35 protein-coding genes (1 of these 35 only partly in view) are annotated in these 57,671 nt (G+C 51.2%); 10 read left to right on the top strand and 25 right to left on the bottom strand.

From position 1 onward, the window contains the following. Positions 1 to 294 precede the first annotated feature (294 nt). The gene (locus GZZ87_RS19085; protein WP_162024449.1) at positions 295 to 1,272 is read left to right on the top strand and encodes a tyrosine-type recombinase/integrase; all 978 of its coding nucleotides are present in this window, start codon (positions 295 to 297) and stop codon (positions 1,270 to 1,272) included. Positions 1,273 to 1,390: 118 nt separating this feature from the next. Here GZZ87_RS19085 and GZZ87_RS19950 read toward each other — a convergent pair whose 3' ends face one another. The 8 genes from GZZ87_RS19950 to GZZ87_RS19045 all read right to left on the bottom strand — a co-directional run bounded on the left by GZZ87_RS19950 (position 1,391) and on the right by GZZ87_RS19045 (position 15,500). Beyond that, positions 1,391 to 1,666, bottom strand: coding sequence for a sulfatase-like hydrolase/transferase (locus tag GZZ87_RS19950; RefSeq protein WP_280178245.1), 276 nt, complete (start codon positions 1,664 to 1,666; stop codon positions 1,391 to 1,393). Between the two features lie 306 nt (positions 1,667 to 1,972). Then, positions 1,973 to 3,538 carry an arylsulfatase gene (locus tag GZZ87_RS19075; protein WP_162024450.1) on the bottom strand — a complete coding sequence of 522 codons (1,566 nt, stop codon included), beginning with the start codon at positions 3,536 to 3,538 and terminating at the stop codon, positions 1,973 to 1,975. A 15-nt stretch (positions 3,539 to 3,553) separates the two neighbouring features. Continuing rightward, positions 3,554 to 5,935, bottom strand: a complete 2,382-nt coding sequence (locus GZZ87_RS19070; protein ID WP_162024452.1) for a PDZ domain-containing protein — start codon at positions 5,933 to 5,935, stop codon at positions 3,554 to 3,556. Between the two features lie 48 nt (positions 5,936 to 5,983). After that, complete coding sequence (locus tag GZZ87_RS19065; protein ID WP_162024490.1) at positions 5,984 to 7,537, bottom strand: glycoside hydrolase family 172 protein; 1,554 nt, start codon at positions 7,535 to 7,537, stop codon at positions 5,984 to 5,986. Between the two features lie 463 nt (positions 7,538 to 8,000). Beyond that, positions 8,001 to 9,773 carry an arylsulfatase gene (locus tag GZZ87_RS19060; protein ID WP_162024453.1) on the bottom strand — a complete coding sequence of 591 codons (1,773 nt, stop codon included), beginning with the start codon at positions 9,771 to 9,773 and terminating at the stop codon, positions 8,001 to 8,003. Positions 9,774 to 10,192: 419 nt separating this feature from the next. After that, a complete protein-coding gene (locus GZZ87_RS19055; RefSeq protein ID WP_162024454.1) occupies positions 10,193 to 13,336 on the bottom strand; it encodes a LamG-like jellyroll fold domain-containing protein in 3,144 nt (1,047 codons plus the stop codon). Positions 13,337 to 13,583: 247 nt separating this feature from the next. Next, positions 13,584 to 14,378, bottom strand: coding sequence for a PEP-CTERM sorting domain-containing protein (locus GZZ87_RS19050; RefSeq protein WP_162024456.1), 795 nt, complete (start codon positions 14,376 to 14,378; stop codon positions 13,584 to 13,586). Positions 14,379 to 14,633: 255 nt separating this feature from the next. Then, the gene (locus GZZ87_RS19045; protein ID WP_162024458.1) at positions 14,634 to 15,500 is read right to left on the bottom strand and encodes a PEP-CTERM sorting domain-containing protein; all 867 of its coding nucleotides are present in this window, start codon (positions 15,498 to 15,500) and stop codon (positions 14,634 to 14,636) included. Positions 15,501 to 15,697: 197 nt separating this feature from the next. Here GZZ87_RS19045 and GZZ87_RS19040 point away from each other — a divergent pair, with 197 nt between their 5' ends. Continuing rightward, entirely contained in the window at positions 15,698 to 17,863 is a 2,166-nt protein-coding gene (locus GZZ87_RS19040) for an ATP-binding protein (RefSeq protein ID WP_162024459.1), read from the top strand. Next, a complete protein-coding gene (locus tag GZZ87_RS19035; RefSeq protein WP_162024460.1) occupies positions 17,860 to 18,498 on the top strand; it encodes a response regulator transcription factor in 639 nt (212 codons plus the stop codon). Before GZZ87_RS19040 ends, GZZ87_RS19035 begins: the two co-directional genes overlap by 4 nt. A gap of 402 nt (positions 18,499 to 18,900) precedes the next feature. On the opposite strand, the gene GZZ87_RS19030 is transcribed toward GZZ87_RS19035, so the two are convergent. Next, entirely contained in the window at positions 18,901 to 20,421 is a 1,521-nt protein-coding gene (locus GZZ87_RS19030; RefSeq protein WP_162024461.1) for a sulfatase-like hydrolase/transferase, read from the bottom strand. A gap of 20 nt (positions 20,422 to 20,441) precedes the next feature. Beyond that, on the bottom strand, positions 20,442 to 23,372 hold the full coding sequence (locus GZZ87_RS19025; RefSeq protein ID WP_162024462.1) for a PDZ domain-containing protein: 2,931 nt from the start codon (positions 23,370 to 23,372) through the stop codon (positions 20,442 to 20,444). 143 nt (positions 23,373 to 23,515) lie between these two features. On the opposite strand from GZZ87_RS19025, the gene GZZ87_RS19020 reads away from it, so the two are divergent. Beyond that, on the top strand, positions 23,516 to 25,666 hold the full coding sequence (locus GZZ87_RS19020) for an ATP-binding protein (protein ID WP_162024463.1): 2,151 nt from the start codon (positions 23,516 to 23,518) through the stop codon (positions 25,664 to 25,666). Further along, complete coding sequence (locus GZZ87_RS19015; RefSeq protein ID WP_162024464.1) at positions 25,663 to 26,310, top strand: response regulator transcription factor; 648 nt, start codon at positions 25,663 to 25,665, stop codon at positions 26,308 to 26,310. Before GZZ87_RS19020 ends, GZZ87_RS19015 begins: the two co-directional genes overlap by 4 nt. Positions 26,311 to 26,665: 355 nt before the next feature. Here GZZ87_RS19015 and GZZ87_RS19010 read toward each other — a convergent pair whose 3' ends face one another. Together GZZ87_RS19010 and GZZ87_RS19005 are read right to left on the bottom strand one after the other, a co-directional pair. Then, entirely contained in the window at positions 26,666 to 28,261 is a 1,596-nt protein-coding gene (locus tag GZZ87_RS19010) for an arylsulfatase (protein WP_162024465.1), read from the bottom strand. A 5-nt stretch (positions 28,262 to 28,266) separates the two neighbouring features. Continuing rightward, positions 28,267 to 29,733 (bottom strand): arylsulfatase, encoded by a 1,467-nt coding sequence (locus GZZ87_RS19005; protein WP_244648167.1) that lies wholly within the window; start codon positions 29,731 to 29,733, stop codon positions 28,267 to 28,269. Positions 29,734 to 30,074: 341 nt separating this feature from the next. Between GZZ87_RS19005 and GZZ87_RS19000 the strand changes: the two genes are divergently transcribed. Next, positions 30,075 to 31,457, top strand: a complete 1,383-nt coding sequence (locus GZZ87_RS19000; RefSeq protein WP_162024466.1) for a hypothetical protein — start codon at positions 30,075 to 30,077, stop codon at positions 31,455 to 31,457. A 127-nt stretch (positions 31,458 to 31,584) separates the two neighbouring features. Here the strand turns inward: GZZ87_RS19000 and GZZ87_RS18995 are convergent, their stop codons facing one another. From GZZ87_RS18995 to GZZ87_RS18985, 3 genes are all read right to left on the bottom strand, one after another. Beyond that, positions 31,585 to 32,631 carry a transposase gene (locus GZZ87_RS18995; protein WP_244652043.1) on the bottom strand — a complete coding sequence of 349 codons (1,047 nt, stop codon included), beginning with the start codon at positions 32,629 to 32,631 and terminating at the stop codon, positions 31,585 to 31,587. Between the two features lie 382 nt (positions 32,632 to 33,013). Beyond that, a complete protein-coding gene (locus GZZ87_RS18990; protein ID WP_162024468.1) occupies positions 33,014 to 35,479 on the bottom strand; it encodes a glycoside hydrolase N-terminal domain-containing protein in 2,466 nt (821 codons plus the stop codon). 60 nt (positions 35,480 to 35,539) lie between these two features. Further along, the gene (locus GZZ87_RS18985) at positions 35,540 to 37,369 is read right to left on the bottom strand and encodes a hypothetical protein (RefSeq protein ID WP_162024469.1); all 1,830 of its coding nucleotides are present in this window, start codon (positions 37,367 to 37,369) and stop codon (positions 35,540 to 35,542) included. Positions 37,370 to 37,707: 338 nt separating this feature from the next. Here GZZ87_RS18985 and GZZ87_RS18980 point away from each other — a divergent pair, with 338 nt between their 5' ends. Further along, positions 37,708 to 39,093 carry a sulfatase-like hydrolase/transferase gene (locus GZZ87_RS18980; protein ID WP_162024470.1) on the top strand — a complete coding sequence of 462 codons (1,386 nt, stop codon included), beginning with the start codon at positions 37,708 to 37,710 and terminating at the stop codon, positions 39,091 to 39,093. 10 nt (positions 39,094 to 39,103) lie between these two features. Here the strand turns inward: GZZ87_RS18980 and GZZ87_RS18975 are convergent, their stop codons facing one another. Next, complete coding sequence (locus GZZ87_RS18975) at positions 39,104 to 40,135, bottom strand: LacI family DNA-binding transcriptional regulator (RefSeq protein ID WP_162024471.1); 1,032 nt, start codon at positions 40,133 to 40,135, stop codon at positions 39,104 to 39,106. A gap of 420 nt (positions 40,136 to 40,555) precedes the next feature. Here GZZ87_RS18975 and GZZ87_RS18970 point away from each other — a divergent pair, with 420 nt between their 5' ends. Together GZZ87_RS18970 and GZZ87_RS18965 are read left to right on the top strand one after the other, a co-directional pair. After that, positions 40,556 to 40,873: a helix-turn-helix transcriptional regulator gene (locus GZZ87_RS18970; RefSeq protein ID WP_162024472.1), complete on the top strand. Its 318-nt coding sequence runs from the start codon at positions 40,556 to 40,558 to the stop codon at positions 40,871 to 40,873. Then, the gene (locus GZZ87_RS18965) at positions 40,870 to 42,075 is read left to right on the top strand and encodes a type II toxin-antitoxin system HipA family toxin (protein WP_162024473.1); all 1,206 of its coding nucleotides are present in this window, start codon (positions 40,870 to 40,872) and stop codon (positions 42,073 to 42,075) included. Before GZZ87_RS18970 ends, GZZ87_RS18965 begins: the two co-directional genes overlap by 4 nt. A 215-nt stretch (positions 42,076 to 42,290) precedes the next feature. Here the strand turns inward: GZZ87_RS18965 and GZZ87_RS18960 are convergent, their stop codons facing one another. The 6 genes from GZZ87_RS18960 to GZZ87_RS18935 form a co-directional block, all read right to left on the bottom strand. Continuing rightward, positions 42,291 to 44,060, bottom strand: a complete 1,770-nt coding sequence (locus GZZ87_RS18960) for an alpha-L-fucosidase (RefSeq protein ID WP_348534086.1) — start codon at positions 44,058 to 44,060, stop codon at positions 42,291 to 42,293. A 30-nt stretch (positions 44,061 to 44,090) separates the two neighbouring features. Beyond that, a complete protein-coding gene (locus GZZ87_RS18955) occupies positions 44,091 to 45,485 on the bottom strand; it encodes a sulfatase-like hydrolase/transferase (RefSeq protein ID WP_244648169.1) in 1,395 nt (464 codons plus the stop codon). A 550-nt stretch (positions 45,486 to 46,035) separates the two neighbouring features. Next, on the bottom strand, positions 46,036 to 46,761 hold the full coding sequence (locus GZZ87_RS19945) for a prepilin-type N-terminal cleavage/methylation domain-containing protein (RefSeq protein WP_162024494.1): 726 nt from the start codon (positions 46,759 to 46,761) through the stop codon (positions 46,036 to 46,038). 725 nt (positions 46,762 to 47,486) lie between these two features. Next, positions 47,487 to 48,974 carry an arylsulfatase gene (locus tag GZZ87_RS18945; protein WP_162024474.1) on the bottom strand — a complete coding sequence of 496 codons (1,488 nt, stop codon included), beginning with the start codon at positions 48,972 to 48,974 and terminating at the stop codon, positions 47,487 to 47,489. Between the two features lie 166 nt (positions 48,975 to 49,140). After that, positions 49,141 to 52,002, bottom strand: a complete 2,862-nt coding sequence (locus GZZ87_RS18940; RefSeq protein WP_162024475.1) for a discoidin domain-containing protein — start codon at positions 52,000 to 52,002, stop codon at positions 49,141 to 49,143. 144 nt (positions 52,003 to 52,146) lie between these two features. Then, the gene (locus GZZ87_RS18935) at positions 52,147 to 52,320 is read right to left on the bottom strand and encodes a hypothetical protein (RefSeq protein WP_162024476.1); all 174 of its coding nucleotides are present in this window, start codon (positions 52,318 to 52,320) and stop codon (positions 52,147 to 52,149) included. 176 nt (positions 52,321 to 52,496) lie between these two features. Between GZZ87_RS18935 and GZZ87_RS18930 the strand changes: the two genes are divergently transcribed. After that, positions 52,497 to 52,670: a hypothetical protein gene (locus GZZ87_RS18930; RefSeq protein ID WP_162024477.1), complete on the top strand. Its 174-nt coding sequence runs from the start codon at positions 52,497 to 52,499 to the stop codon at positions 52,668 to 52,670. Between the two features lie 865 nt (positions 52,671 to 53,535). On the opposite strand, the gene GZZ87_RS18920 is transcribed toward GZZ87_RS18930, so the two are convergent. The 3 genes in view from GZZ87_RS18920 to GZZ87_RS18910 are tightly spaced (at most 32 nt apart) and all read right to left on the bottom strand, a layout consistent with a single transcriptional unit that may run on beyond the window. Then, the gene (locus tag GZZ87_RS18920) at positions 53,536 to 55,101 is read right to left on the bottom strand and encodes an acetylxylan esterase (protein WP_244648170.1); all 1,566 of its coding nucleotides are present in this window, start codon (positions 55,099 to 55,101) and stop codon (positions 53,536 to 53,538) included. Between the two features lie 12 nt (positions 55,102 to 55,113). Next, positions 55,114 to 57,033, bottom strand: coding sequence for a sulfatase-like hydrolase/transferase (locus GZZ87_RS18915; RefSeq protein ID WP_162024479.1), 1,920 nt, complete (start codon positions 57,031 to 57,033; stop codon positions 55,114 to 55,116). Between the two features lie 32 nt (positions 57,034 to 57,065). Further along, positions 57,066 to 57,671: the 3' end of a sulfatase gene (locus GZZ87_RS18910; protein ID WP_162024480.1), read on the bottom strand. Its footprint extends 1,281 nt past the window's final position; only the last 606 of its 1,887 coding nucleotides appear in the window; its start codon lies beyond the right edge, outside the window — the gene reads right to left on this strand; the stop codon is at positions 57,066 to 57,068.

Raw genomic sequence — 57,671 nt, 5'->3', positions numbered from 1 at the left:
CAGAAATCAGGCATCCCTATAATGCTATCCCTCGCTTGCTTGTAGCATCCCTATAATACGACAAGTAAGGTGATTCCTCGCTGCTGGCTCAAAGTGTATGGTTATAATCTACCACGATTAACTGCTTATGAATATAGCATATATACGTATTTCTGGTATCATGTGTTTACGTGAATTACCGTGGTATTTTAGGGACGACATAACAATATCACCAACTACCCAGTTACGCACAATCTATGTTATGCGAACAAAATAGTTTTGACGGAGCACAGGGAATCGATCACATTCCCTCTCATGGCTGGTCTACATTCGATTGCTTCAGAGATACCCGATTCCTTCAGAGATGAGATTGATGCTTTTATTGCGTGGATGGAATTAGAACGCAGCGCGGCAAAATTATCTGTTGAAGCCTATCATCAGGATTTAGCGCAATTCGCCATTTATCTGAAGCATTCGACCAGCCATGCAGACTGGCAGACTGTAACAAAAGAGGATGTAAGCGCGTATCTGCAGTTCATGTCCAACGAGATGAACTACACGCGGACAACCGTATGCCGCAAACTGGCGGCAATACGAATGTTCTCTCAACGCCGCTTTGTTGAATCACAACAGACCGATTTTGCGGAATTAGTGACTGGACCATCAATTTCATGGAAGAATGAGACGATCCCCAAAGCCCTAAGTATCGCACAAGTCGATGCCCTTCTGAAAGTGCCCGTTGTCAGCACGCCGGCGGGCTTGCGCGATCGTGCCATCCTGGAGGTGCTGTATAGCTCGGGAATTCGCGTGTCCGAGCTCTGCAACTTAGACCTAACGTCTATCAATCTCGATGAAGGCTGCTGCATGATTCACGGCAAGGGCAACAAAGAGCGACTGGCATTGTTAGGTGGCCCCGCGATCAAATCGATTCGAGATTATTTAGCAGTGGGACGCCCTACTTTCGTCAAACCTAAGACTCAAAACGCCCTCTTTATATCAAAATTTGGAACACGTATCACGGCACGCTATGTGCAGAAATTCGTTAAGACGGCTGCGATCCAAGCAAAGGTGCTAACGTATAATAAAGAAGACGGCACACTGGACACACAGGTGTCGCCACACACACTGCGCCACTCCTTTGCTACGCACATGCTGCAAGGCGGCGCAGACATGCGCGCCATCCAAGACCTACTCGGCCACGAAAGCGTCGAAACCACCGAGATCTACGCAAAAACAAACCCCGAAATGATTCTGGAAGCACACGCCCTACACCACCCTCGAACGTTCCACTGATCCTAAATCCCGCAGTTGGCTGCCCTGATAAGGCTACGCCCATTCCGGCGGCACGCCATATGGGCCGTGCGGTGCGTTGAGCGACAGATAAAGGAAGAACGCCTTTTCTTTATTTTCTTCAATAAAGCGGAGACCTTCGCGGAAGAAGACATCCGTGCAGTATACTTACGCGGCACCCCGGCGGCACACGCTCATACGTGTCGTCGAAATAGTCATTGCCCCAATAGTCAGACGCCTGCCCGATACCGCCACAGCGGTGCCAGACCACATCTTGAAAGCCACGATCCTGCGGACGGTGTGACGCATTATCACCCAAATGCCACTTACCGACCATGCCTGTCGCATAGCCGGCTTGTGAAAACAAATTCGCAACCGTCTGTTCATCCGAGTGCATTAAGCTGCGTCCCGAACTCGTGCGGAAGGCAGCCCGTCACTCCGGGGTGGTTTCCCGTCATCAGCGCGGCTCCTGTCGGTGTGCAGAACGAACTAACATGAAAATCAGTGAATCGATTCGTCATATAGTTTATCAATCTACGGTGCCTTCAGGATCGGATTACCACGACAACCCAGGTCACCATAACCCTGACCATCGGTCATCACGAGGATAACGTTAGGTTTATCCGCAACCTCGAAACAGAGGTCGAGAGCAATCAGAGGATGACGATACTATTACGAATCAATTTTTTCATACTGTTAAACCCTACTTCGCTAGATTTCCCTTCCACAGCTTGATCTGATCGACAGGTAGGTCGTTCGCCTGAGCAGGCCCCGCTGTGCTGCGGCCATTGGCGACATCTGCCTCAAGTTGAGCCATGAGAGTCTCAACGACCTCCGGGTTCTCTAGGTAGAGATTGTTTTGCTCACCTGGATCGGCTTCCAAATCATAGAGCTGCCCTTCAGGTGCGTCGGCCACATTGGCCATCGCCTTTTCTGTCGGTGCAGTCCAACCAGCGGATCCTTTTGCTAGCAAGAGTTTCCATTTCCCCTGACGGTAAGCAAAATGCCCACTCACACTGTGATTGATGATGCCATTACGTGTGAACGCCACCTGCTCTCCACTGAACAACGGTAAGATACTTTCGCTGTCTTCACCCGCATTTGCAGGTAGTGTTGTGCCCACCAGCTCAGCACAAGTCGCGAGCAAATCAGTCTGACAAGTCAGCACGTCGGAGACACTGCCTGCTTGGATCACTGCGGGCCATTTAACAAGGAACGGCACGCGATGGCCGCCCTCCCAGAGGTCAGCCTTCGAGCCACGGTATTGCGCGCTGGCAAAGTGCCCATGACCTTCCAATTGCTTGAAGTTGGCGGCTTTAGAGCAACCATTATCACTGGTCACAATCAGTATCGTATTGTCTGAAATGCCCTTCGCTTCCAGCGCTTGGACCACCTGCCCGACGATATCGTCGGTCTGCATCATGAAATCACCATATTTGCCAATGCCACTTTTACCCTGCCACTTTTTAGATGGAACAATGGGTGTATGCGGTGATGGCAATGGCATATAGATAAAGAACGGCTGCGTGCTGTTATAATCGGAAATGTATTGGACCGTTTCCGCCGCGAGTTTGTCCAACACATCAATCGCTTCAAAATCCGCGGTCGCTGGCCCAGGACGACGAAACGCTTTGACATGTGTGCCTTCCCCGACCCAGTTACGATCACGAATCCAAACGTAAGGAGGAAAATCGAGCGACGCTGTGATCCCGAACCATGAATCAAACCCGAGATCGACTGGTCCGCCCTGAATGGTGCCTTCCCAATCGATATTCGAGAGTTCTTCCGGAGCGAACGCACCCTTCTTCAGCTTCTGTTTGAGTCCGCCTGCAGGCCGCGCCTTCTTGCCGTCAAGCGTCGCGATCTCAAGCCCCAAGTGCCACTTACCAATCATTGCAGTGTTATAACCATTTTCGCTCAGGAAGCTTGGAACGGTCATGCGAGTCGTTGGAATCAGCGGTAAGCCGTAGCCATCGAGCACGTGCATCTGCAATTTCGACCGCCAATTGTAGCGTCCCGTGATAATTCCGTAGCGTGTCGGCGTGCAGACAGAGGACGTCGTGTGCGCATCGGTAAAGATCATCCCCTCCGCTGCGACGCGATCCATGTGTGGGGTAGCGATCATACCGCGCTCTGGATTGAGGCACTGCACATCGCCGTAGCCCATGTCATCGGCAAGGATGTAGATGATATTAGGCTTACTTTCGGCCGCGAAGGAAGCAAGCGCGGCGAGGCCTGTCGCTAGAATGGTGAGAACGGTTTGTTTCATCGTTTGTAACATTGATTATAAGGTGACTTCGAGTTGCATGGCTTGCTGGTCGCGAACCACTTTCAGTTGAATCGTGCCCTTGGCCTTCGCAGTCGCACGATTGAATTGCTTCACATTGGCAGTTCTACGCCCATTCACTGCTTGAATTAAATCACCATTTTTCAGGCCGACTTTTGCAGCTTGAGTGCCCCGCCCAACTTTCGAAAGCGCGACGCCTCCATCAGCTTGACTGACGCCATAAGCGGAGAATTCCACGCCGGACAGTTCAGTCAAGGTCGCGCCGAGCCATCCCATACTTCTAGCAGTCCCCTGCTTTCCTGAGTCTTGAAACTGCTTCAATTCAGGCATCTCAGGTGTGCGAGCAATCGCTTTGAGCGAAGGTTTCTTGACGCCAAACTGATCCATGGAAAAATTCTTAAACCCGACCTTTAACGCGGGTGAATCTGGCTTCACACGGAAGTCGCCCTTGGAGGGGTCGACGAACATCGCGTCTCCATACACTGAGTTCTTATCCCAGCCGAATCGATTCGAGATCTTCATGACTGCTGCTTCATCGACCGCATAGAAATTATCATCCACACGCACATCGTCGCCTGTCTTGAATGCACCCGCTGGCTTGTGAGGCACCATGAAGATGTTTGAATAAATCTGGTCTTGGCTGCCCATATACCACACGTGCGGATGCAATCCATTGTTCACAGTAATGTTATTCCAGGCATGGCGACGGAAACCTTCGCGCAGCTTTAAGCCATTGTTCAACATTAAGTTATTATAAATGTCGTAGTTTGTTGAGCCATCATCGAGATCAACGTCCCAACCATGATCACAGCGCCAGCGGCTATCCCGAATGGTCGTCGTCTTCATTGCATCTAAGAACGGCAATTTCGGATCCTTATCGATTTCTGCTTGCGACGACCCACGGTTTTTGTGCCAGAAGCGATCGCGTCCCCAAGAGTTAAAGGAACCGTGGTCGTGTGTTTCTAGCACGGTATCGAACACATCACAGCGCTCGATCAAGTGACCGCCCCAAGTGCCTTCGCTCACGTTGATCCCTGCACGTGCGCAATCGTAAATCGAAAGATCGCGCACAGTAATGCTCATTGCCATTGAGATTTGCACCCCAGCTGGCTGACGCTCCACACGCCCGATGCCGTGTATCAAGGAATCTTCGACGATCGAGTCTGCTGGGTAATTGTTGGTCTTTGGCCCAGGCGTGCGGTCGATCTTCGATAAATCGTTTGTCTCATGATACTCAAACAAAGGGTCGCGCACCGCATTCGGGTCGCCGACGAAGCACACCCCACTCGCGCCAGCATCATGAATGTGGCACCCCTTAACGAGGACATTACGATTGTAGTTATTGACGAAGACGGCATTGCCGCCGACCTGGTCGAATTCCGTATCCAAGATCTGAATATGCTCGGTTCCGGTGAGGAGGTATGCGCCACCACGGTAGATCGCCCAATCCGAGCGCAAGAGCTGCTCCTTGCAGTCCATAAAGGTGCGTGCCGCATGACGCACGACAAAGCCTTTGAGGGTAATGTATTTGACAGGAGTCGCCTCGCTGCCCTCAAACTCAACTAGATGGCGTAAACGCACGACTTCTACTTTTGAAGCATTCAGGTCGAGGCCTGCTGCAGGCTGATAGTAGAGCGTGTTTTCCTTGGCATTGTGATACCACTCCCCCTCAGCATCCAACTCTTCAAAGATATTTTCCACCATGCGATAATCTTTATGCATGCCCATTTTACGGTTATTCTGCCAGCCGCCTTCATAGGTCACCTCGCCCTTGGCATTTTTACCAGTAATGAGGTAATGATAACCGCCCCACTGCTTCGAGTGCATCGCATGGATGTAGCCACCAGTAGGATCGGCCCATCCTGCTGCGCGCTCTTTTGAGAAGGCATCGGCGGCATAGCCCTGATACGGTTGCGCCTTCTTGGCTGGATCATAGTTGGGATAACGCGCCATACGCTGGTTGCGTCCATCGATAAAAACCTGGTCAATGACTAAGCCGTTCGGTGTTTTCGCTTGGAAAATACCGTCGCGATACGGAGTCCATTGCAACTCCAGCTCGGCACCACCACTGAGCACGGCACCACCCTCGTTGTAGGAACGATACACCACAGGATACTTCTCAGACCCAGAATCCTCTGGGGTAAAGACAACTGTTTCGGGGAGGTAGTAGGTGCCATCTGCAAAATGAACAGTGACGGCTTCGCTCCCGGCATACGCGCGAGCCTTTTTCTGAGCAGCGGCGAATGAGGCCACTGGTTTCCCAGACAGACCACTATTCATGTCAGACCCGTCGGGACTGACGTAGAGATCGACAGCATGCGCCGAGGACAGTATTGCGCCGAATAGGACGCAAAGGATTTTTGAGGTGTGTTTCTTCATGACTATGACTGTTGTATTACCCTATATCTTGCAGTTATTTAACGTGAACTACTTGTCTGTAGCACCGCCTAGCATCTCTGCTGGTAGTGGCGGCACGTTGTGCACTTCCACGGGTTCCGGTTTGCGATTAGAGGAGGTCTCCGCAAAGCCATACCAATAGACACCGACCTGATAGCCCATATCGCAATCCGTTCCGGACCACACTTCCATATCCAATTGGAGCGAGCTACCGAAAGGCATGGTGTCGAGCGCGCGACTACGGGTCTCGACACTGAAACCCATCGTATTGCGGGAGTCATCGGACTCAGGCTTGCGGTTTAGCTTGTTGTATTGATTGGCAAATGGCTGAGCGTGGAAGGGATGCTGATAAAAGTCCGTGCTGCGACCTCCCCAAGAATACGCGTAGTAGTCTTCAGTTCCAGTGCCGAAAATGGAGGGAAAGTCCTCGCCATCGACCCAGATCTTCTCATCGCCTTCACCCCACCATTGCTCAACGGGATTCATGACGGTCAAAGTATCGCCGACATAGACGCCCTTGCCCTTAAGCGTGACATAGTTCCAATCCGAGAAAGGACGTGTGGGCACAGGATACTGTCCGCGCCACCCTGCATGAAAATACATGGAATCCGCGTCCCACTTCCAGTCGCCGGTTTTGACTTGCAGCGCCGCTTCGATCGGAGCACCGCTGAGATTGAGCAGCGAGACTTTACCGCCTTCTTGATACGGCATGACCCAGCGGCAGCTCATCGTGCCGTCTTCAGACACCGTGCGATACCAGCCTTCCACAGGATTCAAACCAATCCCTGAGCCAAAGAAATCTCCGATTGGGCACCAGACGGTCGGCTTGCCATCAAACTCCATCTTCAGCACGACCAAACGTGTGATGTTTGGATCAGAGTAATCCCCCAGTTTCACGGAAAGCTCGCGCACTGCAGCGACCCCCGCTGGAAGTTGCAAAGACTTTTCTGCTTGATCGCCCAGTGTGGTGCTGAACTGCAGTGGATCGCCCGCACCAACGGCAGTAGGATTCAGTAGCTGCTGGCCCGTTGCCTCTGTCAGTCCTTTGGCCGCATCGAAATCGGCCATTGTGAAGGTCTCAATCGGAGTGCCTTCGGCATATTCACGAAAGGTAAACTGGAAGAAAAACGGCTTCTTATCTGTCGTGACCTTACAACTCTTGGCGTAAGGGATCGGGAAGAAACTCACTGCTGAGCGTAGCGACGGGTGTGCAAAAGGATACGGAATCAAACCAGTGCCGTCGAATAGGCCCAGCATGTTACCCTCGATAGCAGGTTCCTCAGCGCCGTCCAAATAAATACGCATGGTCACATTCGCGTTTGGCTTTAATTGATGGAGCCATGGCATCCAGGTCCGGACAATCGCACCAGGGGCTTCATGATCCATCAATACCCATTCTTTGCGGCCATTGTTCTCTTCAATACGAATAAAATTCTCTGTTTTCCCCCGCTTCGGATTGTAGTCCAGATTAGTGAACCAACCCTTCGGCTCATCAGGGGTCTTAGACGCGCGGTTGTAGCTACTGTGCTGTTTGAGACGAAAATCCGTTTCAGGGAAACGCGCCACCGCATCGCGATCGACCATTTCATGGAGTAAAGACTCAATGCTGACAGCTTCTTTCGCATGAAGCACACAGCTAGAAAGCGCTGCAAAAGCGCTCAGTGAACAGATTAGTTTTGTGACGGTTTTCATGTATTTCTTTTTAAAGTGGTTCGATCGGAGGTTTAGGAGAGATGAACTCGCACCTTAACAGAAAAAACACGTCAACGCTATCGCATAAGGATGTGACACCCCCCTTCAGGTGGGCGCTAACAAACCAGGGCATTCGCGATCGAATTAGCCCCTCTTGATGCCGACCGACCACGGCAAACACGCGTCTGAATCGACTTCCGTCGCCCTAGGTATCGAACGAAGCACTCCCGCGATAGACGCCATTAGGCCGCTACATGGCGCTCCTGCGCGGAGGCAGAGGCGCTCTCAGCCAACAGCCTAAGCAGCATAAGCGATGTTGTTGCTTATGCTGCTTACGCGCTGGTCTAAAAGAAAATTACAGAGCTTCAACTTCAGTGAAATATGCACCTCCGGCCTTGCCTTTTTGATCATACAGATAAGTCACCAGTTCGGTCTCGCCAGCTGGAATCTGGATTTCGAACACGACACCTTTGCTGCCAGCTTTGACAGGCATTTCCATGACCTTACCAGCAATCTCGATCTTTGCTTTCACGGCAACCACTGGCTTATTCGCTTCGGCGGGCCATTGGCGTAGCGTGATTCGATAGCGCCCTGCATGTTTCACATCCACCAACCACGGGCCAGTTTCCTTGGGCAGTTTTTTAATCTGATTGAAATTCCACGGCGGATTGCCACTCTTCATATGCCAATCCTGAGAGCACAGCACGGTTTTCGGCTCCCCGGCATCGCCGAGATTGATACGAACCGGAGTCAGGCGTGGAGCGACTCTTTGCCAAAACGGCTCGTAGTATGCACGCAACTGTTCCACCACTTCCGGATATTCAGCCGATACGTCCTTGCGCTGTGCGGGGTCCGCCTCGATGTCGAAAAGGAACTGACCGTCTGAATTCACCAAACGCCAGCGTTCGGTTAGCACCGCGGAGTAGGCAAAGGGGCCTGGGGGCATCGCTCGACCATAAGCACCGCCATGATATTGCACGACATGGTGATTACGTGGCCATGGCTCGTCCGAGCCTTCCAGTAGAGGTTTAAGAGAGATACCATCTAGATCGTAACCGTCTCCAACAGTGATACCACACAGTTCCGCCAGAGTCGGTAACACATCAATGTGCGCTCCAATCGTTTCGATATCACGACCTCCAGTCAAACCGCCCTTTGGCCAGTAAATAAAGAACGGCACTCGATGTCCGCCATCGTAGACCGATGACTTTTTACCACGCATGCCCGCGTTGTAGCCTACAATGGCTTCCGAATTTAACCCTTTGAATTTAGCACCGGAAGCGGTGCCATTGTCCGTCATGAAAATTAGAATGGTATTGTCGGCGAGTCCCATCGCTTCCAGACGCTCGCGCAGAATGCCCATATTGTAATCAATGTTGGCAATCATCCCATAAAAATTGGCATTGGTGATCTCTTTGTTCCCTTGATAGGGAGCCGCCCATTCCGGTGGAACATGATACGGTCCGTGCGGCGCATTCAGCGATAGATACAGGAAAAATGGCTTATCCTTATTCGCTTCAATAAAGCGAATTCCTTCTTCAAAAAACACATCCGTGCAGTAGCCTTCGAACTCTTCAAATTTCTCAACGCGACTGCCGGGGCGAACACGTGCGTAGGTGTCATCGAAATAGTCATTGCCCCAATAGTCCGATGCTTGCCCGATGCCTCCGCATCGATGCCAGACAACATCCTCAAAACCACGATCCTGAGGACGATGTGGCGCGTTATCGCCCAGGTGCCACTTGCCAACCATGCCAGTCGCATAGCCTGCGCCAGCAAACAGGTTCGCCACCGTCAGTTCATCAGGGTGCATCATGCTACGTCCCGAACTCGTGCGGAAAGCACCGGTGTAGCCCGGGTGGTTCCCAGTCATGAGCGCCGCCCGAGTCGGTGTGCAGAACGAACTCACATGAAAATCGATGAAGCGAACCGACTCGGCGTGAAGCTTATCAATCTCCGGTGTCTTCAGATACGGATTTCCATGGCAACCTAAGTCGCCGTAGCCTTGGTCGTCGGTCATCACGAGGATCACGTTGGGTCGATTTCCCTTAGCCTCTAGTGGTGTCGCAAACAAAGAGGCGGCACACACCGCAGTGGCGAGATGGAGGAGGTGTAATTTATATTTCATAACATCTAGCTGGTTTAATGTCTCTCAGGAGCGCAGCGTTGACCTGCTACTCTAACAATATACGAGACCTTCGTCTATCGCATGTTTGTGTGAGATTTGACCTCAATCGCCCCCCGAATGATACCGAAATAGTGAATACAGAGGACAACGAAGCCGCCGAAGAACGGTAAAGACTGTAGTATACGGCCGCTCATCACGAATAGTGATTCTTAATGCTTCAGAAATATTCGTAGGGGGCGTGCTTGGAGCACTGTCTCAAAAAGAAGAACGCAATCTACACGTCTGCTATGTTCTTAATCCTACTCTTAATCTTCATCATAATCTAAACTTTGTAATAGAAGACCTTACGAACCTACTCAGAGGATTAAGATTATGAGTAAGATTACGATTATGACGTCGAAATTCGTTATATTTTCGCTCTATGGCAGCTCCGTTACTTTAAGTCGCCCGAATAACTTCCCATCCACGGCAGCACCCTTACTGATGACAACTGTCACCGTCTGCAGTCCGTCCACTGGAGTGCCGAGCGCGACTTCAGCTCCCGCAGGTGCCGTGATGTTGACATCCGTCCAGCCCATTAAATCGGAACCGTATTGAAACAACTGCACCGTATCCGTTGCAGACGCAACGACTCTCGTGAAAGTGAACACGTAGTTGTCTCCGGAGACATCGACCTGCGGCAGGATTTCCATGTCGGCGACCATCGGATTACCGTTGAGCGTATATTCCAAAACAGTCTCAATGCCGTCGGCCTCAGGGTCACTCGTGCGAGCGGCATCGCTCAGCGAGGGGTAGAATGTCAGCCATGACGCATAGTCCTTCACCACCGACGAGAAGTAGATCCCCGCGACTTCCGCATCTGTGAGCGCGACGTTGTAAAGCCGCACATCGTCGAGCAGACCATCGTAGGAAAACGAGGAGATCTGACCACCAAAAGTGCCCGCCGTGATGCCATTCATGGTTTTGACCATACCCGTCTCGCTATGCCAGAGGGCTCCATTCAGATAAATCTCCATAATTCCATTAGACGCATCTTTGGTGAAAACCCAATGGTTCCACTGCCCTTGGAAGTCGGCGCTGCTGGCAGTCTTATTGATACGGTCAAACGCCGATCCCCCACTATTCCCGGCATCCCAGTAAACAACCGAACCAGTCCATGGGAGATGGATATTGAGCACGCGATTCCCCGAGCTATCCACTGCGAAGAAGACTGAGTCATTGCGCGGTTGAGTCGTATCACCATAGACCCACATCGCGATCGTAATTTCAGAGCTTAGGTAGCCGAGTGCTTCAGCCGGGATCGTGACTCGCGAACTGCCTGCGTTAAAATCCAAAGCGGTGCCCGTCTGACCAGACGCCCATGTGGCATCGGTAATCGTCCCTGGGAAGCGCCCGGTCTCATCGGCAGCGACTGCCCCGCTGCCATCATCCAGCTTCCATTGAGCGATCAAACCCTCCGGAATCACTGCGACACCCAAAATATCGATCTCGCTCGCCACGACGACTCCGCCGGCATTCGCATCTTGCGTGATCTCGAAGGTCACAGCCTTGACTCCAGATGCAATGACTCCAGTGCCTCCCGTTGTCTCCGAGTTCACAGTCACCGTGTCGCTATTGAGCGCCCCTTGATCCGCATTTCGAAAGGATACCTGCGTCCAGTATTCTGCAGTCGGGGTATTGGGTTCCCAATGAGTCGCATCGACTAGGGTCGCGGTGGTATCATCGACAAAGGTCAGCACGATGGAATACCCCTGATTGGAGCGTCCGCTCGCTGCGGTATCCCAGCCGAAAACAGAATCGATTCCGGTGATTGCATAGCCGTTGGTATTGACCGACGTATCGAGTGTCACTGTGAAAGTATTGCGACTGTCCATCGTCACATTCGCGGTATTATCGGTCGTGCCGTTAAACAATTGCGCGTGCTGCGTTCCGACACCGTTGTCACCCGTAGCCGAGCTACTTAAGTAGTGCGCCTGAGCCAGATCGTTATCGCTCACCGTTGGCGCTGTGCTGGATCTGGCAGTCGTCACCACTACGTTAGACAAATTCGCCAACCGCACTGCCTCTAAGACGTCCAATGAATCCTGTGAGACAGTCCCGTCCTCCCACATCATCATGCAAAAACTAATCGGCACATTGAGTGCCTTGGCATTCTCCGCATAGGACAGCGCATTTGCAGACGTGATCGATGTATTGATTGCTTGGTCCTCGTTGTGAACGCCCCAGTCGTTTTCCATTTTGAACATCCCGTGTTGCAGCAGCCCCGCACTGGGACCATCGGTCAGAATACCGTCACCACCTGCGTCCGCACTCCCAGTAATCGTGGTTCCCTTATGATTTTCACCAAACATCACGTCTTGGAAGTCTGTCATACGAACGGCCACCCATGGGTTGTAGGAAACCAGACGGTTCGGATTCCCCGCTCGCGCCGCGGCACCCATACGCTCGAAAGGCGCAGGGTAGTAGACCATTCCACTATCAAAAAACCACCCGTCGAGCTTGTCCCCATAGCGGTTTCCAAACTCAGTAATGATCGTCACCCAACTATCAAAAAAGGCACTACGATCCCCAGTGCCTCGCTCGGTAAACTCTGTGCTTGGAAAACTTTCATCAAGAAACCATGGAGACTCTGATACTTGCCCACGATGATAGTAGAGCATGAAATCGATCCCTTCCGCATCCAGTGCGTCCATCACCTCACCGATCAGGTCGCGGCTCGACGTGTGGGAGCTGTCACCATAATAGCTATCCACCGAAGCAATTGGTGCATTGATTTTATATTCCCACCAACTAACCGACCAGATAACGTAGGAAGCTCCAGTCCTCTTGACCTTCTCGACAAAGGCCGGCACGTCAAAATCGTTGGCCTGGTCCTCTAGGCTCTTTTTGTCTCCAGTTTCTGGATAGCCCCAGGCTCCATACTGAAACATTAGGCCGTAACCCGCTTGACTAAACCATGTGCTATCTACCTTGAAATCGGCGATGCGCTGTTCATACGCAGCACGATCACTCTCGCGGATCAACTCCAGTGCTTTCATGAGGACATTCGCAGACGCCGAGGTGCGAACCAGCCGCAAGGTGCTAGTTCCCGCTGGTAGCGAAATGATTCCAGCATCTTGCTTCGTCCATCCACCGGTATCCTTCGAGAAGTCGAGTGTTTCGCCCGTTTCGACGACACTCAGGTTAAACGTCTCTCCAGCATTCGCAGAAAGCAAGGCATCGACATGGTAGTCCGCAGCGGTTTCAAGAGAGATCGTCCACTGCATGTAGTCCGAAGTATCATCAAAGTCTTGGATCCATAAATGCTTGAGAGTCCCGGCACTACGGATCGTCAACTCGTCATTGTGCTCGGAACCTCCCGCCATCAACACGACTACATTATCTGTTGTGGCCGTCTGATCGAATACGATCGGATTATCCCCGGACTGAGCAACCTGAGCAGTTGCGGAATTTGCAGAGCAAACGATTATTAAAACAGAAAAAAGGGCAACCTTTACGGCATCACCCCATGGGTGCAATAAGCAGGTTTCTTTAATACTTTTTAGGGGTAATTTAATCATCATAAATGAGGGGTAACACGCTTATCCTCATACAAAATTGCAGAATATAAACGCCATTGAGATACAGTGTAGAATACCGATAACTAGGAGCACCGTCTATCACATGAAAATGTGAAATATGATCGCCAATTAAAATTCTATCAGGCCCAAAAAACGCCGAAGCGCTTTAACAGCACTTCGGCGCGGTTCGGTGTCGCCTCTCAAAACGCACCGATAATCACCTCCTATAGATGATACCCAAAAATTCTGACTAAGCCCTGCGGCGACGAACCATCACGTAGCTCATACCTAAAAGACCGGCGAGCAATGCATAGCTGCTAGGCTCTGGGATAACCTGCCAACCAGCAGCGGTCAAAGCTGTGCTAAGCCCTGCCGCATCCGCATAGCCAAATGCTGCGTAGTTGTTGGTCAAGAAGGCTGCATCAGCAATCGAACCAAACGCAGTCGCTTCTGTGGTGCCTGAGCTGCCGAGATTGCCGATAACGAGAGTTCTATTGGCCGTAAGTGCCGTTCCAGTAGCTCCAGCAAATGTGAAGGTGGCACCTGAAAAATCAAACGCATCCGCTTTACCTGCTAAATTCGCAGCTCCAGCAGTTCCAGCCAATACACCACTAAAGAAACCAGTATTAGTAGGGCTTATGTCTGTAGTGGTAAAATTCCAAGTCGAATTTGAAAAATTAGCTCCTGTGCCAGTTGCAGTAGTGAATGCGTTAAACCGACTGTCAGCAGTATTGTGCGCATACGGGGAAATGTTGAAAGTCACCCCGCTGAAGTCAGTGCCTGTAATGTTTGCAGCAATAAACGGCTGATTGCCAGTTCTACCTCCGCTGCCTATAGTTATCGTCGTGCCGGAGAAATCAGCATTGGTGAAATTGTCATTATGACCAAAATTATTTCCAGTAAATGTGACGGAGCCGGTAAAGGTTGCGTCGGTGTAATCAACAGCAGCAGAATCGCCATTAATTACGGTGATATCGTAGTCGACCGCCTGCGCGATCCCAGCGAGGAATAAGCTGGCAGTGAATGTTGCGTATAGTTTTTTCATATTTTTCTTAGGGTTTATTTTTGAGGAATTACAGACACTCCAAGAAAAAGTCAGGAGATATCAGTAGAGTCATATAATACCAGAAATGCAGACGGTCCGCTATCGCATGAAAATGTGAAATATGATCGCCAATTGGAATTCCATCAGACCAAAAAAACGCCGAAGTGCTTTAGAAGCACTTCGGCGCGGTTCGGTGTCGCCTCTCAAAGCGCACCGATAATCACCCCCTATAGATGATACCCAAAAAAATGGTGACTAAGCCCTGCGGCGACGAGCCATGACGCAGCTCATGCCTAAGAGGCCGGCGAGCAAGGCATAGCTGCTAGGCTCTGGGATAGATTGCCAACCTGCGGCGTCCAACGCAGTCTTCGTGAAAGCTCCTCCCGAATTCGCAATAAGCGCATCATCATAAAAAGCTCCAATCGCAGTGCCCCCGTCAAATTTACCAAGGTTAGCAATCAATTCGGTCGCTGCCGTCCCAGTCAGGTTACTCAGGTCTGCGCCGCTGAAATTTGCCGCAAGGTTTTTATCGGCCACAGAGGTCGATCCGGCGCCGCCGCTAAAAAAGGTAGAGAAGCCGACGGAAGACGCAACTCCCCATGTAATGTTCGAAAAATCAGCCCCCGTCAGTGTGGCATCCCGGAACGTATTGAGGTTGCCATTAATGTTGATCGTGGCTCCCGAGAAATTAGCATAGGATAGATCGCTGAACAGAAAAAACTGATTGTTACCACTAGCGTTGCTAATGGTCGAATTGGAAAAGTCCGCTCCCACAAAAGTGTCATTGTAACCGAAGTTGTTCCCGCTGAACGTCAGCCCCAATCCGCTCAGGTTCGCCCCGTTAAAGTTTGTCACAGCAGTCCCGCCGTTTGTGCTAAACTTACCGGTCGCCCAAGAAGTGATCCCCAACGCAGTGAAATCCGTATTGGACAAATTGCTGCCGTCGTTGATTTTCAGCGTGCTGTCGGTCCAATCACCATCCGTAATAGGTCCCGTATTGGTCAGCGTGTCGAGCGATGAATCATACGTCACCGTGGAATCTGTTCCAATATCGTAGACGGCCGCCTGCGCCAGCCCCGCAAGCAATAGGCCGGCACTGAATGCTGTGTATAGTTTCTTCATATTTTTTTCTTAGGCTTTATTTTTATAGCGATTATTGACACTCCAAGAGAAAGTCAGGAGGCATCAATGGATACCATATAATACCAGAAACCCAGACGCTCCGCTATCGCATGAAGATGTGAATTTGGCCCACATCGTTTCTTTTCCCAAATGGAGGCATTGACGATGGCTAGTGATCATATAGCTTACTCGACTCAATGCCTGCTCCCCACAACCTATTACGCTTTCTGGCACTCGTCTTCGTATTTATGGCGCTCACAGTTCCCATGTGGGCACGGACCCAAGTCGAATTTGCCGAGGTCGAAGCGACCTACACTCATGGTGATGCGGCAGACCTTGAAAGCACGATCGACGGCCGCAATGCGTCGTCCACAGGTTGGAGCCTCGGTAAGAAGTTTGACTTGCCGCAATCCATTATCTTCACGACCAAGAATCCCGTGGAAGCGGATCTCCTGGAGCTGTCGCTCTGTTTCATGTCAGGTGATCCGCACTCGGCCTTCGCTGACTTCTCAGTGACCTTCACAACGGATGAAGTGCCCTCTGAAAATGGCAACTGGGTCGCCCTGCCCCTTCTGAATTTCAGCGCAATCACCTGCGAACTCACAACGGACAGCGGCGGTCGTATACGTGCAGAAGAAACGCATGCGGTTACCACGGGGATGATTCCGGATGAGATCTATCGGATCTCTACCCGGCTTCCCGGTAAAGCTGTCACAGGATTCCGAATCGAGGTATTTCCGGTGCAGCGCAATGTGAGGCCGATAAACAAAACAGTAATGGCGTGGGGACTCACCGGAGACTTCGTGCTCACCGAGTTTCGAGTCGAGGTTTTGTCGACTTCAACCAACGTGGCACTCGGCGCACCAGTAACCGTGACGCATCCTCTGTATCAAACGTCGAATATCGTATACAAAAAAGCGCCCCAGCGCTACAGGCACATGACGGCGGACGCGCTCACTGATGGCTGGCCGTCAACGCTCGCACATCCAGGAAGTGGAGCTCACGGACAAAACTTCTATTTTGAAATCGACTTGGGGCAACAGAGGAAAATCGATCATGTCGGCCTGCGACAACGCGGGGATAACCTCAGTCTGGAACGTTTCGGTAACATGCGGATCCAGCTCTATGATGAGCCCCCACAAACAGGAGCATCACCGACGTGGCAGACTCTCAACCGTCCAGATGGATCGTTCCCAGAGTCAGGAGCGGTCGATGTTTTACGCGCGGCAGACGGCATTGGGGCGTTTCACGGGCGCTACATTCGTATTTCTAGTGAAAGCTCTATTGCCCGCACCCCCCAGCTAGCCGAAATCGAAGTATATGAGACACGCACCCCGCAGCTAGTCGCTGTAATCGCAGACGACCTGGTGCTTCCGGAAGACTCGCAGTTACGCATTCCTCCGGCAATCGGACGGCTTAGCTTTCAATTCGAGATTCCTCAGACCGGCCAACCACCAGCCAAGCTTTACCGCTGGAGACTGGATGGTGAGAATAAAGGTTGGCGCACGTCAAACTCACTTCTACTTGAAACTGCGTGCCCGCCACCAGGAACGCACCGCATGGAGCTCCAAGCGGCACACAGCGACGGCACTTGGGATGCCTCCGTCTTGGACATTTCCTTCGTTGTGGATGCTAAGTTTACGGAAACGCCTGCATTTCTTTGGTTGATAGGATCCGTGACCTTAATCATCGGAATTTTGTTAGCTCGGTATGTTTCGAAGCGAAAAATCGATCAATTGAAAGCCCAATCAGCTCTGGAGGTTGAGCGTTCACGTATCGCCGCAAACATGCACGACGATGTAGGCGCGCGTCTTGCGCAAATCGCCGTGCTCCACGACGTATTTGCTGCTCAGCATGACTTGTCCAACGTAGCCCACACGGATCTATCGAAACTTGCAGGTTACACGCGTGGAGCAATGGCTGCGCTGGATGAAACAGTGTGGGCAGTCAACCCTCGCAACAACACAGTTGCTGCGCTCGAAACCTTTCTGATACAATATGCGGATGACTACCTGCTCCCACTCGGGATCGATTGTATAATGGACAGCCAAAACAAATGGCCCACACTCAACCTTCGCTCTGGCATACGTCATGAGGTTGCACTCGTATTCAAAGAAGCACTGCAAAACATCGTCAAACACGCTGGCGCAAGTGAAGTGTCCATTACCCTTGCCCACGAATCCGATCAGTTCATCATCCAGATCGCCGACAATGGCTGCGGATTCTCAGAGGCACCCAACACACCCGGGCAAGACGGCCTCATCAATATGCGTAACCGCATGGCTGCCATCGATGGCACTTGTGAATGGTTGCCAAATGAGAACAACGGCACCACAGTCGAAATAAAATTCCCCATCTCATGAACAAAATCGAAGCCCCCATTTCCGTAGCCCTGATTGAAGATAACGAGCGTTTCGCCAGTGCTCTGGAAACATTTTTCCAACTCCCCAACTCCCCCATCGACTGTCACGCGATATACGGAAGCAGCGAAGAAGCGATCAAGAAGCTCCCAAGAAACCCACCCGCAGTGGCATTGGTGGACATCAACCTTCCTGGGAAAAACGGGATCGAATGCATCGCAAAGCTAAAAGCCAAATGCCCCGATCTCATCTGTCTCGTGCTCACCATGTATAAGGAGGACGATTTAATTTTCGACGCCCTGCGTGCGGGCGCCTGTGGATATCTCTTAAAACGCACACCACCCGCTGAGGTCGTCGAAGCAATTGAACTCGCCAATAGCGGAGGTTCACCGATGAGCCCGCACATTGCGCGTCAGCTCGTGGGCTACTTCCAGCAAAGTCCCAAAAACAAACTAGAAGATGGTCTGACCCCGCGCGAGAAGGACGTGCTCGACCTTCTGGTCAAAGGCAAGCCCTACAAGGAAATCGCAAGCGATCTCTACGTGAGCCTCGATACCGTCCGCAGCCACGTCCGGAGAATCTACCGGAAGCTCCACATCAACTCGCGCGCAGAAATCATGCTTAAGTTTGGAAAATAAGAGGGCGAATCCGTATTCAAGCATCCCCTCATACATGTCTTTGCATCGTTTAATTGAACGTCACTTATGCTCTATTTTAAACTCCTCCCCTGCGCAGCATATCCTTCTACACATATTTGCCTCGTTAATATTTCGTTATCAATCAACTCTTTCAAACTCCTCCCCTGCGAAGGGGAGGTGGCCCCGTCTGCGGGGTCGGAGGGGTTTTCACGGTTATTTAAGCCAAGCGGTCAACAAAGCTGCTTCGGTTCCGCAAAGAACCCTTCCGTCTAGCTTCGCGATCCACCTTCCCTTCGCAGGGAAGGAGCCATTTAGCGCTAACTTAATGTGCCGAGATTATGTATCGGGTCATGGACATGGCAGAAAGAGCGCTCTCACTGGGAGTCCAGAAAACCATCCTACCTAGTTTGCAGAATATTCCTCTGAGAGGTTTTCCGCTTTCTTTCGCATGGCTTCAAGGACACTCGTATACTCAGGGTTGGTGGCGAGATTGTTCATTTCCTGCGGATCTTTTTCGATGTCATAGAGCTCTTCAATGACGGGCGTATGCTCGAAGTAGCTGAAGTATTTATAGCGCTCTGTCCTCACGCCTCGTGAGCGATACGATTTATTATCCGCAATGACACGTTCGTTGATTTCGGCGATATTTGCGGGCACCTTTTTGGAGTGCAGGCTACCGATGAACAAACTTTCGATATACACTGCGTCGCGCCATTGCTCGAGGTCTTGAGTTTGCTCAATCACTGGAGTCAGGTCGCGGCCCTGCATACTATCAGGAATCTCTAAGCCCGCATACGAGACGATGGTCGGCGCGACATCGACTGAAGACATCAGCGCAGACTCACGGCGCCCGCGAGCTTCTTTCGCCACTCGACCGTCAAACACGATGAACGGGGCTTTCACGGACTCATCATAAAGAATCGCTTTGTCATAGAGACCGTGCGAGCCATGGAAACGCCCATTGTCACTCGTGTAGAGGATCACCGTATTATCGAGCACTCCCATTGTTGCGAGCTGTCGCATCAATCGACCGACCTGCTGGTCGACACTGTATCCTTGAGTAGCAAAGCGTCGGACCAACTTTTGATAGAGCGCAGGCGTCGATGTGCGTTGCTTGTGCAAAGCAACGCCGCGCCAATTATCCAGCACCTCAGGCAGTTTCGTATTCCGACCTTCCACCCAGTTTTCAGGCACGCTGAAATCATACTCACTGAACTCCGCGACGTCGGGTGGATACATGTCGTGGTCCTTGTCATTCTTAACCGCAAAGAAACTAATCGAGAGGCAGAATGGCTGATCTTTGGGCTGAGTCTCAAGGAAATGCATCATCGCATCACCCGTCTTTAGAGTGCGCTCGTTAAGCGGTCGTTCCTTACTGTAGATGGCATCCAACGTTTCATCTTTCGGCCATGCAGCAAACGCACCACGAAAGTGCACGCCCGATCCCGCAAAGAAATCAAAGTATGGAGAGAGTTCTTTTTGTATATTATAGCCCGAAACAATGCCCTTACGTTCATAGGCCTCATCGGTCACGGGAAACCCGAACTTCCCCACAAAGCCTGTGCGATACCCCGCAGCTTTAAGCATGGCAGGATAGGTGTTGTTGAAATCTGACTTGGAGAGCGTGTAGTTATACGGATGCGAGAACCCGACTTTGTGATTCGATAGATATCGCCCCGACATCATCGTCACACGACTCGGCAGGCAAATCGCAACCGCATAGTAAGCATTATCAAAGATGACGCCCTCTTGCGCAAGACGATCAATATTCTCCGTTCTGAACTCAGGCCTGCCGTAACAACCGAAATTGTCCCAGCGCTGGTCATCTGTCATCAAAAAGACAATATTGGGCTTGTTCGCAGCATGAGTGAGCTGACTCAAGGCGACAAACAACAAGAGTCGCACAATTTTTAAAGCTCTCATAAGCTGCGATGCGAATCCTATTATTTAGTTACGACAGCAAGTTCCTGAAAGGCGGTGTTCTCACCGCCACCCGCAGGACTTACTGGTGAGACCGCCCAAACGATCCAGCGAAAATCGCCCAACGTCTTTCCATCTAGAGATTGAAGGGAAGCTGCAATAAACTTCGCCATGGCAGCACCAGTGTCAATACTACCAAGCGGTGTGAATTTTTTAAGATCCCAACCTGGATCGGTCGCGGAGTTGCTGCCGTAAATGATCACCTTCTGTGCGCCACGCGTATTCCCCATATTATACGACCAGCTCGTAATCTCAGTCACTGGCTTCACAGCGCCCAAGTCCATTTTGTAGGCACCGTTTCGAGTGGCATTTGCAAATACTGGGCCATATCCTGTAGCTAGTTTTCCGTCGGTCAAAACGGCCACCGAATTATTGCCGGTCTTCTGATTGGCCGTAACTGTCTGCACTGAAGTAGCAGGCACTGGCAATTTCGTAAATCCCTCAGGACTCGAAGATGTCTCAACTTCAACGATCGACCTCCGAACGACAGTCAACTCAATCACCTTCTGGTCACGCACGACTTTCAACTTAAGCGATTCAGATTGAATTGCCGAAAGCACTTGAAACAACTGGTCAGTGTTTTTTACGGCCTTGCCGTTCACTCCCTGAATCAGATCGCCCTCCGTCAATCCAGCCTTGGCAGCAGCCGACGTTACTGGAATGTCCGTCAAGGCAGCACCGCCTTCTTCTTCGCTGACTCCATATGCGGAGAACTCCACGCCTTCCAGATTCTTCAATGTGGCTCCGAGCCATGTAACCTGTTGCGGCACAGATTTGGTGATCTGTCCGGGTTTGCCTGATCTGCTTCCAGAGGTTTTCAACGGAGGAATAATCGGTGTGCGAGCAATCGCTTTGAGCGAAGGCTTCTTCACGCCGAACTGATCCATTGGAAAGTTCTTAAAACCGACTTCCAATGCTGGAGAGCCGTCCTTGACTCGGAAATCTGCATTGGCCGGATCGATAAACATCGGATCTCCGTAAATGGAATTTTTGTCCCACTGCAATTTACTAGAGTTTCTCATCACAGCAGCCTTGTTCACGCTGTAGAGATTCTCGTCGACACGTGTGCCATCGACATAAGGTGAGCTCATCCGAGCGGGCTTGTGTGCGCTCATGAAGATATTGGAATACACTTGGTCCTTGCTGCCATGATACCAGACGTGTGGGTGCAGGCCGTTGTTGACCGTAATGTTATTCCATGCATGGCGACGGAAGCCCTCACGCAGCTTCAAGCCATTGTTGAGCATCAAATTATTGTAGATGTCGTAGTTGGTCGAACCATCATCGAGGTCAATGTCCCAACCATGATCGCAGCGCCAACGGCTATCACGAATCGTAGTCGTCTTCATTGCATCTAGAAACGGTAGTGTCGGATCCTTATCAATTGCGGCTTGCGAAGTCTGTTGATCTGAGCGCCAGAAACGATCACGTCCCCATGAGTTGAAGGAACCGTGGTCATGTGTTTCCAGCACAGTGTCAAATACGTCGCAGCGCTCGATCAAGTGACCACCCCAAGTGCCTTCGCTGATGTTGATACCAGAACGCGCCGTATCGTAGATCGAGCAATCACGCACAGTGATATCCATCGCCATAGAGATCTGAACCCCTGCAGGTTGGCGCTCAACACGACCAATGCCATGAATCAAGCAATCTTCCACTGCAGAGTCTGCAGGGTAATTGTTGGTCTTCGGTCCCACAGTGCGGTCTATTTTCGACAGATCATTTTTCTCGTTGTATTCAAACAAGGGATCACGCACTGCGTCTGGATCACCAACGAAACAGACACCACTCGCGCCTGCATCATGAATGTGGCAGCCTTTAACGAGCACATCGCGATTGTAATTATTAACGAAAATCGCATTGCCGCCGACTTGGTCAAATTCCGTATCCAATATCTGGATATCTTCGGTGCCTGTCAGTAGGAATGCCCCACCGCGATAAATGGCCCAGTCTGAGCGTAAGAGCGGCTCCTTCACATCCATAAAGGTGCGAGCGGCATGGCGCACGACGAAGCCTTGCAGTGTGATGTATTTGACTGGATTTGCTTCGCTGCCTTCAAACTCGACTAAATGGCGAAGGCGCACGACTTCCACTTTCGCTGACTTTAGATCAACCCCTGCAGTCGGCTTGTAATAGAGCGTGTTAGTTTTCGCGTTGTGATACCACTCCCCTTCGGCATCCAACTCCTCAAAAATGTTTTCCACCATACGGTAGTCCTTGTGCATGCCCATCTTACGATTGTTCTGCCAACCACCTTCGTAAGTGACTTCACCTTTAGCATTTTTACCAGTAATTTGGTAATGGTAGCCGCCCCAGCGCTTCACATGCATGGCATGGATATAGCCGCCAGCCGGATCTGCCCAGTTTGCTGCGCGTTCCTTCGAAAAGGCATCCGCCGCAAATCCTTGATATGGCTCCGCCTTCTTCGCTGGGTCGTAATTCGGGTAACGCGCCATGCGCTGGTTGCGGCCATCAATGAAGACCTGGTCGATGACTAGACCGGCTGGAGTTTGAGCCTGGAAGATTCCGCCCTGATACGGCTGCCACGTCAAATCGAGTTGTGAACCACCACTCAAAACCGCCTTGCCCTCGTTTTCAGCTTTGTAGATGACCGGAGCTTGCATGGCCCCAGAGTCTTCCGGAGTGAATACCAGTGTTTCAGGGAGATAATAAATGCCATCTTCCACGTGCACCGTCACCGCTTCTTTACCGGCAACCGTTCTTACTAGGTTTTGTGCAGCTGCGAGTGATGCAACAGGAGCGGATTTTGTGCCGGAATTGGAGTCCGTTCCTTGGGTGCTGACATAGATGTCTGCTGCTTGAGAAATGGATGGGATCGCCAACACGCAGAGGAGCTTAAGGGCGGAGTTTTTGAAGCTAAATAGTTGTTTCATAGACGTCTGATTTAAAAAAATTGGATAAGTCGCTTCTATCTTAACAGAAAACATGTGTCTGCGCTATCGCATGAAGATGTGACAACGCTTCCCCAAGCAGGCGTTGACGAAACTAGGGCAACGATCTAACTTGCCAATATTTTATGCATTCTAGGAAACAACGATGGCGCCTTTTAGCGCTGGCCGCTGCGCTGATCGCCTCCATGGCCTCCACGTCGGCACGCACCTCAGTCGTCTTTTCCGATGTCGAAGCATCTTACCATGCTGGAGACCCCGAGCATCTCAAACAAACAATTGACGGCCGAAACGAGTCAGCCACGGGGTGGAGCGTAGGGGGGCACTTCAATTCCCCGCAATCGGCGATATTCACGACAAAAGATCCCATTGAGGCGGATCTGATAGAGCTCTCGCTGTGCTTTATGTCAGGTCGGCCACACGCAGCGTTCGCGGACTTTGCCTTGAGCTACACGACAGACGCCATTCCCTCCCAAACTGGCAACTGGGAGCCCCTGCCACTGCTGAACTACAGCGCCACCAGCTGCGAACTCTCTGCAACGCCTGACAATCGGCTGACAGCTAAGGAGGTCTCCTACGTAGTGACAGGTATGATACCAGACGACATCTACCGCATTTCCACCCGCTTGCTCGGCAAAGCGGCCACGGGCTTCCGGATCGATGTCTACCCTGTATTACGCGTCATGCGCCCCGCAGATGGACCAGTCATGGCTTGGGCATCGACTGGGGATTTTATGCTTACGGAATTTCGTGTCGAAATCATGTCCACTTCGACAAATGTTGCGCTCGGCGCCTCAGCCACTGCAACCCACCCGCTTCACGAGACCAAATTTCCTACCGTTTCCAGCACCATGATGGCGGCGACCACGTTGACCGATGGCTGGCCCTCAACCCTCGCACACCCAGCCAAGGGCGTGCCGGTCAAAGACTTCTACTTTGAGATCGACCTAGGCGAACAAAGGAAGCTCGACCACTTGGGGCTACGGCAGCGCGGCGATCACTATAGTTTAGACCGATTCAGCAAGATGCGAATCAAGCTCTACGATCAGGATCCAAAATCCGGTGCCACGCCGATCTGGGAGACCCTCAACCGTCCAGACGGCTCCTACCCTCCACAAGGTGCAGTCGACATCTTACGTGCTTCAGACGGCCAAGGCGACTTTAACGGACGCTACATTCGGATCTCCAGCGAAAACTCGAGACCACAATCCCCCATGCTGGCCGAGGTCGAAGCCTATGAAACACGCACTGCGGAATTGGTGGCAGTGATTGCTGACGGGGAAATCCTTACGACAGACAGCAACCCACACATTCCCCCCGGCGTTCAACGACTGGGTTTTCAGTTCAAAATCCCGCAGACGGGCAAACCGTATGATCGACTCTACCGCTGGAGAAGTAGCGACGGCAACAAGAGCTGGCACACGTCGAACACTCTGCTACTTGAAATTCCTTGCCCTCCCGCGGGCGATTTCCAACTGGAACTACAAGCCGCGCACAGCGACGGCACTTGGGACGCGTCCGTATTAAAACTGCCATTGACCGTGCAGGCACGCTTTACTCAAACACCCACATTCCTCTGGCTGATCGGCTCCGTAACATTGCTTGTGGGAGCATTATCAGCACGCTATTTCTCGCGTCTAAAAATCAAACGCTTGGAGGCGCAAACCGCACTCGAAGCCGAGCGTTCACGAATCGCGCGTAACATGCACGACGACGTAGGCGCACGTCTGGCTCAACTCACCGTGCTACAGGATGTCTTTACACTAGAACATGAGCTACCGACCGCGGCCAATACGGATCTAGCTGCCTTGACTAGCTATACACGTGAGGCAATGAGCGCACTCGATGAAGCCGTATGGACCGTGAACCCACGCAACGATACACTACCCGCGCTCGCCGCGTATTTGATACAAAATATCGATGCATATCTATCACCACTCGGAATCACTTACCGCATCGACAGCCCCAACGAATGGGCAAACATTCCACTGCAAGCTGGCACACGACATGAAGTCGCCCTCGCCTTCAAAGAGTCTTTACAGAATATCGTCAAACACGCCGCAGCAAGCGAAGTCGCTGTAACACTACGCCATACCGACGGGCAATTCATAATCCGTGTGGCGGACAACGGTTGCGGGTTTCCCGACGAATCAGTCGGGCCTGGACAAGATGGACTCCTCAACATGCGCCAACGCCTTCAATCGATCCACGGCAGTTGCGACTGGTTGCCCAATAAAAATGGCGGCACAATCGTCGAAATGAAATTACCACTCTCATGACTCAAACAGAAGCAAGTATTCCCGTCGTCCTAATCGAAGACAGCGAGCCCTATGCCCGCGCCTTGGAGAAATTTTTCAAGCTCCCGAGCTCGGCAGTTGAATGCCAGGCGATATACGGCAGCACCGAAGCAGCGGTGCAAGCGATACCCGATCACCCGCCTTCAGTGGCACTCGTAGACATCAACCTGCCAGGCGAAAACGGGATCGAATGTATCACGCAGCTTAAACAGCTCTGCCCCTCACTGATTTGCATCGTCCTGACCATGTATGAAGAGGACGAGTTAATCTTTGACGCCCTACGCGCAGGCGCTTGTGGCTATTTGTTAAAACGCACACCACCAGCGGAGATCGTCGACGCTATTCAAGTTGCCTATCGCGGTGGCTCACCGATGTCGCCACACATCGCTCGACAGGTGGTGGGCTTCTTTCACCGCAGCCCACAGCCAAAGCCAGAAGATGGTCTCACGCCGCGTGAACAGGAAGTGCTCGACCTACTGATCAAGGGTATGCTTTACAAAGAAATCGCAGATCAACTAACTGTCAGCCTCGACACAGTGCGCAGCCACGTCCGTAAAATCTATGGAAAGCTGCAGATTCATTCACGCACTGAGATCATTCTGAAATACGGCAAACGCATGGGGTGACTTTCGACAGACTGCGCACTCAATAGGACTCCCCTCCTAATTGAGCATATCCTTCTACATAAGTTGGGGGCATCTGAAGTGAGCAGTAAAAAACTCGTTCCCTGCGAAGTGAAGGTGGATCGCGAAGCGAGACGGAAGGGTTCTTTGCGGAACCTAAGCGTATTTTACCAGCTTGACTAAAATAACAGTGAAAACCCCTCTGACTCGGCAGACCGAGCCACCTCCCCTGGGCTGGGGAGGAGTTAAAAAAAAGAGCATTAATGACGTTATATCGAAGATACAAAGATATGTAGAAGGATATGCCTAATTGAGGAGGGGGGAGTTTGAGTTTAGGCCAACTCATCTAGATCCCCGACTACCTAGTCTCACGCTGATACTGTTCTTCATCCATCCACGATAGCTCTTTCCAGTAACCAGTATCGTTGGGCTGAGGTGCTCCTAGCGTGGTGCGACCAGAGACGACGATTGTTGTGATTTCCTTTGTCAAACGATCCACGACTTCAGGATGCTGCGCTGCGACATTAGTGGTCTCTGCGCGGTCTTTCGACAGATCATAGAGTTCCGTTTGTTTCACCTTCTTACTCGGTAGAATCAACTTCCAGTTACCCTCGGTAATGGCATACCGATTATCCCCAGCTCCATTGCCATAATTGATTAACGGCAAACGCTCCGCGTCCGAATCCGCATCGAGTAGCACCGCAGCAAAGCTCTGGCTATCTTCCCCGCCATCGGCAGGCACGTCAGCGCCGACAATCTCCGCGAAGGTTGCGAGTAAATCGACTTGCCCGACGAGACCGTCCCATTCACGTCCAGCTTGGTCAATCCCTGCAGGCCAACGCACTAGGAAGGGCACGCGATGGCCACCTTCATACACAGAGCGTTTACCCTCTTTGAAGCCGCCACGACTATCGTGCCCCGTTTTTTCCAAACGCTGAGGCCAAGATTTCTCGGGGCCGTTATCGCTGCTATACACGATCATCGTGTTGTCATCGAGGTCAGATTCTTTAAGAAACTCAAGAATGCGTCCAACATGATAATCAGTTTCGATCACAAACTCACCGTAAGCACCAGCTTCACCCTGCCCGTGGAATTCGGGCAGCGGGCAAACCGGATAATGGGGTGAGGTGTATGGCAGATAGAGAAAGAATGGTTTGCCAATCTTTGCGTCCGCGGTCTGGTCAGCCATCCATTCGATCGCTTTGTCGGTGAAGCGTGTCAGGCACTGGTTATCAATGAAATCGGGCGCGATCTCGAAGTTCGATTTAACCATGCGTGTCGGGTCCTTAGACTTCTCTGCCGTTTGCTCAAAGGGCGGCATAATACGGTAGTCCACATAGCGCGGGTTCTTCTTTTTATTGGTATACAGCGTCGGTGGCACTGCGGCATATCGCCCCTCGAACCATGCGAGAATTCCGAAATTGAGTGACGCTGGAATTCCATAAAAGTAATCGAAGCCCTTATCTAAAGGCATATCTAGAATGGGTTGCGACCAATCCCGATTCTTTGGTGTGCCTGGAAAGTCCATGCCTAAATGCCACTTACCTACCATGCCGGTATTGTAGCCGTTGTCCTTCAACAGTGAGGCGAGCGTCATTCGTCCGTCTTCGATCATGCATTTCCCTTCGGCACCCATCACGCCTGATTTACGTGTCGTCCGCCACGAGTAGCGCCCCGTCAGGAGGCCGTAACGTGACGGCGTGCAAACTGAGTCTGGACTGTGCCCGTTGGTGAAGGCGACTCCCTCATGCACCAGACGATCTAGGTTCGGCGTATGAAACTTCGCATCCGGATTCAGCGCACTCACATCACCATAGCCTTGGTCATCAGTGTAGATGACAATGATATTTGGCTTGTGCATCTTTGCTTGTGCAGTGAGGCAACTGAGCGTCACTGCCATGCTGAATGCCGTCGCAGAGCCAAGTAGACGTAGGAAATTATTACGTAGTTTCATGCCGACTATTGACCGCTCTTCCAGAGCTTAATCTTCGTTGTATCATTCTCCGAATCAACCCCGTCAGTGCTACGACCGCGAGCAATATCATCTTCTAATTGCTGAAGCAGGCGTGCGGCCACCTCAGGATGAGACTCATACAGATTAGTCGTCTCACCAGGGTCGGCCTCCATATCGTAGAGTTGCGCAACGGGGGCACCCTGTTTCTTCGCTTCAGCTTCCTTCGGAGCTGTCCAACCTCCAGAGCCTCGCGCTAGGAGTAGTTTCCATTTACCCTGTCGATAGCCGAAGTGCCCGCTAATCGAGTGATGAATCACGCCGTGGCGTGTTGAAGTGATCTCCTGCCCAGATAGTGCAGGTAAAAAGCTCACACTGTCTTCTGCTGCATGCGCAGGTAGCACTGTGCCCAAAAAGTCAGAGCAAGTCGCAAACAAGTCGGTTAAGCAAATCAACTGATCGGATTGTGAGCCGGCCTGAATCGTTCCAGGCCAACGCACCACAAAGGGAACGCGATGCCCACCGTCCCACAGATCCGCTTTGGAACCGCGGAATTGCGCGCTGGAATAGTGCCCCTTCTTTTGAAGTTCGGGGAGATTCGCCCCCTTGGAGGTGCCATTGTCACTAGAGAAGATCACCAGTGTGTTATCTGTGAAGCCATTGCGATCTAGCGCATCTAGGATCGCACCGAAGCCATCGTCGGTCTCCATTACAAAGTCCGCGTGTTTGTTGAGCCCGCTTCGCCCCTGCCATGGCTTCGTCGGCAGCACGGGAGAGTGTGGCGAACCATACGGAACATAGAGAAAGAACGGCTGATCTTTATCCATCTTCGCGCGCTCATCGATATACTCAACCGCTTTGCGGGTCAAACGTGGCAACATATGAATCTCCTCCTCGTGAGCGATCACCGTATCGTTTTCGATCACGCCCTTCATATCACCGGCATGGTGAAAGCCATGATAATAATTAAAGCCGCGATGAACGGGTCCATCGGGAATCTTACTGCCGACTGGAGCTAAGGCTTTCTTCCCATTACGCTTCAGGGTCTCACCCGTTTTTGAATCTTGATAAAGAAAGTCGAGGTGCCACTTACCAATAATCGCGGTATGATAGCCCTGCGTTTGCAGGAAGCTTGCAACGGTCGGACGATCTTCGGCAATCAAACAGGGATCGAAGCCCTGCACCACCCCACTCTGCAAATGAGTGCGCCAGCTATAGCGACCAGTCATGAGGCCATAACGCGTCGGCGTGCACACCGATGAGCCAGAGTGCGCATCGGTAAAGATCATCCCCTCGGCCGCCAACCGGTCGACATTTGGCGTTAGGATTTTTCCCCGTTCCGGATTGAGACACTGAATATCACCAGTGCCCAAGTCATCGCAAAGAACGAAAACAATATTGGGTTTGGCAGCAGCAGCCAATAGGGATAAGGAACAACACAGAGAGGTAACGACAATGCGAATTTGTTTCATCATATAAGCTAAGCAGCATATGATATCGGAGCGCATTTGAATATCACGCATATACGGCCGTGAACAGAAATGATTCTTAGCCCTCACTAAAGCGCCCCATCGACCTAGCGATGAAATAGAGAGTCATTGCGAATCAGGGGCATGACGACTTCCGAATTCGACACCAATATTTGTATACGAGACGAGGCCTGGACTGAATATATCAAAAAATGTTAATACTAATATAAGTATTGAAAAAACCGTATCTTTAGGCAAAATGACAATATTCGTTTAAAGTGATGTAGTCATATACTTACGCCATCACGCGTTTAGCCATTTACCTCAATTCCCCCAATTAAACAGCAATGATCGAAATAAAAAAGGATCGTAAGATGAACCCGATGCTACTGAAGGTGATTTTCATCAGTATCGCTCTCCACGTAGTCGCCGGGTTCGTTGCAGGCGTCATTACGATTGCAAACATCGTCATCCCCGAAGAGACACAATTCGAAGAACCGCCAGCAGTGGTCGAAGAAGAGCCACCGCCGCCCGTAAAGGTTCAGATTAAGCCACAAGCACCGAAGCAGGAGCCCTCCCAGAGACTCACGATGCGCCCAGTGGCCAACATTGCGGTTGCTCAGATCGATGTAAATCTGCCCGAGATGGATCAAAGCTTCACCGTCAGCGCCGGTCTCGGTGGTATCGGCGGTGGACAACTGCTCGGCGGCACGCGCGGTAGTATTGGCATGGGCCTCTCGGACGTCAGTGTGTTCGGCCTGAAAACACGTGCTGAGCGAATTTTGTTCGTGATCGACGCGAATCGAGAGATGGTGACAGATAAAAAAGGCGGCCTAAATAGCTACAAAGTGATTAAAGACGAAATCACTGACATGGTCGGTAATCTCTCCGCAGGCACTTTGTTCAACGTCATGCTGCAAGACCGCAAGAAAACAGTGCTGTTTAAGCCTCAACTCATACCAGCAGGATCTGAATCGCATGCTCAATTAGTGCAGTGGATTGCATCCGTTAATAGCGATGCTGAGCATCCAGGACTAGAATCAAGCGCTCAGGCCAAAGCCCCTAGGCTGACAGCACTAGCAGACCACGAACTTCAAAGTGTCTTAGCGTGGGGTGGGAATCGAGGCAATGAGACAGGCTTCATCACACAAGTCGCTTTAGAGCAGAACGCAGATGCAATATTCTTAATCACAGGCTATCATCGTGGATTTGAAAACATCATTGCCCCCGCCAGCGATAAACAAAAACGTGACTGGGAGCGTCTAATTGCAACTAGAGACTATAAAGAACAACTCGCAGCACATCAACTGGAGGTGCCGATCATGCAAAAGCGAATCGATAAGGAATTGGCTCGTATGAATGCAGATCGTGCCAAAAAAGGCCAACCAGCACGTGTCCTCTCACAGCGCCATGGCATCTATTCTAATGCTGGCGAGCTTGATTTGAAATGGGAAACCCGACACCCGGGGCACGGCCCAGGCCATCAGCAAGTTGAGTCAAAAGATGTCATCAAGTATTTCAAGGAGTTGAACGCAGAACTTTACGAAGATAAAAACCGCACGCCCCCCTCCGTGAACGTAGTATTGTTTCTCGCAGGCGATGAAGTCTATCGCCCCGAGTGGAAAAAGCAGTTAGATCAATACGTAAGATTCTTCCGAGGTAAGAATCGCGTGATCCGCGGCGAGGATGAAATCAAGAGCGCCCGCAGCTCAAAGGGGACACGAAATTAGTAGGACGTCGCTAAAATTAAAGCAACAGGCACAAGGCTCAGATAACTGAGCTTTTCTAGCCCCCGCTGTCGTTGGATCCACGACGGAGGGGAAGGCCAGGAGCTCAGAGGCAGTAACAATACAGCAGTCAACCAAACACCCGTTTGCGTAGCCCCTGAATCACTACGAGGCCGCCCCAATCACCGCCCTGCATTTGGTTCACCTTAGGAGGGTGCGTTCGCCCACGATCCATTTGCCAAGTCGCCGCAAAGCCACGCACAAACTCAGCCGAGCCCAAAATAGCACCGTCCGTGAAATACCGCACTCGGCAGCGCAACATCGCCGCCTTAGACAATTCGCCCTGCTCCTCTTCCAGCACCTTCACTGCCTGCTTGCGATCAATCACCCGACCTTGATGCGTCCAAGGACTACCCCCTTTACCAAAGAGCAACATCCGATGCGCCTGCAACGCCAACTGGTAAGGCTTGCGCTTCCCCGAGCCCGCACCAATCGAGTCAGCCCACACAGCGACCAGTCCAGCCCGCGCATCCGCAACCCGACCTTCAGAAGCTCCCTCGCGTTCAAAGTTCGACGTTCGATGTTCAACGTTCGCGACCGCTTCCGCATAGCCACAAAAGCGGTAATCCTTGGGATCTTCGACAAGGCCAGCCCGCACCGGATTAAGGTCAATATAGGCCGCCATCGTTTGCAACGGATTGCCCTGACCTTCGACCAACACTGACTTAAAACGCTCCGCCCACAGAGTGCCATAGCGCTGATGTGAACGATTATACCAAACTGAGAAGCGCTGCTTCACCGCCTTCATAAACTCAGACACATCCGACATCCGTGCCAGTAAACGACGACGAATCCGATCTGCCTCATCCCCGCCAGCTAGCAGTTCAGCGGCCATCAGCTTAGCTGAAGCCTCCTGATATTTCGTAGGCCTCGGGTAAAGCACCTTGTAGCGCCGCATCAATTCACGATCCGAGACAGCACCACCATCCGGCACCCTCACTAAGACATGGAAGTGATTTGACATAATACAGTATGTGAGCACATCCACACCGCAGAAGTCCGCAATTTGACGGATCATCTTACGCAGCACTTCCTTCTCTCGATCCTTAAAGAGCAACTCACCATTAACCGTGCGGGTCATCACATGATACACCGCATCACGACCACTCACCTTCATTCGTCGCATCCTCATACGACACAACGAAACCAATAATCAAAAAAAGTCCAACCGACCTTAGTTTTTTTAGCCTGTCCCTTTGCTGAGTGTGCTGAGTGCTTTGCTGAGTGTGCGATGCTCTCGCTTAGACCCATCTACGCACTACTTTGAACGAGGAAAAGTGAACACCCTTCAAGAAAGACTCAGCTGAGCTGAGCTAGTGCTGTAACCACGCCGCAGGCCTGCCGAGATGGCTTAACAATAGATACCGATTAGATGTAAATATATCTGCGAACCCCTGCGGTCTATCGCAAGACTCCGTAAACAGAGTTTCGAGGCTATGCAACTTCAGTAGAGCGACAATCACAGCCATGCCAGAACCCGAGAAGGCCACTTCCCCTCTCTATTTATTAACAGCGTGTATCGCCTCTTCAACGAGCTCCCACTCGACTTCGAGCGGAGTGTTTGCCTGCAGCTTTACGTTGTAACAAGTCGTATCTTGCACATGAATCGCATCCCCAGACATTAGCATCGAAGCTTTCGGCAACTGCACTGTAACCACCTGATAAACCAATGACTCGAATCGACACTGCACGCGAGACGGCTCCTGATCGAGCTGCCACTCCATATCCACTGTGACCGCTGCGCGCGTGCGGACGCCTCTCAAACGACCAGAAGCCAGTTGTTCCGGCAAGGCTGGAAGCAGTTTGATACGACCTGGAGAGGACTGCACTAACATCTCATACACCGCAGCGGTGAGCCCCATATTCGCATCAATCTGAAACGGCGTCGAACGCCCGAAGAACCAATCGATCGAAATACCCGAGCCGCGATAATCATTATGATAGGTGAATAAATTTTTACCCACACAGGTCTGCATCAACGTCTCCAAGCAATCATACGCATTGGCACCATCGCCCATGCGCGCACGGATATTTGCCATGTGTGCGAGCGACCATCCGGTCTGATCCTTCAATCCGACCGTGCCGCGCTTATCGACTGCAGTCTTAAATGCGGGGAACAGTGTCGGGTGCGATTCCTCTGTCACCTCAAACCCAGGGAATACTGGATAGATCTGCGATAAGTGACGGTGCTCGTAATTGTCAGAGAACCGATGATCGAGCCATTCACGAATCGCACCATCCTCGTTAATCTCATACTCAGGCAAGCCTTCGAGCATACATTCCCACTGCTCTAGGCTCTCTTCATACAGTCCGAAATCGCGTGCGCCTTTGAGTAAATTGCCAAGCAACTCGCGGGCAATCGCCACGTCCATCGTGGCATTGACTGTCATGCGTGGATGAATGGAGCTTGGCGACTTGATCGCACACGATTCTTTCGGCCAATTCTCAGGCGAAGTCGATGGCGAGATGACCACCTGCCCCGCAGCATCATAGGTGAAATAGTCCTCATAGAAGATCGCCACTTCACGCATGAACGGCAGTAAACGATCCTTAAGAAATGCTGCTTCGCCGCTAAACAGATAATAATCGTAGAACAACTGACACAGCCAACCCGCACCTGAAATCCAGTTCACGATCCATGAACCACCATGTGTGGACAAGCCTGTCTCTGGTGATGTCAGCGCAGGTATGAAAATGCCGCGGCAGCCGTAAAGTTTCTGAGCATTTTCGCGATAGGCCTCTAGATTCGACTCATAGAAATTGAAGACGCCCAGCGCCTCTGCATTCATCCCGCCTGGCAATGCCTGCCAGTAATTCATCAACAAATTCTCGTTGATCATGAAGAAGCAGTCCCAAGGCGGCGCATAGTCGCCATTCCAGATTCCTTGTAAATTCGATGGCACGGAGCCCTCGTCCGAGCTCCCCATCAACAAATAACGGCCATAGTCCGTCATCTTCTGCAGCAACTCGTTGGAAGTGGACCCACTATACGCATCCAGCAGCAAGGCCTCATTCGTCGAATTCCCCGTATCCGCGAATTCAATACGACAGGCGTCAAACTGTGGACGGTGCAGTTCAGAGTGACGCTGCAAGAGCGCATCATAGTCTGCACCCAACGCCACAATCTCCTGCTTCAAACGCTCCACCGCAGCTTCACTGGGCTCATAGACGAAGACTTTAGCGATGACTCGCACGTCTTCTGCACCGTTCAGAACGATGCTCTTGCCAGCCTCACCGGGGGATAAACAACTCGTCTCTGAGGCCACTACACGGGCAACGACGCCATACTCCGCACCGTCATAGTTCGGGTCGGTATATTTGCCAGTGCCGATCAGCCATTCCCCGTCGGCAGTGGCAGTAAAGTCGATTGCAGGTTTAAACAGTTCACCATTATGGCGAATCGCATCCATCAGCTCATGTAATTCGAGGTTCAGCTCCCACGAGAGTGCCTCAACACCTGAGCCCAATTGCTCGACTACAATGCAATCATCCGCGCGCGATACGAAACTACGACGCACCTGCGCTTGGCCGTGCCATTCCCAATACGTCATGGTCTCGCCCGCTTCGAGATCGAGGTAGCGCTGATAGTTCTTAAAACGCTCCTCGCACACACTGCTAAAGCGTAGATCCGCCGCAGGATGATACACCGCGCAGCGACCTTCTTTACCCTCTGCCTTCAGCGCATCGTGATAGAGTTCATTCGCCGCTAGCGCCTCGCCCTGCTCGATCAGCTCACGGCTCTTCGGCAATAGATCCGCCAAATCAGGCAACTCAGGAACAATACCGCCATACCACAATTTCTCGTGGTTAATCAGAATGCGCTCTTCACAGAGGCGTCCATAAGGCATCGCACCTAAATGACCATTTCCTAGAGGAAACGCATCGCGCCACCAACCCGCAGGCTGAGCCATTTTGAGCAAGCGATGATTCGACTGCCATGTTTGATGATACTTTACTAAATCCATTGCTACTGAAAAAGAGGGAATGCGATCTGCCTAAAATTTGAAAAATAAGGTAGAAATCAGCTACTTGTTACTAAGAAAATCGGGTTCATCCACATCGTTGGCGCAATCCTTCTGAATGCGACGGATCGACCAGACCAAGCAAACGACACCCACGACAATCAGCCCCAGGCCAATCTCGCGTGGGCCGAGGAGAAGTTTTCCGACGCCGTAGAGAATGCAAAGCATCGAGACCAAACTAATCACCCATGACCAAAGAGTGCGACCGATAGGCTCCTCTTCAATGTAGACGACCGTCATCTCCTTAATAACAGGGCGCCAGCCGAAAGCAAACGGACGTGCGCGAGCTGCAAATGCCTTCAAACGATCCATATCCTCGGCCTTTGTGCAAAGAGAGCCAACAATCACCGCGAAGCCAACCACCAGCACCATCAGCAGCATACGCGCACCGACGAGATCGGGATCGTTACTGAGGTGGAATCCTTCGCCCGCACCGAAGAGTTGATCTGTAAATGCGTTATCAAAGACATTAACGAACAAGAGCAAGATTGCCATAATCCAACCGACGACCAATGCGATCAACTCACCCTTACCTGTTGTGCGCCACCAGAGCCAGCGCAAGACACCAGGCACAACGCCAGCCGAGCCTAGAACAAAGGCTAAGGTCAGAAGCTGCTGCATATTGTCAGCCTTAATTGAAATGAATGCACCCGCAATCGCCATAAGCACGGTCGCGACACGCGCAATCGATACGTAGTTCTTTTCGGTCGCATTTGTATTCATAAAGCGGCGATACACATCGTTCACCAAGTAAGAAGAGCCCCAGTTAAAGAGCGTGCTAATCGTCGAGATAAAGGCCGCAAGGAGCGCCGCTACGAGCAGCCCCTTCAAGCCAACCGGCATCACCATGACGATCATACGTGGATAAGCCGCACTCTGATCGGCCACATTCAACTCTGGAATCAACACCATCGAGCACAGGCCGACCAAGATCCATGGCCACGCCATCAACGAATAATAGACGACGGTGTGTAGCAATTGAGCGAACGCGGCGTTCTTAGCATCCTTACTCGCTAGCAAACGCTGCGCTTGATAAGCACCACTCAGGCCGACGCCAATCCAGAGAAATCCAAAGAAACCGATCGCATTCCAGGTCGACATTTCTCCCTCACCACTCCCAATCCTCGGAGAGATACTGAGCTCGTTGCCGCCCCAATCTTTCATTGCCCGAAGCTGCTCAACCAGGGCATCAAGCCCGCCGACTTCTCGAACAGCTAAGACCGCCAAGATAATCGTGCCCAGCGTCGCTAAGATAAATTGGATGAAGTCGGTATAAACGACCCCGAACAGCCCCGAAAGACCACACATCAAAATTGCCACGGCGACCACCGCTATAGTAACGGGAACTTGATACTCGGGCGGCAGGCCGACCGCTTCACGCCCGATCGTCTCCATCGCTTTAATCACCCAAGCCGAAATCAACGGACAAATAATAATCGCACCCCATGCACCCGACCAACCGCGCAGCGCTTTAGCCGGCGTGCCACCATAGCGTGCTTCCATAAACTCGACGTCCGTCACAAAAGCCATCCGGCGCCATTTACGCCCAAAATACACCAGCGCCAACGTCGAACCGATGACCGGTGCCCAGAACTGCCAAATATAATGCACCCCGTGGCTACGCACCAACGCACTCACCCACAGCGGCGTATCGGCCGCAAAACTCGTGGCAATCATCGACGTGCCTCCAATATACCAAGGCAATGAACGCCCTGAGACAAAGAAGGAGTCCATATCTTCGCCCCCCTTTTTGGTGAAAAATAGCCCAACGCCGATTAGCGAGAGCAGAATCGCAACAATGACGAGGTAATCAATAAATTCTAGAGAATGCATAAACAGGTAAATGTTATTACTAACAATAACTGTGTCGTCCAGAAAATAAAATATTTAAATTGAACCGACGCGGCTAAGAAAACTGCTTCAAATTATAGCTCCCAAAATACGAGGTTAATATACCGACCATCGTTATATGCGAAAAAAGGCCGCGCCCCCCGGCGCGACCTTTAACCCTATAAATATCCTATCCCTAAATAGGATGCTTATAGCCATTCGTGAATATTGATGTTGGTCAACCTAATAATGATAATATTAACAAAAATCATTGAGAAACAAAAAATAATCAGTTAGGATGTCCGCTTTAAAACACAAAACAAAGAGCACATTTTCAACATATGACACGGCCCAACATCATCCACATCCTAGTCGACGACCTCGGCTATGGCGACTTTAGCTATTTCAACAACGGCCTGAGCGAAACTCCATGCTTAGACCAACTCATCAAAGAAAGCTTGTGCCTCGACCAGCACTACACCAGTTCCCCAGTCTGCAACCCGTCCCGCGCATCCCTACTCACGGGGCGCTACCCGCAGCGCACGGGCTCGATCGATACCCTTGAGTGGCGCGGCCTTGAGCGAATGGATCTTAGCGAAACGACAATTGCCGACATTCTCGGTAAAGCCGGCTACCGCACAGGCCTCATTGGAAAATGGCATCTAGGCGCTTTCGATCCACGTTATAAGCCTGAAAATCGTGGCTTCGATGAGGCGATCTGCTTTCGCGGCGGCATGCACGACTACTATGATTGGCGACTAGAGTCGGGCAACAAAATCATCCGAACTGATGGACGTTACCTCACCGAATTCTGGACGGATGAGGCCATCGACTTTCTCAAGCGCAGCCCGCAAGACCCCTTCTATTTACACCTCACCTATAATGCGCCGCACACTCCCCTGCAAGCGCCAGAGGAAGATATGGCGGTATTTCGCAACCGCGAAGACCTAAGTGAAGCGGTCAAAACGCTCTACGCCATGGTGCGCAACCTAGACCGCAATGTCGGTCGCTTACTGGAGCAACTCGAGACGCAAGGTCTACGTGACAACACATTGGTCATTTTCTCTAGCGACAACGGTCCGCAATTTGGCTGCGAGGCAGGTTCATCGCTGGACCGCTTCAACTGCCAACTACACGGCTCCAAAGGCTCCACCTACGAAGGTGGCATTCGCGTGCCAGCAATCATCCGCTGGCCCGACGGCCTAGATCCGGCCACCGCAGATACCGATGGATTCTTCCACATGTGCGACTGGTTGCCGACGATCTTAGGTTTTGCAGGTATCGACACACCGCACGGCCTGAAGCTCGACGGAGTGGACCAATCGAGCATCCTGCGCGGCAATGCGCCCCGCTACGATCCACTGCGTTGCTGGCAGTGGAACCGCTACGAACCGCGCCTCGAATACAATGCAGCAATCCGGGATGGCGACTGGAAGCTCGTGCGCCCTTACCTGCCCGAAGCCTTTGAAGTGCCAGACATCAAATGGCTGCATGTCTCTATGTATGAGCCAGAATACTTTATTAAGAACGGCATCATCACTGACCCCGCACCACACGTGGAGATACCAGCTCCACCGCCGGTCGAACTCTACAACATCAAAAACGACCCACTGGAGCAGCACAATCTCGCAGAGGCGCAACCGCAACAAGTGCAACGCATGGATCGCGAGCTCAGCAAATGGTTTGAAGACGTTTGCAAGGATCTAGCAAAGACCCGTCGAGAATAAGCACTTGGGCCTAAATAGCAGGGCACGACGTGCCTTCGATAAAGATCGGCGTATTCAAGATCGATTTCGATTTCGGGCGGCGCGCACTCGGACCTTTTTCAATACGTTCCACTAGAAGCTTCGCCGCATTTTGACCGATCTGATACGGCTGCTGATCAAAGCTCGAAATTGCGACACGAGGGTCGCGTAGATTCAACGCACCGAAACCGACAATCTTCACCTTACCTGAGATCGAGAGCTTCAATGCCTTACAACTGTGCCATGCACTGATCGCCATACGGTCGGCAATCGCAAAGATACCATCAAACTGCCCCTTTAACTTCTTCAGTTCAGCATCCAGCAGCTCAGTGTTATGCCCAATGTCTGGAGCAGCAATGTCACCGATTAGCTTCATTCCGAATTTTTTGACACCATCACGAAAGCCCTCCGAACGAATGCGGCTCGTGCTAACATGATCTCCCGTAGAGATCAGGACGGTCGACTTACAGCCATTGCCAGCAAGCACACGTGCCGCCTCGAAGCCACCCGCGTAATCATCGGTGCCGACGAAATCAGCCGAAAAACCAGAAGGCTGACGGTCCACCATAACCAAAGGAATCTTACGATCTACGACCTCTTTGAAATAAATGGGGCTAGCCTCATCGTTGACTGGAAGAAGGATAAAGCCATCCACACGACTCTCCAGCAGACGGTTCATCACCTTGCTCTGCTCCGCTACTGCCCTTTCACCCACATGGCCATGCACTAGATCAAGTGCCATGATCATGTCTTTCTCGTGTAAATAATCATACGCACCTTCCAAGATGGTTGGTGCAATCGCATGTCCAGCTGGCACCACGAAACTCACGATGCCACTGCGCCCGCTCTGCATGCCACGCACCAAGCGGTTCGGCTTATAGCCCAACTCATCTGCAATCGAACGAATTAATTTTTCAGTGTTTACCGCGACATTCGACTCATTACGCAAGACACGAGACACGGTCATCATAGAGACTCCCGCGCGCTCAGCGATTTGCTTCATGCTTACAGATTGTGTTTTCATGTTAACTAACATCTACATTATGTTTCTACTAACAAGTAATAAATGCAGAGCCATGACATTTTTATTATCCTAGATCCGGGAGTCAGAAGCCAGGAGGGAGAAGTTAGCATTTCTATGTCAGAGACTTACCGAATGTTGAGAACTCGCCAGATGGCTTCGCCCTTCGGTTGAGCGTCACTACGCTCGGAAGGCGAAGCTCTATTATGTTGTAAACAACTGATGATCTGAGACGAACTCCTGATTACTACCTTTTAACGACTCTTTTTAGGATTATCCAACACCAGCTGCATATCAAAGAGATCCTGCTCTACGCCTGCGATACAGAGAGTCGACCCGCAGCTGCCCCATCCTTTTTATTAAAGATTAATATATTGTCTTTTAGGTTAAATAATGAACATAATAGTTCAAATAATAACTATAATGAGTTTTCTATCAGCATCACAAATCATCCAAGGCATCGCAGAGCGCGTGCGAACAGAGCGCGTGCGTTGCCATTACACGCAGGCAGAACTGGCGAAGCGTTCAGGCGTGCCGCTGAGCACTTATAAGCGCTTTGAGCGAGAAGGTCAGATTGCGCTGGAGTCTTTGGCAAAAGTCGCAATCGCACTGCGCATGGAAGCGGAACTCAACGGACTGTTCGAACGAACAGCAGCGACATTTGAGAGCCTAGACGCCGTCGAGCGCGCCTTAGGCAGTCAACCCAACAAACCTCGACGCGTGCGGCATACATCCAAATGAGATTAAACGTCGCATACCACGGCCAGCGCATTGGTCAGATCCTCGATGTAAAAGGCACGCATTATTTTGAGTATGACGTCCTCTTCATGCGTCAACCGCTGCCGCTTTCACCGTTACACTTACCAGTGCAGCGCGGCGTCACCGAGCACCGCGACGGAACCTTTGCAGGGTTGCCAGGGCTTATTTACGACTCACTTCCAGATGGCTTTGGACAAAGTGTGATCCGCCAACATTTCAGAGAAAAAGGCATGCACTCCCCTTCGCCCTTGCAAGTCCTTAGCTATCTCGGAGATCGCACGATGGGGGCATTGACTTACTCGCCTCCGGCGGGTGACTCCGAGCAGTCCACCGCCGTTGATTTAGTCAATGCCGCGCGCTCCGCACGCAAACTCGTCGAACATGAGCATGGCCCACTACTCGACCCCGCTCTCATTCAAGCGGGTGGCACCGCTGGCGGCATGCAGCCAAAAATCCTAGCTTCGATGAACGATCAAGGCAACATCGTCACTGGAGCCGATGCCATACCCGATGGATATACCCCTTGGTTGATTAAGCTCAATACCGAGGGCAACTCAGACAAGGCCTATGCCCCCTTGGAGCACGCCTATTTTCAAATGGCGCGCGACTGCGGTATTCAAGTGCCTCAGACTCGGCTCTTAATTGACCACGACGGCGTGCGCCACTTTGCGATTCGCCGTTTTGATCGCAGTCTAACAGACCCAAATCAACGTATCCATACACATACCTATGCAGCCGTAGCGGGCGTCGACTACCAGAGCCTAAGCGGCAGCTACGATCATCTCTTTGAGACCACACTTAATTTAACCCGAAATATCGTATGCTTGCGTGAACAAGTGCTACGCGCGGTGTTTAATGTGCTGGCCCATAATTGCGATGATCACGCCAAGAATTTCTCATTTCAGATGTCTGATCAAGGCGACTGGGCGATTGCCCCAGCCTACGACTTATCAATGGCTCAAAATCAGACTCAAGGCAATTGGCTCTCTGTAAACGGCAAGCGCTCTGGCATCAGCGCTGCTGATTTTGCTAAGATCGCAGAGCCTCTCGGCATCTCACGGAGCGAAATTGACGCGATGTTTCACGCAGTGTCCGCAGTCACAGCACGCTGGCCAGAATACTCGAAAGCATCTGGTGTCGGCGCAGGGTTATCAAAAGCAGTCGAAGCGGCGCTAAACAGTTAAATCAACAGCGCGCTCGAAGTCAGAGATACAGCCCCTGCGCCACTCAGCATAACCGAAACCAGCTCAAAGAGGCTGAAGCGGCAGCAGCCTGCATCACCGAAGGGCGATGCGTAGGAAGAGCGACGCACGCACACTACCAGAGGATGCTCGATACCGACTCAAAGTGGATCGATCGAGTGACTATCGGCAAAAGCCGACAGTCACTCAGGCCGAGGCTACTCGGCCCTGCGGAACGTAATCGTGCTCAGACTCGCAGACTTAGCCGCATCCTCTAAACAAGATACATTCACCTGATAGCGTCCCTCTTTCGGAAAATTCAACAACCCGACTGGCTGTGCATGGTAGATAGACGAGGCACTTAGCTGATTACGAATACGCTCTCCTCCTTCAACCTCAACCTGCCAAACCAGACGTCCCTCGCCTGTATACGTCAGATCCACTAGATAATCACCAGGCACGAGCACATCCACTGTCCAAGTTGCAACGCCCTTCCCCTGATTCCAGTCAGAAACTTGCTTCACATGCTTCCATTCACCGAACTTTTCCATCCAGCGCTCTTTGCTCAGCTTTGCACCAGATGCAGTCGCAAATTCCGCTTCGATTCGTGTTGGTAGCTCAGGATCCAAGCCCCAGGTGGGATCAGCCACGGGTGCGCCTTCCAGCTCGACTTCGACCACCGACGCTAGCGCTTCGGGAGCCAGTGCGGGGAGCTCGAAGCAAGTCCAACCATTCAATGTGTCAAACTCAAGTTCTGTCGACGCAGTGCCGTTTAGCAAACGTGCGGACTTCACCTTGGTCTTGAGCCCTGGCAAATAAAGTGTTCCCGAGCGAGGCCAGTCAAAGACCGTAAGAAACAATCGATCCTCTCTTACAGTTACGTCGCCCCACGGTAAAGCATGCTCCCACGGAGACGCATCGACCCCATAAACTGCTTGCGGATAGCTTTGTATCCACTCGCCCGATACCCGAAGCGAATGTGCCGCACGCTCAGGAACGGAACCATCACCACGCGGGCCAATGTTCAGCATATAAGTGCCACCACGGGCAACCGTGCCAATCACACGCTTAAGGATTTCAGTCGGGCTCTTCCAATTTTCATCATACCACGCAAAGGCCCATGAATCATTGGTCGTATCAACACTCTCCCACATACCAGCGACATTGCGTAGTGGCACTTCCATGTCCCCGAGACACTGATAGTCTCCGAGGCCATGACCCGCACGACCAGCAACCAGTGCATTCGGCTGATTCTTATGAACCACCTCGATCAATTCTTCGACATATTGCTTCGGCATGTTTCCAGGTGTATCAAACCAGACGATTTCAATCGGGCCATACTGACTGGTGATCTCCTCCACCTGAGGCAGACACTTTGCATAGAAATAGTCCTTAAATGTAGCAACAGACCCATCAGCGTTCTTTGGACCACCTTTTGCGCCTGGAGTCGTCCAGTCCTGATTATGCGAGTAGTAAAAGCCAAACCCTAAGCCAAGTTCTCGGCATGCATCTGCCAGTTCATGCATCGGATCCTTCGCCCAAGGCGTTGCATCAACGATGTTGAAGTCACTCGAATCCGAGTCATACATGGCAAATCCGTCATGATGCTTACTCGTGATCACGACATACTTCATTCCGGCGTCCTTGGCCAATTGCGCAATGGCCTGCGCATCAAAGTTCACCGGGTTAAAAGTGCCCGCCAACTCTTTATAGGTCTCATTCTCAATACCGGCCATGCGGTCGTGCATAATCCACTCACCGATTCCATAATAGGTCTGACCATCTACCTTGTTTGCCAACTGTGAATACAGCCCCCAATGGATAAACATCGCGTAGTTGCCCTCATCGAAGAGCTGACCACGTTCGGCATTTTCAGCGCGTAGCTTGACCACTTCCTGGCCCCACATCTCATCCATTCCCTGCCCAACCGCGCTAGATACCAACGCTGCACTGCAAAGACCTGCTAAAGTAATTTTCTTTAATAACATAATCTAATAAACTTAAAATTCGGACACTATTTAGTGATCACTCGAAAAACAATCAGCAGGAGGCTCAGTCGGAATCGTTTCCTGCCACTGCTGTAACTTCTTTTCTAGGGCTGCCACCACTTCTGGATACTGACTCGAAAGATCTGTTTCCTCTGCCCAATCATTTTTAATATTATAAAGTTCTGCTTTCCCTAGCGACTCGTTATAAAGCAACTTCCAATCCCCCTCACGTATCCCCAGGTGCGGCCAAACTATCGGATTCTCGCGAGCGGGTCTCCATTCCCAAAAAATCGGCAGGTTGCGCGTAAAAGCATCGCCCTTGAGCGCAGACACCATGCTCACTCCATCCGGCTCATATCCATCAGGCAAAGCTACTTGGGCTAGCTCGGTAAAAGTTGGCAAGATATCGACGGCCGTAAGCACAGAGTCACGATCCACACGTCCTGCGGGAATGACGCCTGGCCAATGCGCAATGAAAGGCACACGAATACCACCCGCATACAACGAACGCTTCTTCCCCTTTAGTCCGCCGGATTCGCCAACAGAGTAATAAGAGCCTAAGCCCGGCCCTGTTGATGTATCATCGACTTCCTTTTTACTACCAGTCCACTCCGGACCATTATCTGATGAAAAGATGACCAGCGTATTTTCATCGAGGCCTAGATCATTGAGTGTGTCCAAGATACGGCCAACTCCTGCATCCCCTTCTGCTACGATCGCCGCATAGACTTGCTGCTGCTCATCCAAGGTTTCGAACTGCTCTAAATACTGCGGCAAAGGATAGTGCGGCGTGTGCGTCTCATGAATCCACAGATTGATAAAGAACGGCTCGTCTTGATGGCGTTGAATGAAATCGATTGCCCTGGGAATGGTCGACGTCGTAGGCATCTGCTCAGGAGCATTACTGGGTAAATTAAAGGCTCCAAATTCATCATAACCGTATTGTGGAGGCATGGGAGCGTCCGAGATATGGTCATTGGATAGATGCCATTTCCCGAAGTGAGCCGTCGCATAGCCTGCTTCCTTTAGCATACGCGGCAACATCGGAGCCTTCGGATCCAACCAGTCGGGCATGCCTGCGCGCTCATGATGCTCCGTAGAAGCAAAGTGTTGATGCACCGAGTGCCTAGCAGGAAACTGGCCCGTCATGACCGCCGTGCGGCTGGGGGAGCACACGGGATGGTTCACCGTAAAATTCTGAAAGTCAGTGCCTTCCGCCGCCATTTGATCCAAGCGCGGCGTTTCACAAAAAGTGCTGCCGTGTATGCCTAAATCGCCATAGCCCCAGTCATCGGCAAATATGAAGATCAGATTGGGACGATCCTCGGCCGAGCGCTTGATGTCTGACTTCGAACCAGAGGCAGCCAAAACATGGCAGCCCATCGACAGCAACAAGAGAGTATAAATAGAATGATGTAATCGCATCGTAAAACAGTGAGTGTTAAGTGCCAGTTGCACCTAATTAAGATGCATTTGTTTGGGCTGATTAAAGTGAATTATTGAACAACCAGCTCTCATAAACCGACAACGAATCAAGACTATCAGATATACAGAAATTAACTATCACGCAAATGCGTGAGAATTCGCTTTATCCTTAAAAGAGTAGTTAAAAGTTAGGAAGCAGACCTCCGTCTGACTCCTTGCTGCTAGCTGCTGAATATAGCTTTATACTTTATAAAATACGGACCTAAATGAGAATTAGTGGTGTGCGAATAACACAACTAAAGGAGAGGTATTACAGTCGTTCGAACTGCGGTCGACCGTTCCAGCGCATTCAAATTTGCATACTGCATGGCCTACGAATTGCCACTGCAGACGAAAAAGGCCGCACCCCCTATAGATGCGACCTTAACCCTAATATATAACCTAATTATACATCCCTAAAAACTAAATCTGCTACATACTAACACATCCAGACGAATTGCCTATCACGTAAATACGCGAATTTGAAAATTATATTCGCAGCACTGAGTTCTCAATCTTCAATATAAACGTGCTTCTCTTTGATTTCCCCCCAAGCAAAGGACTCAACATGTCCATCGACGAAGGCAGCATTCCCTCGGCCTCCATGTCGTGTGCTGAAAGATGGATTCGAGCTCGAAGCGCCATAGCCCGTAAAGGAACCATCTGGTAATACGCTTTCGGCAGTCGCGGCATTATACGATCTACTAATTGCGAAATATCCGAAACCCCAGCCGCTTGGATACCGCTGGCCGGCATCGGCGATCATAATCGTTTCACTTGGGCGCTTCACATTCAACGTTTTATACGGGGCTGGCTTGGTTCCATTACTTTTCGTTCGCGTATCTGGGATCAGCTTCGAATTCCAGCCATACGCGTGCGTGACTCTCCTAGTTCCATCAACTTCCATGTAATGCTCACTGGCAGGGCAGTTGATCAACTCGATCGGCTCATTCGAATCTTCGATGTCGATATATTTACGTAACTGTGTAAACCAAGGAACCTGTGGCTTATCTTCGGTCTCTGCATTTAGCGCAGGGAAGTTTCCATGATTCTCTGCCGCATACATATTTGCCGCAGTCGCCAGTTGCCGCAAATTACTGACACACTTCGCTTGATTGGCATTCTCTCTGACCCGGCCCACTGCTGGAATCAAGATCGCAGCCAAAATCGCTACAATCGCAATGACAGTTAGGAGTTCAATTAAGGTAAAAGCGGAGTTTTTTCGTATATTCTTCATGGGAGGGGTAAGAGAACAGCCATCAAAATAGCTCAAGTTAATGAAAAATCAAGCAATTTGTTACTATTAACAGGCAATTTCCTGATAAACTCAAGTTCAACCCTAATAAATGAGTTGAACCTAAGCCTACTGCCGTATTTAGGTCCAACAGGCTCATACCATCCTTTGACATTACCTGGTAGCATGTAGCCTTCCGATGGAAGACTACTGTGAACACTTTTCCGCTGTATCCGTAGACCGCCCGCTACTCTAGAGATCGGTAGAGTAGAGAGCTGACGCAGAGTATTTCACCTAGGCCTCCCCAGCGCACTACACGATCTTTGCGGTTAAAATTTTACTAGCTTGAGTCAGTGCTTGGTATTAGTCACACGCGGAAGCGACAACAGGCCGATAGGCTTGTTTCAAATGATCTCTAATTGAACCGAAGAACCATTTTGAATCAACTTGCAGCCCGTTCCCCGTTTGCCCAAACCGTTTATTACAATATTCTGCATACGAAACGCCCGCTTAAGCGCAACGATCTTCCTGCCCCTCAAACAAGCTGACAGCCCTAGGTTTCCCCGCATATGCAGAACCCTCGATAATCAATTTTGCGACCTCAAGCTGCATAAAGTGACGCACCTCGAAAATCCACAGACGTTGAACTTTGATCGCAATCGATGGCTAGTGGATAATTACGATCGATGAGATCATAGACCGATTAAAGATCACAAGAGCGCCCTGTATTATTTCCAAATTTTGATCGCTTCTACATCATTACTGGATGGGGGACCTTCGGTGCTGCGCCCTGCTTCCACATAAGTCGTCAATTGAGCCAAGAGTCGCTCGACCACTTCAGGCTGTGAATCATATAGATTTGTTGTTTCACCTGGATCTGACTCTAGGTCGTAGAGTTGGCCCATGACACTCTCCCCCGAAGCTTCTGTCTCAGTCGGTGACGTCCACCCACCAGATCCTTTAGCAAGCAGCAGTTTCCATTTCCCCTCACGATAAGCGAAGTGCCCTGAAATGGAATGATGAATGATCCCCTTCCGCGTGCTCTGTATTTCTTTGCCATAAAGCGCGGGTAAAAAGCTCACACTGTCTTCACCAGCATTTTCCGGAACTTCACTCACCGTCAAATCAGCAAAGGTCGCCAACACATCGGTTAGGCAAATTAACTCACCCGAAGTCGCTCCGGCTTCAACCGAGGCGGGCCAACGAACAATAAACGGCACGCGATGCCCGCCATCCCACAGGTCCGACTTGGACCCTCGAAACCCAGCACTGGGGAAGTGCCCCTTCGCTTGCAGTCTCTCAATCCTAGCAGCCTTAGAGCAACCATTATCACTGGTAACAATAAGAATGGTATTTTCGGTCAACCCAGCCGCCTCGATGGCATTCATAATCGCGCCCACAAACGCATCCGTCTGCATCATAAAATCCCCATAGGCACCTAGCTCACTTTTGCCCTGCCACTTCAGAGTCGGCACAATGGGTGTATGTGGCGATGGCAGCGCGATGTAGGCGAAAAACGGCGTTGCAGCATCCTGACTGTGAATAAACTCAACCGCTTTATCTGCCAGATCATCTAAGACATTAACCGCCTCGAAACCTGCCTGTGCGGCTCCTTTGCGCTTAAAGGCTTTCAGCGTCGTGGCTTCGCCCACGAATTCATCATTCTCAATATAAATGTAAGGCGGCATATCGAGCGAGGCGGCGATTCCAAAGTAATAGTCGAAGCCTAGATTGTATGGGCCCTCTGCGATCGTGCCACTCCAGTCAATATTCGTCAGCCCTTTTTGATTCAATGGCTTGTTCTCGATGGTCGGCATGTTCAATCCGAGGTGCCACTTGCCAATCATTGTGGTATTATAGCCCTGCGCTTTCAGCAAGCTTGCCACCGTCGTTCGGGTCGCGGGGATCAAGGGCTTACCATAACCATTGAGCACACCGCGCTGCATTTTACTACGCCAATTGTAGCGACCGGTCATCAAGCCATATCGAGCAGGCGTGCAAACCGAAGAGCTCGTATGTGCGTCGGTGAAGATCATCCCGCCTTTAGCTAAAGCGTTTATATTTGGGGTCGGGATCTTGCAACGCTCAGGGTTGAGCACCTGCACATCACCATAGCCCATATCATCGGCGAGGATGAAAACGATGTTTGGTTTATCGCCTCCAAATAGCAACGAAGCAACACACAGTGAAAGAAAGGTGAGGTAAGATGATTTCATGAAGATACAAATACCGTAACATGAAATTTCATTTTCAATATCGCGTATTTACGTGTCTCGCAGCGTCGATTAGCATCCTTGATGCCGCAGTCTTTGCTGAGGCTCGGTGGCTGAGGGAGGAGCTAAATAATACCAAACACAGAACGAAAGATGACACAGCGTGGTATTATTTAAACTGGATCACCGCGCATTCTGGAACCTGCGCTTGGCTAAAGACGGGCTGCCGTTGCGCATCTAGAAGAGTGACCGAAAAGCCTTCGAGGCGATCCGAATTCCCCCTCCTGTTATAGATATTCAACTGCTCGACCCGAACCACACCACCAAGATCCACCTCCCACCAGGGATTCGTCGACTCAGATGTATGTGTCACTGATTTGTTATTGTAATCGCCATCGACATTGCCGTCGACGGCTCGGTCTGCGTCCCCTCCTGCGCTCGTGCTGGATTGTGTCGCAGATTGATGAAGCGCCACATTCTTCCCTCCAGCAATAACCTCGACCTCGGCAAGTGATAACACGCGGGCATCACCAGGGAGCTCAATGCGGACATAGCGTGCCTTGGAAGTTGTCGAAAGCGGATAGGCTTTCGTGGATGGTTGCATCGAAGCCGATGAACCTGACTTTGCTCGGCTTCCCCCTTTTTTGATATAATAGTCATGCCCAGGAATGCGATCTGCCGACTTCGCATTCAGGCCGAAGATATTCAAATCAGCCTCCGGCACGGAAATAGGCTCGATCGTGAGATCCGCCTGATCGAGAGCGACCGGCACGAGCGTCGCGGTCTGCCCCTGCTTCAAATCGATTGCGATGAAGCCGTCTGCCATTTGCTTGATCTGGCTGGAACGAGCCAATACACCATCGATATAGACCTTTGGGTTCGCGACGTCGGTCTTCACCTGACAGGGAGACCCAATGAGGCTCTCAAGTGTAACAAACTGTGTCACCCCACCCTTACGCTTCGCGCTGACAAGGAATGCACCTTGTGTGCGCAGCTGGTCAAACGCGACATCGCCCCACAACTCCGGAGTGCCAGGAAAGACTCGGATCTTACCGCCCCAGCTCTGCAGCAGCATATCGTGCAGTGCAGTGGCAAACGACAACGGGCTCTCGATCACGGGATTGCCCTCGGCATACATGGTCGTCGAGGACACATTCTTATGCTTAATTAAGAAATCCAAATAGTAGTAAGCCTGCTCTGCATCACCAAGTGTGGCATACATAGAGGCAGCACCCGTTGCGGTGTAGCCGGTCACCGACATCGCGCTGTCTTTCTTCTCTAGATTCAGCGAAACATAAAGCCAATGATCGAGCGTCTTGCGCAGCATCGCAGCGTCGTCCTCATCCTCGGGCGTAATAAGTGCCAGCGGATACATCGGCAGCAGATGCGAGTAGTGCCGGTGTGGTTTATCGAACGGTATATCTTTACCAATGCGTAGCCCATTCTCGTCAATTTGGTAGTCGACCAAGTTATCAGTCACATTCTGCCATGTGGACTGCAACGGATCGTTTAAGCCAAACTCGGCATTCAAATCCTGTAGCGTTTGAAACGTCCAGTTCATGAGACCAATGGTAAAGTTCACATCCTGCCCGCGCCCTCCGGGATACTCAGGCGACCAACTATGCTTGATATGAATCGTGCCATCCTCGGATACCACTGGATTGTCTTTTAAATAGTTCAGGTAGCTATTCCCAACCTTACGCAGTAGCGGGAACACACCATCACGCATCCGTTCGCGGTCACCCGCATATTCACAATGCAACCAATAGTTATGCATAATCCACGCAATCATGTCAGGCACGCCGCCACCGCTTTTACCCAGCATATCTTGTGGGAAACAGGTTGAGATCGAAACACTATCTTCCCAGTGATCCGGCACATTCTGCAGCATGTTGCTGGTATACTTATCCAAATTGTTCGGCAAGGATTCACCCACCAATAAGCGGTTGGAAGTTAAATGTGTCCAATACTGCAACTGCACATTAAGGTCGCCCCACACCATCGGCCAGAAAGTCTTATGATACCATGGCCCCATCAAATCGAGGATCGGCCCATTCTCACGCATCGCTGAGCCGAGCTTATACATTTGAATCCAATAAAAGGCTTCCTTCTCGGCGTCGTTGATCGTCAAAAAACTCAGCGGGTAGTAATCATGCCACCATTGTTGATGCGATGAGAAGAACTGGCCTGCGGCAAACAATTCGCGAGCGACGATTAAATTCTCAGTCACTATCTCCAAGCTGTCACTTTCAGGAAAACTATGGTGAATGCTGGCAATCATGCGCTGTTTACCCGACGAGTCACCACGGATATCCCAACCAGTCGTCGTCTCACCACGGCCATCGACTAGCACCTGCTTACAAAACTCCATCTGATTGCCTTTGCCCCAAACTGGTTCAGGAGGCAGCGGATACGGCGCATTCCTCATTTTATCCCAACTCCCACCTTTGGGGCCACCGCCGCCATCGAGCGTCTTGCGCACGGATGCATACGGAACTTCCGGATGCCATGAAATAGTGATCGACTCTCCGCCCTGTGCATCGGTTTCGAAAAAGATGACATCCGTCTCACTGTGCGAGAGTCCAAGAATCGAATACGTGCCCTCAGTTGTGGTAATTTCACCCGCCAGCTCAGCATCCCACAAATCGAGACGCATGTTGACATCGATGATATCGCCTTTGGATTCTAAATTAAAATGCCCGAGCGGCAAACGACCACGATAAATCCAAAGCAGGTCATTGCCCTCATACGGCAAGCGATGATCATAATAATCATGACGCCCCACATAGAGCGAAATCACATTACTCGCCGCTTCCTTGGGTTGATAGAATAGAAAGCCCACGTTGCCATTGCCCGTATACGGAGCGATCTCCCAGCGGGTAGGCACACGGTCCCACACCATATCGTGTTGCCCAAGGAAAGCCTCAAAATCGACTTCTGATTTAGCCGACAGCGAGGTCAACGAAAGTGCCACCGCACAGGCAGAGAGTAGCAGGCGCATCGCTCGCTTAATTACTAAAGTATCTGTCATCTTCGAAATAGTATGGTATCAATTTATTCTAAAATAACGATTATGACACAGATGGCATTGAAGCGCTATCCAGCGTTTACGTGATTCAATCGTCGCACTCGAAACTCTTCCGTCGACTGCAGTCATTTGACTGTATGAGGAAGACTAGACATTTACCCGTAAGCCCGCACCCCACTGCAAACGTCCCATCAAGCGAAAGCGCGCAGGCAGCAACTCCAACAATCCAGCCACCTCGCCCCTGGAGAGCACCACTGGGAACCACTGACGCTTCTTCGTGCGCGTGGCCTCGTGATAGCCCACATCAGGCAGATCCAGCACATCGCGGAAGTAAAAACAAACCGAGCCAAGGAAAGATAAAGCACTTGCCCAGAGTGTGCCTCTAGAGGATCCAACGATATACCAATAATCGGGGTGAATGGAATTGACCCTCCGCCGGAATGCCCCAAACTTTCATAAGTCATCTCGTCTGTAACTGAAATAAGTATTCAACTCCCATGCATTTTGATCTAGCCCACGCCGTTGTTTCCGCAGTTCTTATCCTATTAACGATTTTTGTAATGCGCAAAACTGGCATAGCCGATACTGCCAAGAAAAAAGCGTTTGATTGGAAGCTGTTTCTAGGTGTTCTGGTTGTGATGTTCATCTTGAACTTGATCTGGCCGTATTGATTGCCTCCCGTCAAAATAGGGATGTCCCAGCGGCCCGTGAAGGGTTGCGGCGGACTCGCATTGTCTAGCATTTTTCAGGCTTGGTATGCCCGTATTGCCGATTTGATGTCGCCGACAAGAACAAGCTGATTCGCAGATCGCGCCTAAGGTCCACACAGCAATCCTTTTCAGCGTGCACGGCCAGATATTGAGAAAAAGTGGGCACAACAAGACGCGGATGATCAACTGGCTGCCCGCGCTGAGTCGCAAGCCCTATGAACGCTCAACCTTTGACCCAGAATCGGAGCATACTGGGGGGCGCCAGTGACATCGCTTTGATGAGAAGGAAAAGAATGACCATTCACAACCGCTTAGACCGCACATCACTTAGGCTAGTGTGCCAGTCCTCTACTATATGAAAAACAAACTATCAACTGCCATAAGCATTCTAGCGTTACTAGCATTCGCATTTCTAAGCTGCTCGTATATTACTAGTGATCCGTCTTTTACGAAATGGATGAATGGTAGTGAATACCAAAAGAACTTTGATCTAAAATATAAAGAAGGTTACTTCCCCATCGTAGTCGAAGCGAAGTCAAGCCTCACTGGAGCTATTGTATTTAGGGCCTGTTATGTGCCTTTTCCTAAGTATCCCAGCGAAGCCTTTTGGTTCTATTCAAACCATGGAGTGTCTACGGAAAACTTCGAAAACAGGCATCGAGATTTAAAGAAAGATGGCTACTTCCTTGCTTACCACCAGTCATTCGAGCCATCTCCAGGTCACTGCATTCACCAAGCCACATGGATCAAATCGAAAAAATGACCGAACAAGTCGTGGCGAACCAACTCCACGACTCGCTATCCATCTCAACAGGGAGCATGCCCCTTAAGGCGTCTGATAAAAGTCTGAACTCGAGATCAATTCGCCACTTTTGACATTGATATACCAGGCAGTGCTGCCAGTGGGAATGTCTGCTGTCACCGTCCAACGAGCGCCATCCGCTAATGGCGCCTTGAGTGGAGTCTGCACCCACTGCCGCGAACCTGTGACACCGGAGTCGACCGTAGAGACTAATTCGGCTGAATCGAGCGATTTACTCGACTGAAAAATAACTTTATATACAGCACCGCGCTGCTTGGCTGATTTCTGCAGGCACCAAGGACTAGATTCATTGAGCACGCTATCGGCAAAGGCATAGCTCTCTGGACGGTTCCACGCCGAACCATGCCCATGCCCCATGTTTGGAACCAGTGACACCATATGCTGCCCAGGCTGAGCACCATAACAATTGGCCTGTAAATCCAATGGAAAATGCTTATCCTGCGGCCATGAGAACCATAGCGTTGGCATATGGGCCTCGTTCATACCTAAGATCGGATCCCACACCTGCTTGTAGACTTCATTCTGACCAAGCGACCTGCCATATTGATTCTGGGCAGTCGACAAATCGCCACAGCCATAAACCGGAATCGCAAAAGCAAAACGCTCATCGATTCCAATCACGGCGCTCGTAATGACACCGCCCCAAGAGACACCCATGATTCCAACGCTTTCGGCATCGACCTCTGGCAGCGAGCTCAGCAACGAATTCGCCAGGATCGTATTCGCAACGGCATGATACATCCACTGATCTTGCAGCCGCTCTGAAGAATCGCCGTAAATGCCGGAACGTTTTGGCCCAGGCCATGCATGCGACTGCCATGGGGCATGATGATCTCCATTACTATCCTTCACATCGGTCTGCCCTTCGACAGCGATCGAAATTGCCGCGTAGCCACGCGCATTCCATTGCTTCACCCAATCCTTAAAGGCGGTGCCGCCTCCGCCATGCACCAGCACCACGCCAGGCACTTTGCCTGACGTATCTTCCGGCAACCCTAGCCACGCAAAGACCTTGGTGTGGCTCCCTTTCCAGTCTAATGCATCGAAGTAGATTGCAGCCAACTCATCGGTCGAGTCAAAGCCCTCAGCCAACCACATTTTCGGAGCACTTGTTAACTCAGACAAGGCTTCAACACTCGCACGCTGTGCAGCGTAAGAACTCTGCCCCGCCGGAGCCTTTGGCTTCACAGCCGCTTGCCCCGTTGACCGAGTCGAAGAGTTCACTAGCTCAGTTAGAGTCAGCGATTGGTTCTCATCTTTATCCATCCTTTCAAAATGCCGCTGACGCAATGCCAGCTCTTCTTCCCGCGAAACCACCCCATCGCCATTCTCATCGGTGACTTTAAGACTACTAGCGCCCACTTCAGCACCATTCAAAGTGCCATCGTGATTCTTATCCCGCCGGTCAAATGAACGTCCCCAATGGCCAATAAACTCTGCATGCGAAACAAGTGTATCTTGATTTACGTCCATGGTCGTGTGCAACCGCTCAAGGCGTTCGTCGGCCATCGCCGAACTCGCCATCATCGCCACAGCAAATGTCGTGATGCTAGTTGCTAAATAATTCATAGCTAATTTAAATCACATTTCATTGGGAGTGAGCACGCCGTCCTCATTCGCATCACGGTGTTTAAACTGTTCAGAATATAGTGCCTGATACTCTGCTTTTGTCAGCGATCCGTCTTGATCCGTATCGGCAGCATCAAAAGCAGAATGCCCAAATTCGGCTTCGCTGATTACACCGTTTTTGTCCGCGTCTTTATTCTTGAAAACTCCTTGAAACAGACCCACGTATTCCGCCTGAGTCACTTTGTTATCACCGTTGCTATCCATGCGCTTAAACATTGCAGTCTCCTGAGCGGTAGCTTGTGGCTTCTGTTTCGCAGCGGCAGCAGCGGCAGCTTTCGCCTTGTCACTGGTTGGCCCCTTCCAAGAACGTGCGTGCCTCGATGCCTTTGCGCTTACGTCGGGGTCACCCAGATCGCCACCACGTTCCATCATGACCGGAAAAGTGTCATCCCACCAACCATCATAGGCCGCAGCCATGCTGGCCACGATCTCAGGATTGGCATAGGATAGGTCATTCTCACACGCGGGATCAGCCTTCACGTCAAATAAAGCCCAATGGCCCATCGGAGTCGCACCCCAGTGTGTCTGGGCACTACCTTTCGCATAGGTCGTCGTGGTGAGTCCATTATACACCGCACGTAGTGTGGTGCACTGACTCTGAAAGTCTTCGCAGGCAGGATCGCCACAAGGTGCACTGCGCACCAGCAATAGATTTCCCTTACGCGCACTGACCATCGCATATTTATGCGACTCAGCCAAACCACTCGGCCAGCGTCCCACGTGGTGGAACAACATACGATTATCATGCCAGCTGATCGCATTTCCCGCTTCCAACACAGGCACCAGGCTAAACCCTTCAAGGTCAGACTGAACCGCTTCGGGAATCTCGACTCCAGCGATTTCGCACAACGTCGGCAGCACATCAATGTGCCCGGACAGGTTCTCAACGGTTTGTGGCTTCCAGTGATTCGGCCAGCGCCAGAAGGACATTGCGCGTGTGCCACCTTCCCATGCAGTCGCCTTACAGCCACGCATACCTGCATTGTAAACATCTAGGCCTTCGGTCACTCCGTTATCATTCATGAAGAGGACCACGGTATTTTCATCGCGGCCTGTATCCTTGAGGAACTTCATGAGACGGCCAACATTATCATCCAAGTTCTCGATCATTGCCAAATAAGTGGCATGCGTATCGTTGAGCCCCTGCTCACGGAATGGCGTAATATAGCTTTCAGGTGCAGCTAAGGGCGTGTGTGGAGAGTATGTCGCCAAGTAACAGAAGAATGGTTGATCCCCACTCTCTTCGATAAATGTCATCGCTTCATCAAAAAAGATATCCTCGCGAAAGCCTTTACGCTGTGTGCGCACATTGTTGCGAATGATCTCTGGGTCAAAGTGCTTACGCGGCCCCATTGGATTGGTCGATGTCCAGTCAAAGCCACGATAACTTGGCGCATACCCTTTACTACCACCGAGGTGCCACTTACCGATAAATCCAGTCTTGTAACCTGCGGTCTTCAACAGATCCGGCAGCGTGACAGCATCTGCAAACAAATGCTCACGGGGAATCAAGGTATGCGTTACTCCATTGCGAAACTCATGCATACCAGTCAGCAATGCCGCGCGTGTCGGCGAGCAGGACGGACTCACATAGAAGTTGTCTAGGCGCACGCTTTCGTCGTGTAGCTGGTTGATGTGTGGCGTTTGCAAATAGGGATGTCCATGCCGTTGCAAGTCCCCGTAGCCTTGGTCATCGGTCAAGATGAAGATAATATTCGGCTTCGTCGCTTCTTCGACGACCGTATCTGAGCGCTCTTGACGTAAACGATCGTCAGTCACGCGAGTCGCCCCAAACAAGGCACTCGATTGAGCGATACACCCGATCAATCCGATGCAGGCAAGCGTCTTTAATGTATATATATTATTTTTCATTTTTCTAAAATTTTGTCTTTTGAGTCTGAACTTTAACGCACGGGCAGTGCTGTCTCTGAATAATTCACCTTGGTCTTGGATCGAGTCATCATATCGATCACCTCAGGATAGCTGACTAAGAATTGGTTCTCGTCGATTAAGTTGATCACGACATGTGTAGCCCCCTCTGGGATCTGCGCAGTGACCTGCCCCTCTGACACAATTTCCGCAGGCGTGCGAAACCATTCCTCATAGCGATCACCGCCATTGAGTGTATAGAGCAAATTGGCGCGCACCACCTTAGCGCCATTTTCCGTATAAGTGAACCGCACTGTATCGCCCTCTTGCACACCCGTGAGGATGGTGCAGACGTTTTCCTTATTGGGTAACGCAAATTTGTAGTCCGGATTATAATACGGGTAGCTTGCCTGCATCTCTTCTAGCACTTGCGTCAAACGTTGGTTCATTGCCTGTGCCTTCTCAGGCATCGAATCTGCGAGGTTAATAGCCTCTTCGATATCGCTACGCTCTTGCTTGCCGTTCGTTGTGTTATACAGGCGGTAGAGCTCCAACGCTGGCGAATGTTTGTTGTTCACGTGGTCATAATTACGCACCAGCTTAAAGTCCCCGATACGAAGTGTGCTTTCCAATGCGATACT

It is taken from the genome of Lentimonas sp. CC4, assembly GCF_902728235.1.
GTDB lineage: Bacteria > Verrucomicrobiota > Verrucomicrobiia > Opitutales > Coraliomargaritaceae > Lentimonas.
The sequence above is the reverse complement of the archived record's forward strand: the minus strand, read 5'-3'. Positions and strand labels throughout refer to the sequence as shown.

Bases quoted from the DNA above. Each gene is read 5' to 3' on its own strand.
- GZZ87_RS18930 (WP_162024477.1), top strand. From the start codon at position 52,497: ATGCATTTTGATCTAGCCCACGCCGTTGTTTCCGCAGTTCTTATCCTA.
- GZZ87_RS18975 (WP_162024471.1), bottom strand. From the start codon at position 40,135: ATGAAAACACAATCTGTAAGCATGAAGCAAATCGCTGAGCGCGCGGGA.
- GZZ87_RS19035 (WP_162024460.1), top strand. From the start codon at position 17,860: ATGAACAAAATCGAAGCCCCCATTTCCGTAGCCCTGATTGAAGATAAC.
- GZZ87_RS18990 (WP_162024468.1), bottom strand. From the start codon at position 35,479: ATGGATTTAGTAAAGTATCATCAAACATGGCAGTCGAATCATCGCTTG.
- GZZ87_RS19065 (WP_162024490.1), bottom strand. From the start codon at position 7,537: ATGGTCGATCGCGATGCGGTGGCGCGTTTCCCTGAAACGGATTTTCGT.
- GZZ87_RS18960 (WP_348534086.1), bottom strand. From the start codon at position 44,060: ATGTTATTAAAGAAAATTACTTTAGCAGGTCTTTGCAGTGCAGCGTTG.
- GZZ87_RS19945 (WP_162024494.1), bottom strand. From the start codon at position 46,761: ATGAAGAATATACGAAAAAACTCCGCTTTTACCTTAATTGAACTCCTA.
- GZZ87_RS19045 (WP_162024458.1), bottom strand. From the start codon at position 15,500: ATGAAGAAACTATACACAGCATTCAGTGCCGGCCTATTGCTTGCGGGG.
- GZZ87_RS19005 (WP_244648167.1), bottom strand. From the start codon at position 29,733: ATGATGAAACAAATTCGCATTGTCGTTACCTCTCTGTGTTGTTCCTTA.
- GZZ87_RS19085 (WP_162024449.1), top strand. From the start codon at position 295: ATGGCTGGTCTACATTCGATTGCTTCAGAGATACCCGATTCCTTCAGA.
- GZZ87_RS19020 (WP_162024463.1), top strand. From the start codon at position 23,516: ATGCATTCTAGGAAACAACGATGGCGCCTTTTAGCGCTGGCCGCTGCG.
- GZZ87_RS19055 (WP_162024454.1), bottom strand. From the start codon at position 13,336: ATGATGATTAAATTACCCCTAAAAAGTATTAAAGAAACCTGCTTATTG.
- GZZ87_RS19015 (WP_162024464.1), top strand. From the start codon at position 25,663: ATGACTCAAACAGAAGCAAGTATTCCCGTCGTCCTAATCGAAGACAGC.
- GZZ87_RS18985 (WP_162024469.1), bottom strand. From the start codon at position 37,369: ATGCATTCTCTAGAATTTATTGATTACCTCGTCATTGTTGCGATTCTG.
- GZZ87_RS19000 (WP_162024466.1), top strand. From the start codon at position 30,075: ATGATCGAAATAAAAAAGGATCGTAAGATGAACCCGATGCTACTGAAG.
- GZZ87_RS18955 (WP_244648169.1), bottom strand. From the start codon at position 45,485: ATGCGATTACATCATTCTATTTATACTCTCTTGTTGCTGTCGATGGGC.
- GZZ87_RS19010 (WP_162024465.1), bottom strand. From the start codon at position 28,261: ATGAAACTACGTAATAATTTCCTACGTCTACTTGGCTCTGCGACGGCA.
- GZZ87_RS19030 (WP_162024461.1), bottom strand. From the start codon at position 20,421: ATGAGAGCTTTAAAAATTGTGCGACTCTTGTTGTTTGTCGCCTTGAGT.
- GZZ87_RS19075 (WP_162024450.1), bottom strand. From the start codon at position 3,538: ATGAAACAAACCGTTCTCACCATTCTAGCGACAGGCCTCGCCGCGCTT.
- GZZ87_RS18965 (WP_162024473.1), top strand. From the start codon at position 40,870: ATGAGATTAAACGTCGCATACCACGGCCAGCGCATTGGTCAGATCCTC.
- GZZ87_RS19950 (WP_280178245.1), bottom strand. From the start codon at position 1,666: ATGCACTCGGATGAACAGACGGTTGCGAATTTGTTTTCACAAGCCGGC.
- GZZ87_RS19050 (WP_162024456.1), bottom strand. From the start codon at position 14,378: ATGAAAAAACTATACGCAACATTCACTGCCAGCTTATTCCTCGCTGGG.
- GZZ87_RS18940 (WP_162024475.1), bottom strand. From the start codon at position 52,002: ATGACAGATACTTTAGTAATTAAGCGAGCGATGCGCCTGCTACTCTCT.
- GZZ87_RS18920 (WP_244648170.1), bottom strand. From the start codon at position 55,101: ATGAATTATTTAGCAACTAGCATCACGACATTTGCTGTGGCGATGATG.
- GZZ87_RS18945 (WP_162024474.1), bottom strand. From the start codon at position 48,974: ATGAAATCATCTTACCTCACCTTTCTTTCACTGTGTGTTGCTTCGTTG.
- GZZ87_RS18970 (WP_162024472.1), top strand. From the start codon at position 40,556: ATGAGTTTTCTATCAGCATCACAAATCATCCAAGGCATCGCAGAGCGC.
- GZZ87_RS18915 (WP_162024479.1), bottom strand. From the start codon at position 57,033: ATGAAAAATAATATATATACATTAAAGACGCTTGCCTGCATCGGATTG.
- GZZ87_RS19025 (WP_162024462.1), bottom strand. From the start codon at position 23,372: ATGAAACAACTATTTAGCTTCAAAAACTCCGCCCTTAAGCTCCTCTGC.
- GZZ87_RS18980 (WP_162024470.1), top strand. From the start codon at position 37,708: ATGACACGGCCCAACATCATCCACATCCTAGTCGACGACCTCGGCTAT.
- GZZ87_RS19070 (WP_162024452.1), bottom strand. From the start codon at position 5,935: ATGAAGAAACACACCTCAAAAATCCTTTGCGTCCTATTCGGCGCAATA.
- GZZ87_RS19040 (WP_162024459.1), top strand. From the start codon at position 15,698: ATGCCTGCTCCCCACAACCTATTACGCTTTCTGGCACTCGTCTTCGTA.
- GZZ87_RS18995 (WP_244652043.1), bottom strand. From the start codon at position 32,631: ATGAAGGTGAGTGGTCGTGATGCGGTGTATCATGTGATGACCCGCACG.
- GZZ87_RS19060 (WP_162024453.1), bottom strand. From the start codon at position 9,773: ATGAAATATAAATTACACCTCCTCCATCTCGCCACTGCGGTGTGTGCC.